General features: G+C 70.5%; 48 protein-coding genes, 3 tRNA genes and 2 pseudogenes (2 of these 53 only partly in view). 25 read left to right on the forward strand and 28 right to left on the reverse strand.

Annotation, left to right across the window (positions count from 1 at the left end):
* Window positions 1-258 carry the start of an MFS transporter gene (locus D1369_RS27760; RefSeq protein WP_007381884.1) on the reverse strand. It extends 1,188 nt beyond the left edge of the window, so the window shows 258 of its 1,446 coding nt (coding positions 1-258); it begins with the start codon at window positions 256-258; the stop codon falls past the left edge of the window.
* A gap of 120 nt (window positions 259-378) precedes the next feature.
* Here D1369_RS27760 and dusB point away from each other — a divergent pair, with 120 nt between their 5' ends.
* Window positions 379-1,497 (forward strand): tRNA dihydrouridine synthase DusB, encoded by a 1,119-nt coding sequence (gene dusB / locus D1369_RS27765; protein ID WP_202476992.1) that lies wholly within the window; start codon window positions 379-381, stop codon window positions 1,495-1,497.
* A gap of 371 nt (window positions 1,498-1,868) precedes the next feature.
* Here the strand turns inward: dusB and D1369_RS27770 are convergent, their stop codons facing one another.
* The 3 genes from D1369_RS27770 to D1369_RS27780 all read right to left on the reverse strand — a co-directional run bounded on the left by D1369_RS27770 (window position 1,869) and on the right by D1369_RS27780 (window position 7,131).
* Window positions 1,869-3,593 carry a hypothetical protein gene (locus D1369_RS27770; RefSeq protein WP_007381882.1) on the reverse strand — a complete coding sequence of 575 codons (1,725 nt, stop codon included), beginning with the start codon at window positions 3,591-3,593 and terminating at the stop codon, window positions 1,869-1,871.
* Window positions 3,594-3,769: 176 nt separating this feature from the next.
* Window positions 3,770-5,710: a glycogen debranching N-terminal domain-containing protein gene (locus D1369_RS27775; protein ID WP_118082658.1), complete on the reverse strand. Its 1,941-nt coding sequence runs from the start codon at window positions 5,708-5,710 to the stop codon at window positions 3,770-3,772.
* Window positions 5,707-7,131 (reverse strand): hypothetical protein, encoded by a 1,425-nt coding sequence (locus D1369_RS27780; protein ID WP_007381881.1) that lies wholly within the window; start codon window positions 7,129-7,131, stop codon window positions 5,707-5,709. The genes D1369_RS27775 and D1369_RS27780 overlap by 4 nt, the downstream gene beginning before the upstream one ends.
* Before the next feature lie 120 nt (window positions 7,132-7,251).
* Between D1369_RS27780 and D1369_RS27785 the strand changes: the two genes are divergently transcribed.
* Together D1369_RS27785 and ppdK are read left to right on the forward strand one after the other, a co-directional pair.
* Window positions 7,252-8,454, forward strand: a complete 1,203-nt coding sequence (locus D1369_RS27785; RefSeq protein WP_037899948.1) for an ROK family protein — start codon at window positions 7,252-7,254, stop codon at window positions 8,452-8,454.
* Between the two features lie 406 nt (window positions 8,455-8,860).
* A complete protein-coding gene (gene ppdK / locus D1369_RS27790) occupies window positions 8,861-11,581 on the forward strand; it encodes a pyruvate, phosphate dikinase (protein WP_007381879.1) in 2,721 nt (906 codons plus the stop codon).
* 184 nt (window positions 11,582-11,765) lie between these two features.
* Here the strand turns inward: ppdK and D1369_RS27795 are convergent, their stop codons facing one another.
* On the reverse strand, window positions 11,766-12,053 hold the full coding sequence (locus D1369_RS27795; protein ID WP_007381878.1) for a hypothetical protein: 288 nt from the start codon (window positions 12,051-12,053) through the stop codon (window positions 11,766-11,768).
* Window positions 12,054-12,211: 158 nt separating this feature from the next.
* On the opposite strand from D1369_RS27795, the gene D1369_RS27800 reads away from it, so the two are divergent.
* Complete coding sequence (locus tag D1369_RS27800) at window positions 12,212-12,652, forward strand: VOC family protein (protein WP_007381877.1); 441 nt, start codon at window positions 12,212-12,214, stop codon at window positions 12,650-12,652.
* A 48-nt stretch (window positions 12,653-12,700) separates the two neighbouring features.
* Here the strand turns inward: D1369_RS27800 and D1369_RS27805 are convergent, their stop codons facing one another.
* Window positions 12,701-13,102, reverse strand: coding sequence for an excalibur calcium-binding domain-containing protein (locus D1369_RS27805; protein ID WP_037899946.1), 402 nt, complete (start codon window positions 13,100-13,102; stop codon window positions 12,701-12,703).
* Between the two features lie 221 nt (window positions 13,103-13,323).
* On the opposite strand from D1369_RS27805, the gene D1369_RS27810 reads away from it, so the two are divergent.
* Window positions 13,324-14,250, forward strand: coding sequence for an oxidoreductase (locus D1369_RS27810; protein WP_007381875.1), 927 nt, complete (start codon window positions 13,324-13,326; stop codon window positions 14,248-14,250).
* 4 nt (window positions 14,251-14,254) lie between these two features.
* Here the strand turns inward: D1369_RS27810 and D1369_RS27815 are convergent, their stop codons facing one another.
* The 4 genes from D1369_RS27815 to D1369_RS27835 form a co-directional block, all read right to left on the reverse strand.
* The gene (locus D1369_RS27815; RefSeq protein ID WP_037899944.1) at window positions 14,255-14,905 is read right to left on the reverse strand and encodes a LysE family translocator; all 651 of its coding nucleotides are present in this window, start codon (window positions 14,903-14,905) and stop codon (window positions 14,255-14,257) included.
* 186 nt (window positions 14,906-15,091) lie between these two features.
* The gene (gene nirD / locus D1369_RS27825; protein ID WP_007381873.1) at window positions 15,092-15,442 is read right to left on the reverse strand and encodes a nitrite reductase small subunit NirD; all 351 of its coding nucleotides are present in this window, start codon (window positions 15,440-15,442) and stop codon (window positions 15,092-15,094) included.
* The gene (gene nirB, locus D1369_RS27830) at window positions 15,439-18,042 is read right to left on the reverse strand and encodes a nitrite reductase large subunit NirB (protein ID WP_037899940.1); all 2,604 of its coding nucleotides are present in this window, start codon (window positions 18,040-18,042) and stop codon (window positions 15,439-15,441) included. Before nirB ends, nirD begins: the two co-directional genes overlap by 4 nt.
* Complete coding sequence (locus D1369_RS27835; protein ID WP_007381871.1) at window positions 18,042-19,253, reverse strand: FAD-dependent oxidoreductase; 1,212 nt, start codon at window positions 19,251-19,253, stop codon at window positions 18,042-18,044. The genes nirB and D1369_RS27835 overlap by 1 nt, the downstream gene beginning before the upstream one ends.
* A 359-nt stretch (window positions 19,254-19,612) precedes the next feature.
* On the opposite strand from D1369_RS27835, the gene cpt reads away from it, so the two are divergent.
* Window positions 19,613-20,158 carry a chloramphenicol phosphotransferase CPT gene (gene cpt, locus D1369_RS27840; RefSeq protein WP_007381870.1) on the forward strand — a complete coding sequence of 182 codons (546 nt, stop codon included), beginning with the start codon at window positions 19,613-19,615 and terminating at the stop codon, window positions 20,156-20,158.
* On the opposite strand, the gene D1369_RS27845 is transcribed toward cpt, so the two are convergent.
* Together D1369_RS27845 and D1369_RS27850 are read right to left on the reverse strand one after the other, a co-directional pair.
* Window positions 20,142-20,768, reverse strand: coding sequence for a class F sortase (locus D1369_RS27845; protein ID WP_007381869.1), 627 nt, complete (start codon window positions 20,766-20,768; stop codon window positions 20,142-20,144). The genes cpt and D1369_RS27845 overlap by 17 nt on opposite strands.
* Window positions 20,769-20,880: 112 nt before the next feature.
* Window positions 20,881-21,402 (reverse strand): hypothetical protein, encoded by a 522-nt coding sequence (locus D1369_RS27850; RefSeq protein ID WP_007381868.1) that lies wholly within the window; start codon window positions 21,400-21,402, stop codon window positions 20,881-20,883.
* A 277-nt stretch (window positions 21,403-21,679) separates the two neighbouring features.
* On the opposite strand from D1369_RS27850, the gene D1369_RS27855 reads away from it, so the two are divergent.
* Window positions 21,680-22,249 carry an NAD(P)H-dependent oxidoreductase gene (locus tag D1369_RS27855; protein ID WP_037899938.1) on the forward strand — a complete coding sequence of 190 codons (570 nt, stop codon included), beginning with the start codon at window positions 21,680-21,682 and terminating at the stop codon, window positions 22,247-22,249.
* Window positions 22,250-22,292: 43 nt separating this feature from the next.
* Window positions 22,293-22,721: a VOC family protein gene (locus D1369_RS27860; RefSeq protein ID WP_037903283.1), complete on the forward strand. Its 429-nt coding sequence runs from the start codon at window positions 22,293-22,295 to the stop codon at window positions 22,719-22,721.
* An 85-nt stretch (window positions 22,722-22,806) separates the two neighbouring features.
* On the opposite strand, the gene D1369_RS43105 is transcribed toward D1369_RS27860, so the two are convergent.
* Together D1369_RS43105 and D1369_RS27865 are read right to left on the reverse strand one after the other, a co-directional pair.
* Window positions 22,807-22,953, reverse strand: coding sequence for a hypothetical protein (locus tag D1369_RS43105; RefSeq protein ID WP_007381865.1), 147 nt, complete (start codon window positions 22,951-22,953; stop codon window positions 22,807-22,809).
* A gap of 71 nt (window positions 22,954-23,024) precedes the next feature.
* The gene (locus D1369_RS27865; protein WP_007381864.1) at window positions 23,025-24,680 is read right to left on the reverse strand and encodes a M4 family metallopeptidase; all 1,656 of its coding nucleotides are present in this window, start codon (window positions 24,678-24,680) and stop codon (window positions 23,025-23,027) included.
* A gap of 130 nt (window positions 24,681-24,810) precedes the next feature.
* Here D1369_RS27865 and D1369_RS27870 point away from each other — a divergent pair, with 130 nt between their 5' ends.
* A complete protein-coding gene (locus D1369_RS27870; protein WP_007381863.1) occupies window positions 24,811-25,230 on the forward strand; it encodes a gamma-glutamylcyclotransferase family protein in 420 nt (139 codons plus the stop codon).
* Window position 25,231: 1 nt separating this feature from the next.
* Here the strand turns inward: D1369_RS27870 and D1369_RS27875 are convergent, their stop codons facing one another.
* The 3 genes from D1369_RS27875 to D1369_RS27885 form a co-directional block, all read right to left on the reverse strand.
* Entirely contained in the window at window positions 25,232-27,334 is a 2,103-nt protein-coding gene (locus D1369_RS27875) for a molybdopterin oxidoreductase family protein (protein WP_007381862.1), read from the reverse strand.
* Window positions 27,335-27,454: 120 nt separating this feature from the next.
* On the reverse strand, window positions 27,455-27,856 hold the full coding sequence (locus tag D1369_RS27880) for an SH3 domain-containing protein (protein ID WP_037899932.1): 402 nt from the start codon (window positions 27,854-27,856) through the stop codon (window positions 27,455-27,457).
* A 125-nt stretch (window positions 27,857-27,981) separates the two neighbouring features.
* On the reverse strand, window positions 27,982-28,668 hold the full coding sequence (locus D1369_RS27885) for an ElyC/SanA/YdcF family protein (RefSeq protein ID WP_007381860.1): 687 nt from the start codon (window positions 28,666-28,668) through the stop codon (window positions 27,982-27,984).
* Window positions 28,669-28,878: 210 nt separating this feature from the next.
* Between D1369_RS27885 and D1369_RS27890 the strand changes: the two genes are divergently transcribed.
* The 5 genes from D1369_RS27890 (at window position 28,879) to D1369_RS27910 (ending at window position 35,806) form a co-directional block, all read left to right on the forward strand.
* Complete coding sequence (locus D1369_RS27890) at window positions 28,879-29,715, forward strand: sirohydrochlorin chelatase (RefSeq protein WP_037899929.1); 837 nt, start codon at window positions 28,879-28,881, stop codon at window positions 29,713-29,715.
* Window positions 29,716-29,770: 55 nt separating this feature from the next.
* The gene (locus tag D1369_RS27895; protein ID WP_007381858.1) at window positions 29,771-31,012 is read left to right on the forward strand and encodes a deoxyguanosinetriphosphate triphosphohydrolase; all 1,242 of its coding nucleotides are present in this window, start codon (window positions 29,771-29,773) and stop codon (window positions 31,010-31,012) included.
* A gap of 155 nt (window positions 31,013-31,167) precedes the next feature.
* Window positions 31,168-32,433, forward strand: a complete 1,266-nt coding sequence (locus D1369_RS27900; protein WP_007381857.1) for an FAD-dependent oxidoreductase — start codon at window positions 31,168-31,170, stop codon at window positions 32,431-32,433.
* Window positions 32,434-32,462: 29 nt separating this feature from the next.
* Entirely contained in the window at window positions 32,463-34,370 is a 1,908-nt protein-coding gene (gene dnaG, locus D1369_RS27905) for a DNA primase (protein WP_007381856.1), read from the forward strand.
* Window positions 34,371-34,519: 149 nt separating this feature from the next.
* The gene (locus D1369_RS27910) at window positions 34,520-35,806 is read left to right on the forward strand and encodes an RNA polymerase sigma factor (RefSeq protein WP_007381855.1); all 1,287 of its coding nucleotides are present in this window, start codon (window positions 34,520-34,522) and stop codon (window positions 35,804-35,806) included.
* Window positions 35,807-35,838: 32 nt separating this feature from the next.
* Here D1369_RS27910 and D1369_RS27915 read toward each other — a convergent pair whose 3' ends face one another.
* The 4 genes from D1369_RS27915 to D1369_RS27930 all read right to left on the reverse strand — a co-directional run bounded on the left by D1369_RS27915 (window position 35,839) and on the right by D1369_RS27930 (window position 41,514).
* Window positions 35,839-37,767 carry an ABC transporter ATP-binding protein gene (locus tag D1369_RS27915; RefSeq protein WP_007381854.1) on the reverse strand — a complete coding sequence of 643 codons (1,929 nt, stop codon included), beginning with the start codon at window positions 37,765-37,767 and terminating at the stop codon, window positions 35,839-35,841.
* The gene (locus tag D1369_RS27920; RefSeq protein ID WP_007381853.1) at window positions 37,767-39,500 is read right to left on the reverse strand and encodes an ABC transporter ATP-binding protein; all 1,734 of its coding nucleotides are present in this window, start codon (window positions 39,498-39,500) and stop codon (window positions 37,767-37,769) included. Before D1369_RS27920 ends, D1369_RS27915 begins: the two co-directional genes overlap by 1 nt.
* 165 nt (window positions 39,501-39,665) lie before the next feature.
* Window positions 39,666-41,102 (reverse strand): FGGY family carbohydrate kinase, encoded by a 1,437-nt coding sequence (locus tag D1369_RS27925; RefSeq protein ID WP_205574491.1) that lies wholly within the window; start codon window positions 41,100-41,102, stop codon window positions 39,666-39,668.
* Between the two features lie 106 nt (window positions 41,103-41,208).
* Complete coding sequence (locus D1369_RS27930) at window positions 41,209-41,514, reverse strand: YtxH domain-containing protein (protein ID WP_118082660.1); 306 nt, start codon at window positions 41,512-41,514, stop codon at window positions 41,209-41,211.
* Window positions 41,515-41,706: 192 nt separating this feature from the next.
* On the opposite strand from D1369_RS27930, the gene D1369_RS27935 reads away from it, so the two are divergent.
* The 5 genes and pseudogenes from D1369_RS27935 (at window position 41,707) to D1369_RS44045 (ending at window position 43,317) form a co-directional block, all read left to right on the forward strand.
* Window positions 41,707-41,779: transfer RNA gene (locus tag D1369_RS27935), tRNA-Asn, on the forward strand.
* A 6-nt stretch (window positions 41,780-41,785) separates the two neighbouring features.
* Window positions 41,786-41,858 (forward strand) — tRNA-Asn (locus tag D1369_RS27940).
* Between the two features lie 169 nt (window positions 41,859-42,027).
* A tRNA-Ile gene (locus tag D1369_RS27945) sits at window positions 42,028-42,101 on the forward strand.
* 843 nt (window positions 42,102-42,944) lie between these two features.
* Window positions 42,945-43,145: pseudogene (locus tag D1369_RS44040) on the forward strand (nuclear transport factor 2 family protein); the annotation flags it as partial.
* A 25-nt stretch (window positions 43,146-43,170) separates the two neighbouring features.
* A complete protein-coding gene (locus tag D1369_RS44045; RefSeq protein WP_237558098.1) occupies window positions 43,171-43,317 on the forward strand; it encodes a hypothetical protein in 147 nt (48 codons plus the stop codon).
* Between the two features lie 34 nt (window positions 43,318-43,351).
* On the opposite strand, the pseudogene D1369_RS44050 reads toward D1369_RS44045, so the two are convergent.
* Window positions 43,352-43,446, reverse strand: a pseudogene (locus tag D1369_RS44050) (TetR/AcrR family transcriptional regulator); the annotation flags it as partial.
* Window positions 43,447-43,609: 163 nt separating this feature from the next.
* A complete protein-coding gene (locus D1369_RS27965; protein WP_007381849.1) occupies window positions 43,610-44,449 on the reverse strand; it encodes an alpha/beta hydrolase in 840 nt (279 codons plus the stop codon).
* 131 nt (window positions 44,450-44,580) lie between these two features.
* Between D1369_RS27965 and D1369_RS27970 the strand changes: the two genes are divergently transcribed.
* Complete coding sequence (locus D1369_RS27970; RefSeq protein WP_007381848.1) at window positions 44,581-45,189, forward strand: TetR family transcriptional regulator; 609 nt, start codon at window positions 44,581-44,583, stop codon at window positions 45,187-45,189.
* A gap of 792 nt (window positions 45,190-45,981) precedes the next feature.
* Here D1369_RS27970 and D1369_RS43435 read toward each other — a convergent pair.
* Complete coding sequence (locus D1369_RS43435; RefSeq protein ID WP_037899923.1) at window positions 45,982-46,461, reverse strand: hypothetical protein; 480 nt, start codon at window positions 46,459-46,461, stop codon at window positions 45,982-45,984.
* Window positions 46,462-46,652: 191 nt separating this feature from the next.
* Here D1369_RS43435 and D1369_RS27980 point away from each other — a divergent pair, with 191 nt between their 5' ends.
* Both D1369_RS27980 and D1369_RS27985 read left to right on the forward strand, forming a co-directional pair.
* Window positions 46,653-47,477 (forward strand): hypothetical protein, encoded by an 825-nt coding sequence (locus tag D1369_RS27980; RefSeq protein WP_037899921.1) that lies wholly within the window; start codon window positions 46,653-46,655, stop codon window positions 47,475-47,477.
* A gap of 84 nt (window positions 47,478-47,561) precedes the next feature.
* Window positions 47,562-47,966 carry an alpha-L-rhamnosidase C-terminal domain-containing protein gene (locus D1369_RS27985; RefSeq protein WP_346426744.1) on the forward strand — a complete coding sequence of 135 codons (405 nt, stop codon included), beginning with the start codon at window positions 47,562-47,564 and terminating at the stop codon, window positions 47,964-47,966.
* 970 nt (window positions 47,967-48,936) lie between these two features.
* Here D1369_RS27985 and dctA read toward each other — a convergent pair.
* Window positions 48,937-50,370, reverse strand: a complete 1,434-nt coding sequence (gene dctA, locus D1369_RS27995; protein ID WP_037899915.1) for a C4-dicarboxylate transporter DctA — start codon at window positions 50,368-50,370, stop codon at window positions 48,937-48,939.
* Window positions 50,367-51,485, reverse strand: a complete 1,119-nt coding sequence (locus D1369_RS28000; protein ID WP_037899913.1) for a PrpF domain-containing protein — start codon at window positions 51,483-51,485, stop codon at window positions 50,367-50,369. Before D1369_RS28000 ends, dctA begins: the two co-directional genes overlap by 4 nt.
* A 132-nt stretch (window positions 51,486-51,617) precedes the next feature.
* On the opposite strand from D1369_RS28000, the gene D1369_RS28005 reads away from it, so the two are divergent.
* Entirely contained in the window at window positions 51,618-52,526 is a 909-nt protein-coding gene (locus tag D1369_RS28005; protein ID WP_037899911.1) for a LysR substrate-binding domain-containing protein, read from the forward strand.
* Between the two features lie 342 nt (window positions 52,527-52,868).
* Here D1369_RS28005 and D1369_RS28015 read toward each other — a convergent pair whose 3' ends face one another.
* Entirely contained in the window at window positions 52,869-53,381 is a 513-nt protein-coding gene (locus D1369_RS28015; protein WP_037899909.1) for a hypothetical protein, read from the reverse strand.
* Between D1369_RS28015 and D1369_RS28020 the strand changes: the two genes are divergently transcribed.
* Window positions 53,380-53,961, forward strand: coding sequence for an alpha-L-rhamnosidase C-terminal domain-containing protein (locus D1369_RS28020; protein WP_007381838.1), 582 nt, complete (start codon window positions 53,380-53,382; stop codon window positions 53,959-53,961). The genes D1369_RS28015 and D1369_RS28020 overlap by 2 nt on opposite strands.
* A 194-nt stretch (window positions 53,962-54,155) precedes the next feature.
* On the opposite strand, the gene D1369_RS28025 is transcribed toward D1369_RS28020, so the two are convergent.
* Window positions 54,156-56,600 carry a SpoIIE family protein phosphatase gene (locus D1369_RS28025; protein WP_007381837.1) on the reverse strand — a complete coding sequence of 815 codons (2,445 nt, stop codon included), beginning with the start codon at window positions 56,598-56,600 and terminating at the stop codon, window positions 54,156-54,158.
* 134 nt (window positions 56,601-56,734) lie between these two features.
* Here D1369_RS28025 and D1369_RS28030 point away from each other — a divergent pair, with 134 nt between their 5' ends.
* A protein-coding gene (locus D1369_RS28030; protein WP_007381836.1) for a benzaldehyde dehydrogenase crosses the window boundary here: on the forward strand, window positions 56,735-56,915 show its 5' portion. Its footprint extends 1,283 nt past the window's final position; 181 of the gene's 1,464 nt are visible here — the first part of the coding sequence; its start codon is at window positions 56,735-56,737; its stop codon lies off the right edge, out of view.

The raw sequence follows: 56,915 nt of genomic DNA on the forward strand, positions 1-56,915 counted from the left end.
GAAGACGATCAGGCCCGCCATGAAGACGCGCTTGCGGCCGATCCGGTCGGCCGTGGAGCCGGCCAGCATCAGCAGCGAGGCGAGGACCAGGGTGTACGCGTCGATCGTCCACTGGAGGCCCGCGGTGCTCGCGTCCAGGCCACGCTGCATGGCGGGCAGGGCGACATTGAGGGCCGTGGTGTCGAGGCTCACGATCAGGAGGCTCATACAGCAGATCGCGAGGACCAGCATGCGTCGGCGAGGGCTGAGCTCGGGCATGCGCTCCATCGTACGCCGATGTCGATAGTGCGTCTAACTAATGGTTTATGCATGATCCATGCCCGGCCGGGGCGAGGGACGGGGCGAGGGGTGGGGCGAGGGATGCGTGACAATGGGGGAATGCAGATCGGCCCGCACCTCGTCCAGCCCCCCGTCGTCCTCGCCCCCATGGCGGGGATCACCAACGCGCCCTTTCGCACGCTGTGCAGGGAGTTCAGCGGCGGCAAGGGCCTGTTCGTCAGCGAGATGATCACGACCCGGGCGCTGGTCGAACGCAACGAGAAGACCATGCAGCTCGTCCACTTCGACGAGAGCGAGAAGCCGCGCTCGATCCAGCTGTACGGCGTCGACCCGGCCACCGTCGGCAAGGCCGTCCGCATGATCGCGGAGGAGGGCCTCGCCGACCACATCGACCTGAACTTCGGCTGCCCGGTCCCCAAGGTCACGCGCAAGGGCGGCGGCTCGGCGCTGCCGTACAAGCGCCCGCTGCTCCGGGCGATCCTGCGGGAGGCCGTGAGCGGGGCGGGGGATCTGCCCGTCACGATGAAGATGCGCAAGGGCATCGACGACGATCACCTCACGTATCTGGACGCGGGGCGGATCGCGGTCGAGGAGGGGGTGACGGCGATCGCCCTGCACGGCCGTACCGCCTCCCAGCACTACGGCGGCACGGCGGACTGGGACGCGATCGCGCGTCTGAAGGAGCACGTGCCGGAGATCCCCGTGCTGGGGAACGGCGACATCTGGTCGGCGCGGGACGCGCTGCGGATGGTGCGGGAGACCGGGTGCGACGGGGTGGTCGTGGGCCGGGGGTGCCTGGGGCGGCCGTGGCTGTTCTCGGACCTGGTGGCGGCGTTCGAGGGGCGCGAGGAGTTTTGCCGTCCCGATCTGCGTGAGGTGGCCGACGTCATGGTGCGGCACGCGACGCTGCTCGGTGAGTGGATCGGGGACGAGGCTCGCGGTGTCATCGACTTCCGCAAGCATGTGGCCTGGTACCTGAAGGGGTTCGCGGTCGGCAGCGAGATGCGCAAGCGGCTCGCGATCACGTCGTCGCTGTCCGAACTCCGTTCGGGTCTGGACGAGTTGGACCTTGACCAGCCGTGGCCTACGGGGGCGGACGGGCCGCGTGGGCGTACGTCGGGCAACAACCGGGTGGTGCTGCCGGATGGTTGGCTGAAGGATCCGTATGACTGTGCGGGGGTTGGGGAGGATGCGGAGCTGGACACCTCCGGCGGTTGAGCGGTTGTTTGTGCGGGTTGGTGGGGGCGGGCGTTTTGCGCAGTTCCCCGCGCCCCTGGGTGCCTGCGGCGCAGCTGCGGGTTCGGTGGGGGCGGGTGTAGCGCGTTCCGTTCGGTGGGTGGGTCGGGGCCGGGGTGGGGGGTGTCCGTCCTCGGTCCGGCGGCTCGGTCGCTTCAAAAGGGGCTCTGTGACGGACGCCGGCCGCTGCGGGCGGACACCCCTCACCCCGTCCCCTGCCCGCCGTACGCGGCCAACGGCCCACGGTCCATTCCGGCGCAGGGTGACCGCAACTCCTCAGGGGCGCGGGGAACCGCGCGACCAGCCACAACGCACCCGCACCCGCTCGACAACCGAACCCGGCACGACCCTCACTACTTCGACGGATGCGGAGTCGACCCGTATGCCGTGAGGAACCGGTCCCGGAAGGAGCTCATCTTCCAGACCGGGGCGTTGTGGGACGGCTTCAGTCCGTCCGTCCAGTTCCAGGATGTGATCTTGTCGAGGACCTTGGGGTCCTTGGCGACGATGGAGATCGGGACGTCACGGCTGGCGTTCTCGCCGCTGACCCGGGCGATCGGCTGGTGGTCGCCGAGGAAGACGAGGACCGTGTCGTCGTTGCCGTAGCGCTCCAGCCACTGGGTCAGTGCGGTCACCGAGTAGGAGATGGACTTGCCGTACTCCTGCTTGGAGCGGGTGGGGTCGGCGATGATGTCGGAGGCTTTGTTGCCCGCCTTCTGGATGGCCTTGAAGACCGAGCCGTCGCCGAGGTCGTTCCAGTCCACCATCTTCGGGATGGGGGCCCAGGGCTGGTGGCTGGAGGTCAGGATGATCTCGGACATCAGCGGCTTGTCGCGCTTCTTGCTGTGGATCTGCTTCTGATAGGCCTCCAGGGCGTACTGGTCCGGCATCGTCGACCAGCTGAACTTGGGGCCCTGGTAGCCGAGTTGGAAGGCGTTGTAGACCCTGTCGAGGCCGTAGTACTTCTGTTCCGGCCAGCCCTTCTGGACGCCCGGCATCACCCCGACCGTGTCCCAGGCGCCGGTCTTCTTGAAGGCCTTGGTGAGGCTGAGGTGGTCGCTGGCCATGACCGTGCGGTAGCGCTGCTGGTTGTCGATCCAGAGGCCGGAGAGGGTCGTCGAGTGGCCGAGCCAGCTGCTGCCGCCGTACGTCGCCGAGGTCAGCCACCCGCTCTTCGCGTGGAAGCCGGCCTTCGCGAGGGCCGCGGTGCTCGTGTCGAGGGTCTTGTCGACGCCGGGCGCGATGCCCGGGTCCTCGACGGCGCTGCGTCCGTAGCTCTCGATGAAGGTGAAGATCATGTCCTTGCCGCGCAGGTCGGGCACCAGCTGGGCGCCCGGCGTGTTCCCGAAGGCGTCGGTCTTGGCCACCTTCTGGAACTCCGCCTCGTCCCGCACGGTGTACAGCACCCGTTTGGCCTGGAGCGCGGTGAGCGCGGCGGTGTGCTCGGAGGCCAGCGGGATGCCGAGGACCTGGAGGCCGAGGGCGGAACAGGTGACCCAGACGGTGGCGGCGAGGAGGGTGCCCCGGGTCGCGGCCCGGCGGTCCAGGACCAGCAGGCCGCTCAGCCGGACCGTCGCCAGCGCCATGACGGTCGGCACCAGGAGCACGAGGACGACCACGCCGATCACGGCTGCGACGGCCACCGCCCCGCCCATCGAGTCCGCCACGTACGACTGCGCGTCGTCGAGCAGCTCCCAGTCGAGGACGGGATTGAAGGGCCGCCCGAGGTAGTCGTTGAAGCCCATGTCGAGCAGGTTCAGGATCGTCATCACCCCGAGCGCCGCGCCGGACACCGCGGCCACCACCAGCCGCGGCCGACGCGGCAGCGCGAGCGTCACGGCCGCCCCGATGATCGCCTCGGCCGGAATCCGCACGAACGCCCGCGGGTGCAGGTAGACGATCTTGTTCGGCAGGAGCAAGGCGCCGAGGACGAGGAGGGCGGCGAGGATGTTCAGGGCCCAGCGCACGTTCCGTACGGCGGTGGGGTGGGCCTCCCGCCACCGGACGAACCTCGCGCGCTGGTCCTTGTCGGCCGCCTCGACCTCGGGTGACGTGCTCTCTGCAAGGGTCTCGGACACCCGAGGGTCCTTCCATACGGTCCTGGTGGAAGGCGGATCCGATATGGGGTCTCGGATCCGCCACAGTCCCGTACGGCCCACTTCGAGCCACAGTTCACCGGCCAGAGCAAACACCGGGCAAACGCCTGGCCAACAGGATTTCAGGGGCGCGGAGAACTGCCGCGACGACGGTCCGATCAGGCGCCGCCGACCGCCGTCAGCAAGGCAAGAGGGGCCGCCGCGGACCGCGACTCCCGCACACACGCGTGCGGATACGGCACCGGCTCGCCGTGGGTCTCCCGTCCGTATCCCGCCAGCACCTCCGGAAGCCGGTGCCCGGTCGCCGTCGCCGCGTCCACCAGGCCGTGCGCCACCGTGCGCGCCTCGTCGTGCAGTCCGTAGCGGGCGAGACCCAGCGTGATCAACGCGTTGTCGTGCGGCCACACCGAGCCCCGGTGGTAGGAGAGCGGGTGGTAGGCCGGCTGGCCGGAGGCCAGGGTGCGTACGCCCCAGCCGGAGAAGAAGTCCGGTTCCAGCAGGCGTCGGCCCACCAGCTCGCCGTACTCCTTGTCGAGCAGTCCGGACCAGAGCAGATGTCCGGCGTCGGAGGCCAGCGCGTCGACCTGGCCGCCCTCTCCGTCCAGTGCGAGGGCCGGGAAGGAGCGGTCCGGCATCCAGAAGTCCCGCTGGAAGCGGTCCCGTAGGTCCGCCGCGGCCTGTTCGAGGAGCGCCGCGTACGTCTCGTCCTCCCACACCGTGCGGGCGACCCACGCGGTCCGGCGCAGTGCGTCGTACGCGTACCCCTGGGCGCCCGCCGCCATCACCGGGCCGGTCGGGCGGGTCCCGTCGGCGCCGCAGATCGAGCCAGGGGAGTCCTTCCAGTTCTGGTTGGCGAGGCCGCCCTGGTCGGCGCGGTAGACGAGGTAGCCGCGCGAGGTGAGGCCGCCGTGGTCCAGCATCCAGCCGATCGCGGCGCGGGCGTGGGACTCCAGGCGCCGGGCCAGGGAGGCGTCCCCGGTCTGTTCCACGTAAGCGCCGAGCAGGACGAGGAACAGCGGGGTCGCGTCGACCGAACCGTAGTAGCGGCCGTACGGCACCTGCTCGAAGTGCGCGAGCTCCCCGTGGCGTACCTCGTGCACGATCTTGCCGGGCTGGGCCACGGAGGCCGCGCCGACCTCGGTGGCCTGGGTCGCGGCGAGCGCGGGCAGGGTCGCGGCGGCCAGCTGGGGGCGGTAGGGGAGAGCGAAGAGCGCGGTGAGGAGGGCGTCGCGGCCCAGGAGGGTGAGGAACCAGGGGGCTCCGGCGGCCGGGACGCGCAGGTCCTCGCCGTCCGGGCCGGTCGCCGGGACCTGGAGCGAGGCGAGGTCGGCGAGGCCGCGGGCGCAGGCGGCGGCCAGCTCCGGCCAGCCGGTCGGGAAGGCCACGCCCTCCACGAACTCGCCCTCCATCGCGAGGAGTTGACGGTTCAGGGCGGCCGGGGAGCTCGGTACCCGGCGGGTCCGCCGGTCGCCGTGCGGGCGGGCCATCACGCGCAGGGTCAGCTCGGCCGTGCCGTGCGGCTCCAGGTCGAGCGTCCAGACCAGCCGCCTGGCTCCGGTGCCCGTCTCCTCGACGCCGTCCGGGGCGGGGTCGGCCGTCACCGTCGTACAGGAACGCCATTCGCGGCGCTGGTAGCCGAACTCCACGCCGTCGTCGAGGACTTCACGGGTCCGGGTCGCGCCGGTCTTCGTGTAGGTGCGGTGGTCGGAGCGGAGTTCGAACTGGTCGGTGAAGTCGGCGTCCGCGGTGACCGCGAGCCGGACCGTCGTCGGCACCGGGCGGTTGCTGGTGATCCGGAGGGATTCGACGAACGAGCCGTCCCCCACCGCCTGTTCGCGGAAGAGGGTGTGCGCGGGGGGCTCCTGGCGGCCGCCGCGCGGGACGAGGACACAGCGCGCGGTGTCGCCGTCGGCCACCGGCGACAGGGCCTCCGGGACCGCGCCGTCGACCGTGAGCTGCCAGCGGCTCAGATGCCGGGCGTCCCGTACGAACAACCCGTCCGGGGAGCTGCCGGCCCCCCGGACGCCGCTGATGTCGCCGCCGTCACCCACGGCAGCGAACGTCCCGCCGTGCACGAGCAGATGATGCCGGTCCGTCATCGCCGGTTCCCTCCCTTGAGTTCCATGTCCGCCGTGACTGTGGTGTCGCCGTGCAGCAGGTCGAGTGCGAGCGCGGCGGTCCAGCTGAAGCCGGTCGCCCCGCAGGCCTCGCCGGTGTACGGGTCGACGTACTCCGCGAAGTCGGTCGCCCCGGCGAGTTCGAGGACCGACTGCCGCAGGGCGTCGGCCTGTTGGAGCTCCCCCTGCGTGCGCAGCCCTCGCTCCACGAGCCACGCCGTGTTGAACCAGGCCGGGCCGCGCCAGTAGCGGTGCGGGTCGAAGGCCTCGCCCAGGAGGTCGTAGCTGGGCAGCAGGCGGGTGGTGGTGCCGAGCCCGAAGTGGGGGCCGGACGCGGTCCGCAGGAGGGTCGAGACGATGGTCCGCGGGAGGCCGGGGAGGAGGAGCGGGATCAGTCCGGAGACACCGCGTTCGGGGATCAGGGTGCCGCGGCCGTCCGGGGCGGGGGCCCTGAGGTCCCGGCACAGGAACATCCCGCTCGCCGGGTCCCACAGCCGCTCCACCAGAGCCTCCGTGAGCCGCTCCGCGCGCGCGTGCCGGGCCGTGCCGGGGGCGCCCAGTTCGGCCGCGATCCGGGCCAGGGCGTGTTCGGAGGCGATGAGCAGGGCGTTGAAGGCGGGGTCCTCCACGGCGAACCCGCCGGTGCCATCGGCGTATCCGCCGTCCCGGTAGTCCGTCGCCAGCCGTACGTACCGTCCGTAGTCCAGGTCCGTCGGCCGGTCCTCGGCCGCCCCGTGGTCGAGGTCGGCGCGGCGGAAGGAGCGGGCCGGGGCCGGGGTGACACGGGCGAGCGGGAGGTCCCAGGCGGGGCTGTTGTCCATACCCTGTTCCCAGGGGTGCACGACCGACGCCAGGCCGCCGCCGCCCAGGTCCCGGCGGTGCAGGAGATAGCGGTGCCAGGCCGCCAGACGGGGGTACACCCGGGCGAGGAAGCCGCGCGCCCGGGAAAGACCGGGGTCGGCGCGGTGGACCAGCCACGCGGCCAGGGCGTGGACCGGTGGCTGCACGATGCCGGACGTCTGTACGGTGCGCGGGGCGCCCGCCGTGCGCCCCGCGGTGGAGGAGCGCCAGAAGTCGGGGCTCGGGAAGTAGGCGTCGAGCGGTACGGAGGGGTTGAAGACGATGTGCGGGACACGTCCGTCGCCCCACTGGGCCGCCAGCAGGGTCTCCAGCTCCGTCTGTGCCCGCAGCGGCGAGAGGTGGCGCAGGCCGATCGCGATGAACGCGGAGTCCCAGGACCACTGGTGCGGGTACAGACCGCGCGAGGGCACCGTGGAGGCGCCGGTCCAGTTGCCCTCCAGCACCTTCGCCGCCCTCACGTGCAGGGACGGCGGCGAACCCGGCGGATCGTATGCGATCGAGCGCTCCGCGGAAGGGCTGATGAGCTGGGCAGTGCGATCCACTCGGGGCTCCCCGAAAGACGTGTGGCTGACCGGTTCGGTCAGGGCTACCGTAGGGTTACGTCTATTTAACACGCAAAACTCAATATGTAATGCAGAGTTGAGAAACACAAGGGGGTGCGCATGGGTGGACGGAGTCAGACCGGCGCCGGAGATCTGCTCGAACTGGTCCGCAGCGGGCGAGCCGTCACGCGCGGCGCGCTCCAGCAGGCCACCGGACTGTCCCGGGCGACCGTCGGCCAGCGCCTCGACCGCCTCTTCCGCGCGGGCTGGCTGCGCGAGGGCGCCGGAGGCCCCGTGGACTCCCCGCTGGGCGGCCGCCCCTCCATCACCCTGGAGTTCGACGACGCCCACGCCGTGGTCCTCGCCGCCGACCTGGAGACCCGCCACGCGCGCGCGGCCGTGCTCTCCCTGACCGGCGAGATCCTCGCCGAGCACAGCGGCACCCTGGTGATCGAGGACGGCCCGGACGTCGTGCTCGGCGAACTGGGCCACTGGTTCGCCGAACTGCTGGAGAAGGCGGGGCAGCGGGCGGCGGAGGTCTGCGGGATCGGACTCGCCGTGCCGGGCCCGGTCGACCTGGAGAGCGGCCGGGTGGTCCAGCCGCCGATCATGCCCGGCTGGGACGGCTACGACATACGAGGCCGCCTCGCCAGAGCCTTCACCGAGCACACCGGAGCGGGCCCGGTCCCGGTGCTCGTCGACAACGACGCCAACCTCATGGCGTACGGCGAACAGCGCACCGCCCACCCGGACTGCTCGGCGTTCGTGCTGGTCAAGGTCTCGACCGGTATCGGCGCCGGAGTCGTGGTCGACGGCTCGGTCTACCGGGGCATCGACGGCGGCGCGGGCGACCTCGGCCACATCCGGGTGCCGGCCGGCGCGGAGGCCCTGTGCCGGTGCGGGTCCTACGGCTGCCTCGCCGCCGTCGCGAGCGGCGGTGCCGTGGCCCGTCGGCTGGCGGCGACCGGGGTGCCCGCGGCCTCGGGCTCGGACGTGCGGGACCTGCTGGCGGCCGGGCATCCCGAGGCGGCGGCGCTCGCGCGGGAGGCGGGGCGGCACGTCGGGGACGTCCTGGCGACCGTGGTGACCCTGCTGAACCCCGGGGTCCTGATGATCGCCGGGGATTTGGCCGGAACTCCCTTCCTCACCGGTGTCCGGGAGCTGCTGTACCAGCGGGCGCTGCCGCGCTCCACCGCCGGCCTGGAGGTCGTGACCTCACGGCTGGGGGAGCGGGCCGGGCTGGTCGGGGCGGGCGCGCTGGTCGTGGAGCATCTGTACGCGCCCGAGCGGGTCGAGGAGCGGTTGCTGGCCATGGGCGTATGACGTCCGTGTTGCGGTCCCGAGACTCGTCCGCATGGTGAAATCCGGCGCGCTGTGGCAGCGTGATTCTCGCCACGCTTGATAGGGGTCGCGCTCGAATGAGCGGATCTTGGGCGACTGCACTTCTCCAAGGGGTGGCACTCAGTGCCACCCCTTGATCGTTCATCGATCGAAATCAGGCGTGCTGTACGCCGCTCAGATGAGCGATTCTGGCGGCTTGCGAGGGTTATTGCGTTCAAGAAGTGAAAACATCGGGCCCGTGTCGCTTGCCAAGCTTTGACTTTCGATCCGCTGGCGGACGGCTGGTTACGGGCGTATGACGCCCGAGTAGACGTACCCAGACGCCTTCGATCTGGGTATGTTCCTCGCCGTCAGGGCAGCCACCGCGTCCTCGAGGGAGTCGAGACCCGTGTCGGAAAACAAAGAACCCCACGTAGCGAAGTTCGTCTACGACTTCACCGAGGGAAACAAGGACCTCAAGGACCTCCTGGGTGGCAAGGGCGCGAACCTCGCCGAGATGACCAACCTGGGACTTCCCGTTCCCCCCGGCTTCACCATCACGACCGAAGCCTGCAAGGTCTACCTCGAGAGCGGCGAGGAGCCCGCGGCACTGCGTGACGAGGTGAGTGCGCACCTCGACGCGCTGGAGCAGCGCATGGGCAAGAAGCTCGGCCAGGCCGACGACCCGCTGCTCGTCTCGGTCCGCTCCGGCGCGAAGTTCTCCATGCCGGGGATGATGGACACGGTCCTGAACATCGGCCTCTCCGACAAGTCGGTCCAGGGTCTCGCCCGGCAGGCCGGCGACGACCGGTTCGCCTGGGACTCCTACCGGCGCCTCATCCAGATGTTCGGCAAAACCGTCCTCGGCGTCGACGGCGACCTCTTCGAGGAGGCCCTCGACAAGGCCAAGGAGGCCAAGAAGGTCACGGTCGACACCGACCTGGAGGCCGCCGACCTCAAGAAGCTGGTCACCGCCTTCAAGAAGATCGTCAAGAAGGAGGCGGGCCGGGACTTCCCGCAGGACCCGCGCGAGCAGATGGACCTCGCCATCCACGCGGTCTTCGACTCCTGGAACACCGACCGCGCCAAGCTCTACCGCCGCCAGGAGCGCATCCCCGGCGACCTGGGCACCGCGGTCAACGTCTGCTCGATGGTCTTCGGCAACCTCGGCCCCGACTCCGGCACCGGCGTCGCCTTCACCCGTGACCCCGCCTCCGGCCACCAGGGCGTCTACGGCGACTACCTCCAGAACGCCCAGGGCGAGGACGTCGTCGCGGGCATCCGCAACACCGTCCCGCTCGCGGAGCTGGAGCAGATCGACAAGAAGTCGTACGACCAGCTGATGCAGATCATGGCGACGCTGGAGAACCACTACAAGGACCTCTGCGACATCGAGTTCACCATCGAGCGCGGTCAGCTGTGGATGCTCCAGACCCGGGTCGGCAAGCGCACGGCGGGCGCGGCCTTCCGGATCGCCACCCAGCTCGTCGACCAGGGTTTGATCGACGAGGCCGAGGCGCTCCAGCGCGTCACCGGCGCCCAGCTCGCCCAGCTGATGTTCCCGCGCTTCGACGAGAACACCAAGGTCGCGCAGGTCGGCCGGGGCATCGCGGCCTCGCCGGGCGCGGCCGTCGGCAAGGCGGTCTTCGACTCGTACACCGCGGTGAAGTGGTCGCGTTCGGGCGAGAAGGTCATCCTGGTCCGCCGGGAGACCAACCCGGACGACCTCGACGGCATGATCGCGGCCGAGGGCATCCTGACCTCCCGCGGCGGCAAGACCTCCCACGCGGCCGTCGTCGCGCGCGGCATGGGCAAGACCTGTGTCTGCGGCGCCGAGGAGCTGGAGGTCGACACCAAGCGGCGCCGGATGACCGTGCCGGGCGGGCACGTGGTGGAGGAGGGCGACCTCATCTCCATCGACGGGTCCAGCGGCAAGGTGTACCTCGGTGAGGTCCCGGTCGTCCCGTCCCCCGTCGTGGAGTACTTCGAGGGCCGGATGCACGCGGGCGCCAACGACGCCGACGAGCTGGTCGAGGCCGTGCACCGGATCATGGCGTTCGCCGACCGCAAGCGCCGGCTGCGGGTGCGGGCCAACGCGGACAACGCCGAGGACGCGCTGCGCGCCCGTCGCTTCGGCGCGCAGGGCATCGGCCTGTGCCGTACCGAGCACATGTTCCTCGGTGACCGCCGTGAACTGGTCGAGCGCCTGATCCTGGCCGACACGGAGACCGAGCGCGAGGAGTCCCTGAAGGCGCTGCTCCCCCTGCAGAAGCAGGACTTCGTGGAGCTCTTCTCGGCGATGGACGGCCTGCCGGTGACGGTCCGCCTCCTCGACCCGCCGCTGCACGAGTTCCTCCCCGACATCACCGAACTGTCGGTCCGCGTGGCGCTGGCGGAGTCCCGTCAGGAGCCGCACGAGAACGAACTCCGCCTCCTCCAGGCCGTGCACCGGCTGCACGAGCAGAACCCGATGCTGGGCCTGCGCGGCGTACGCCTCGGTCTGGTGATCCCGGGCCTGTTCACCATGCAGGTACGGGCGATCGCGGAGGCCGCGGCCGAGCGCAAGAACGCCAAGGGCGACCCGCGCGCGGAGATCATGATCCCGCTCGTCGGCACCGTCCAGGAGCTGGAGATCGTCCGCGAGGAGGCCGACCAGGTCGTCGCGGAGGTCGAGGCGGCGACCGGCGTGGAGCTGAAGCTGTCGATCGGCACCATGATCGAGCTCCCGCGTGCCGCGCTGACCGCCGGCCAGATCGCGGAGGCGGCGGAGTTCTTCTCCTTCGGCACGAACGACCTCACCCAGACGGTGTGGGGCTTCAGCCGGGACGACGTGGAAGCCTCCTTCTTCACGGCCTACCTGGAGAAGGGCATCTTCGGGGTCTCGCCGTTCGAGACGATCGACAAGGACGGCGTCGGCTCCCTGGTGAAGCTGGCCGCGGAGGCGGGCCGTAAGACCCGCCCCGACCTCAAGCTCGGCGTCTGCGGCGAGCACGGCGGCGACCCGGAGTCGGTCCACTTCTTCCACGAGGTGGGTCTGGACTACGTCTCCTGCTCCCCGTTCCGCATCCCGGTCGCCCGTCTTGAGGCGGGACGCGCGGCGATCACGGCGAACGGAAGCGACCACCGGTAGGCCAGCGACGGCCACGGCCACGGCCACGGCCACGGCCACGGCCGCGGTCACGGGAACCCCGGAACCGCCGTCCGTCCCCGACCCTCATCCGATGGGCGGCGGTTCCGGAGCACGAAGAGAGGGCGGCATCCTGTGCGGGGATGCCGCCCTCTCGTGCGTCAACTGCGCTCACGGGCCAGTGGCGTCAGGCGCCTTCCGGCTCCGCTGTCTCCTCTGCGGCCGCGGTCCTGTCGCGACGGCGGCCCAGCACGGTGCATCCCACGATCACCGAGCCGATGGCGATGATCCTCGCGGCCTGGTAGTAGCCGACCGCCAGTTCCTCCGGGGTGCCGGGCAGCCGGAAATAGACCCACGCGGCCGCGAGAGCCCCGAAGGCGATCAGTGCGACAGCCCCCCACGTCCCGAGGTCGGCCCACCAGGGCCCCGGGCCGTCATCCCGCGCGTCGGTCTGCTGAACGTCCTCATCGGTCACGGTCTGTTCTCCTGGGCGTGCGGGGATGGTCGCGCGGGAAGACGCGGGCCGCGCCCTGGAGGTTCACCGGTCCGGGGATGTCGAGAACGTACGGTCGGCTCCGTCCCAGGGGCATCGGCGGCCACCACCGGCCGCACCGGCAAGAGGGAGAGACCAGCATGGCGATTCAGCGGATGGACAACGTCGGCATCGTCGTCGAGGACCTGGACGCCGCCGTCGCGTTCTTCGTGGAACTCGGTATGGAGCTGGAGGGCAGGGCCGAGGTCGAGGGACCTGTCGCCGACCGGTGCACCGGACTCGACGGCGTCCACTGCGAGATCGCGATGGTCCGGACCCCGGACGGTCACAGCCGGCTCGAACTGGCGAAGTACCGCAGCCCCGCGGCGATCAGCACCGAGCCGCGGAACCGGCCGCACAACATCCTGGGCACGCACCGCGTGATGTTCGCGGTCGACGACCTCGAGGACACCGTCGCCCGCCTGCGCCCTCACGGTGCCGAACTCCTCGGCGGGATCGCCCGGTTCGAGGACAGCTATCTGCTCTGCTACGTCCGCGGCCCGGAGGGCGTCATCGTCGGCCTGGCCGAGCGACTCGGCTGAGAGCGAGGGACCGGGACGTGCGGCCCGAACGCCGGGAGTGCCCGCGCCTCAGCGCTCGGCGCGGCGCCTGCGGGCCGACGCCACCAGCGCACCGCCGGTGAGCAGGACGGCCGAGCCGGCGGCGGCGACGTACACGGTGGTGTCGCCACCGCCGCCGGTCTCGGCGAGGTGCGTCCCCTTCTTGCCGGTGTCCTCGGCCGGTGCCGCGGCCTGGTCGTCGTGGGCCTTGAAGTCCGCGGGCGGCCGGTCGCAGCCGATGCCGTCGCCGTCCCGGTCGAGATGACTGCCGTAGTGCTCGTCGCCCTTGGGGATGTTCGCGTAACCGGCGGCGTACGCCTCGGAGCAGTTCGCGAACGGGTGGTCACCGTCGTGTGCCGAGGCGGCGCCCGGCAGCACGGCCAGCGCCAGCGCGGCGACGACGATGGCGCCGGGCTTGCGGAGCAGGTTCACAGCAGGTCCCTCCAGGTTCATGGTGCTATCCGTGCGCATGATCAAGAAGTGGCGATCAGCCGGATATGAGGTGACGAACCTAGTGAGGCGCGGACGCGCTGTCGGCGACATGAGAAACCCGTGATGCGAACGTGACGTGACCGGAGGGTAACTCTCCGCAAGCCCGGCGCTGGTCCTCGGAGCGTACGCTGGACCACACCCCGTCTGCGGAGGGAGTCGGCATGTCGGGTTGGAGTGCCGAGGATGTCCCCGCCCAAGGCGGTCGCGTTGCCGTGGTCACCGGGGCCAACAGTGGCATCGGGTACGTCACCGCGCGGGAACTCGCTCGTCGGGGCGCCCGCGTACTGCTCGCCTGTCGGAGCGAGGCGCGGGGCGTCGGGGCCCGGGACCGGCTGGTCGGCGAAGTTCCGGGTGCGGAGGTGGAGTTCGCCCGGCTGGACCTCGGGGACCTGGCCTCCGTACGGGAGTTCGCGACGACGTATCCCTACGACCGCCTCGACCTGCTGGTCAACAACGCGGGCGTGATGGCGCTGCCGTACGGCACGACCGCGGACGGCTTCGAGACGCAGTTCGGGGTGAACCACCTGGGCCACTTCGCGCTGACCGGCCTGTTGATGCCGACGATCCTCGCGACACCCGCCGCACGCGTCGTCGCCGTCTCCAGCACGGCGCACGCGCTGGCCAACATCGACATCGACGACCTCAACAGCGAGCGCCGCTACCGGCGTTGGGTCGCCTACGCCCGCTCCAAGACCGCCAACCTGCTCTTCGTCCACGAACTGTCCCGCAGGCTGGCGGCCCACGGCACGGACGTGATCGGCGTAGCGGCGCACCCCGGGTACGCGGCCACCAACCTCCAGACGGCGGGCCCGAAGATGGCCGGGCGCGGGGCGGTGGAACGCTTCATGCGGGTCGGCAACCGCTTCTTCGCCCAGTCCGCCGAGGCGGGCGCTCTCTCCACCCTCTACGCGGCCACCGCCCCCGAGGTACCGCCCGACTCCTTCACCGGCCCGTCCCTGGCAGGGTGGCGCGGCTCCCCGGCCCCCTCCTGGCGGGCCCCCTGGACCCGCGACGACCGGGCATCCCGGCGCCTTTGGACCGTCTCCGAGAAGCTCACGGGGGTGGCGTACGACGTCCTGAAGGTCTGACCCCTCAGTCCTTCCGGCCGGTCACCGCCACCGTCACGCCCAGGCCGATCATGGTCAGTCCGCCGACCCCGCCCACCGCGGAGAGACGGCGCGGTGAGCGGGCGAACCAGCCCCGCGCGGTCGCCGCGACCAGGCCCCACACGGCGTCGGAGACCAGCGCGATGACGTTGAACACCAACCCGAGCAGCAGCATCTGCGCGGCCACACCGCCCTGGCCGCGGTCCACGAACTGCGGCAGCACCGCGGCGAAGAACACGATCGTCTTGGGGTTGGTCACACCGACCGCGAACCCCTCCCAGAACGTGCGCAGACCGCCGTGCCCCGCCGCGGCCGCCGACACGTCCTCGGCGAACGCCGCACGCAGCGACCCGCGCCCGCGCCACGCCTTGACGCCCAGGTACACGAGGTAGGCGGCACCGGCGAGCTTCAGGGTGGTGAAGACCAGCACCGAGCGCTCCACGACCGAGCCGACCCCGAACGCCACGGCGAGGACCAGGACGTAGGCGCCGACCGTGTTCCCGGCCACCGTGGTCAGGGCGGCGCGCCGGCCCTGCGCGAGCGCCCGGCCGATCACGAACAGCACGCTGGGTCCGGGGACCACGATCAGCAGGAACGACATGGCCGCGAAGGCGAGGAGACGGTCGGTGGGCACCATGCCCCCATGCAAGCACGGGGCCCTTTCGCTCTCCAGCCGTTTTCCGACGGCCGTTTTCCGACGGCCGATGCCGTCGCCCCGCTGTCCACCACCAGGTCGGTGCCCACCACGCCGGCCCGCAGGGACATCGGGGTGTCCACCGCGCCGGGACTGACCGCGTTGATACGGATCGGTCAGGAAACCGGGTTACGCCGCCCGCACCTCGTACGTGGCGATCCGCACCGACTCGTCGTCCAGGCACTGCCCGGTCTCCAGGTCGAACCGCTGCTTCAGCAGGGGCGAGGCCACGAACGGGCGCCCCTGGTGGGTGCCGGTGAGGCCCCGGGAGAGGACCGCCGCGCCACCGAAGGGGTCGCGGTTGTCGACGGCGTACAGCCGGCCCGCGCGGTCGCGGAACAGGGCCGCCTGCCGTCCGTCGGGCAGCAGGGCCGCCACTCCCCGGCCGGGGAGCAGCCGGGCCAGCTCGCAGACCGCGAACCAGTCGCCGTTCAGCTGGAGTTCGACCTTCAGGTCGGTGGTCTCGGGTGCCAGGGTCATCGCTGGGCGCTTCCTTCCAGGGGACGGTGGCCGATGGTCAGCAGCGGCAGGTCGGGCTTGATCTGCTCGCGCTCGGGGACGAAGCCGACGACCGGGTCGGGGGTGTCCGGGGCGTTCACGAAGGACACGAACCGGGCGAGCTTCTCGGGGTCGTTGATGGTGGTCGCCCACTCGTCGGCGTAGTGCGCCACGTGGGCCGCCATCAGGGACTCCAGTTCCTCGCAGATGCCGAGGGAGTCCTCCACGACCACGTCACGGACGTGGTCCAGGCCGCCGGGGATGCGCTCCAGCCAGGTCGAGGTGCGCTCCAGGCGGTCCGCGGTGCGGATGTAGAACATCAGGAACCGGTCGATCAGCTTGATCAGTTCGGCGTCGGTGAGGTCCTGGGCGAGCAGGTCCGCGTGGCGCGGGGTCGCGCCGCCGTTGCCGCCGACGTAGAGGTTCCAGCCGCTCGCCGTGGCGATCACGCCGAAGTCCTTCGACTGGGCCTCGGCGCACTCGCGGGCGCAGCCGGAGACCGCCGACTTGAGCTTGTGGGGCGACCTGAGCCCCCGGTAGCGCAGCTCCAGGTCGATCGCCATGCGAACCGAGTCCTGGACGCCGTAGCGGCACCAGGTCTGGCCGACACAGGACTTCACGGTGCGCAGGGACTTGCCGTAGGCGTGCCCGGACTCGAAGCCGGCGTCCACCAACCGGGTCCAGATGAGCGGGAGTTGTTCGACGCGGGCGCCGAACATGTCGATCCGCTGACCGCCGGTGATCTTCGTGTAGAGGCCGAAGTCGCGGGCGATCTCACCGATCACGATGAGGCCCTCGGGGGTGATCTCACCGCCGGGGATGCGCGGCACGACCGAGTAGGAGCCGTTCTTCTGGATGTTGGCGAGGAAGTGGTCGTTGGAGTCCTGCAGGGCCGCCTGCTCGCCGTCCAGGACGTAGTTGCTCGCGCCGATCGTCGGGGCGAGGGAGGCGATGATCGAACCGACCGCCGGCTTGCAGATCTCGCAGCCGTCGCCGCCCTTGGCGCCGTCGCGGCCGTAGCGGTCCAGCAGGTCCTGGTAGGTGTTGATGCGCAGGGCGAGGACGATCTCGTAGAGCTCCTCGCGGGTCTGCGAGAAGCAGCCGCACAGGCCCTTGTCGACCTCGACGCCGGACGCCTCCAGCTCGGCGGTGACCAGCTGGCCGAGCACCTTGACGCAACTGCCGCAGGTCGTACCGGCCTTGGTGCACTTCTTCACCTCGGGCACGGTGGTGCAGTTGTGCTCGGTGACCGCTCCGCGGATCGTGCCCTTGCGGACGTTGTTGCAGGAGCAGATGATCGCGTCGTCCGGCAGCGCGGTCGGGCCGAGCTGGACGGACTCCCCGGCACCGGCGGGCAGCACCAGCGACTCGGGCTTGACCGGCGGCACCGAACCCGTGAACGCCTTCAGCGTGCCGTACGCCTCCGCGTCGCCCACCAGGATGCCGCCGAGCAGCGTGCCGTCCCGGCCGATGACCAGCTTCTTGTACAGGCCCGCGCGGGAGTCGGAATAGACCACGTCCAGGCAGTCCGCGGTGGCACCGTGCGCGTCACCGAAGGAGGCGACGTCCACGCCGAGCAGCTTCAGCTTGGTGGACAGGTCGGCGCCCAGGAAGGCGGCCTCGTCGGAGGCGATGGTCGCCGCCGCCGTCTCGGCCTGCTCGTAACCGGGGGCCACCAGGCCGTACACCCGGCCGTCGGCGGCCAGCGCGCACTCGCCGATCGCGAACACGTGCGGGTCGGCGACCGTACGGCACTGCTCGTCCACGGTGATGCCGCCGCGCTCGCCGACCGTCAGACCACAGTCGCGGGCCAGCTGGTCGCGGGGGCGGACACCGGCGCTGAACACCACCAGGTCGGTGGCGAGTTCGCTGCCGTCGGACAGCTTCATGCCGGTGACGGCGCCGTCCTCGTCGACCACGATCTCCTGCGTGCCGACGCCCGTGTGGACGCTCAGGCCCATCTCCTCGATGGTGCGCAGCAGCGCCGCGCCACCACCGTCGTCGACCTGCACCGGCATCAGCCGGGGCGCGAACTCCACGATGTGGGAGGTCAGCCCGAGCCCCTTCAGGGCACCGGCCGCCTCCAGACCGAGCAGACCGCCGCCGACCACGGCACCGGTGGTGCGGGTCTTCGCGTACTCCTCGATGGCGAGGAGGTCCTCGATCGTCCGGTAGACGAAGCAGCCCTGGGCGTCCTTGTTGGGGACCGGCGGCACGAAGGGGTAGGAGCCGGTGGCGAGGACGAGGGTCTCGTACGCGAAGACCTGCCCGGACCTCGCGGTGACCGTCTTCGCCTCGCGGTCGACGGAGACGGCCGGGTCGCCGACGTACAGCTCGATGCCGTGCGTCTCGATGAACTCCATGTCCGTCAGGGAGAGTTCCTCGGGCGTCTTCCCCGAGAAGTACGAGGTGAGCGCGACGCGGTCGTACGCGGGACGCGGCTCCTCGCACAGCACGACCACGCGGTGCGTGGCGGTCATGCCCCGCTCGGCGAGGGCTTCGAGGAAGCGCTGGCCGACCATGCCGTGGCCGACGAGGACGATCGTGGGGGTGGCCTCCGTGGCCTCCGGGGTGGCGGTCATCAGGAGCCTCCATCGTTGGTGAGCAGGTGGAGCAGCGGGCCGTTGTCGGGGAGCGGCTCTGCTCCCTCCCAGGCGCGGGCGAGCGCGCCGACGGTGCCGAGTTCGCCGACGAGGACCCCGCCGACCAGGCGGTCGTCGCGGACGACGACCTTGCGGTAGGTGCCGCGGGTGGCGTCCGCGAGCTGGACGACGTCGTCGCCCGGGAGCGCCTCGGTCTCGCCGAACGCGGCCAGGTCGAAGGCGGTCTGCCCGGCGAGCGTGAGCCGGGTCAGCGAACGGGTGCCGGTGTAGCGGGCGTTCGTCCGACCGGCCAGCAACTCGGCCAGGACATCTGCCTGTTCGAGGGCCGGGGTGGCGAGGCCGTAGACGTTGCCGTCGTGCTGGGCGCAGTCGCCGATGGCGTGGATGTGCGGGTCGGACGTGCGCAGTTCGTCGTCCACGACGATGCCCTTGCGCACCTCCAGGCCCGCGGTCTGCGCGAGACCGACACGCGGGTGGACCCCGCAGGCCAGGACCACGATCTCGGCGTCCAGGGCGTAACCGTCGGCCATCTCCACCGAGCGGACCGCCCCGCCGACACAGCGCACGTCCCGCACGCGCAGGTCGGTGTGGACCTCGACGCCGAGGTCCCCGAGGTGGCGCCGGACGAGCTTGGACGCGCTCGGGTCGAGCTGGCGCTCCATCAGCCGCTCGGACTGCTGGGCGAGGATCACCTGGGCGCCGCGCTGGGCGAGCGCGCGGGCCGCGGAGACCCCGAGGAGCCCGCCGCCGATCACGACCGCCTTCACTCCCGGCCGGACCGCCGCGGACAGGCCCAGGCAGTCGTCCATGGTGCGGAAGGCGTGGACGCCCTCCGGCAGCACGTGGTCGGGGGTGAAGAGGCCGCGCAGAGGCGGCAGGACGGGGTTGGAGCCGGTGGCCAGGACCAGCGTGTCGTAGGCGGTCTTCGAACCGTCCGCGTACTCGACGGTCCGTGCCTCGCGGTCGATGCCGGTGACCCGGGCGCGGGTCAGCGCGGCCGGCGCCGGGAGCGCGATCACCTCGGGGGTGTACCGCCCGGCCAGCACCTCGGCGAGGAGCACCCGGTTGTACGGGCGGTGCTCCTCCTCGCCGATCAGCGTCACGGGCGTGCCGAGCTCTCCGAGCCGCCGGGCGAGCCGGACGCCCGCGAGCCCGGCGCCGATCACCACCACACGCGTATTCGAGGTCATGTCTAGGAGCGTGCGTTGCGGGTGTTACCCGACCGCATCACCTCTGTTTCCCGCGAGGAACGCTGCCCTCAGCTGGGACCGGGGGCGAGTGTGAGGGTTCGGCAGGGGCGTCGGGGGCGCGCTGTGAGGACGCCGTCCCCGGACACCGCCCAGGTGGGTGCAACCTGCACGGACGGGGCGACGCCGTGGTCGGCGGCGGGGGCCCCGGCACATCTTCCCCGTCCTCCGTCCTCAACCTCGCGCACACCGCGCTGAGGAACGGCAGCGGGTCCGTCCCCGGCATCCTGCCGGGCGCGAGCTACGGGCTGGTCGCGAATATTGCGTACGAACACTGGCTCGCCTGCCGTTACGGTGGCACCGTGACGACTCAGGTGATCGTGCTCAACGGCGGTTCCAGCTCCGGGAAGACGGGGATCGCGCGGTGTCTTCAGGCCGTGCTGCCCGAGCCCTGGCTGGCGTTCAGCATCGACGACTTCGTCGACTCGATGCCCCCGGCCCTCCAGGCGTCGGACGCGGGCCTGGAGGTCACGGCCGACGGCGGGGTGAGCGTGGGGGCGGACTTCACGCGGCTGGAGGCCGCCTGGATGGCGGGCCTCGCCGCGACCGCCCGCGCGGGCGCCCGGGTCGTCGTCGACGACGTCTTCCTCGGCGGCCCGCACTCGCAGGAACGCTGGCGACGGGCCTTGGCCGGCCTCGACGTGCTGTGGGTCGGCGTGCGCTGCGAGGCCGCCGTCGCCGCGGGCCGCGAGATCGTCCGGGGCGACCGGGCCCGGGGGATGGCCGAGAAGCAGGCGGAGGCCGTCCACCAGGGCGTGGTCTACGACATCGAGGTCGACACCACCCGCACCGAGTCCCTGGAGTGCGCGCGCACCATCGCCGGGGCGGTCGTCAGCGGCTCCCCGTGAGGTGCGCGAACACCACCACGTTGCCCCGGTAACCGGTCGAGCGCGAGTAGCCGCCACCGCAGGTGATCACCCGCAGCTCGGGCCTCTTCGCGGCCCCGTACACCTTCTCGTCGGGGAAGTTCCTCGCGTCGTACACCTCGACCGCGTCCACCGTGAACACCGCGACGCTTCCGTCGCGCCGGTCCACCTCGATCGCGCTGCCCTTGCGCAGGGCCCCGAGGTCGTAGAAGACGGCGGGACCCTCGGCGTTGTCGACATGTCCGGCGACGATCGCGGTGCCCGTCTCACCGGGGACGGTGCCGGCCTCGTACCAGCCGGCGAGGTTCTTCTTCGAGGCCGGCGGTACATCGAGGCTGCCGGCCGCGGTGAGGGCCAGGGCCATCAACGGCGCGTCCACCCGGATCGCGGGGATGCGGACGCGGTCGGGCGGGGACGGCGGCAGCGCGGGCGCGGCGGCCCGCCCGCTGTCGCCTGCCGCGCGCGCCTGGGCGGCGGACGGCTGCGGCGGGGCGTGCGTCTCGGCGCCGCTGCGCAGCAGCCACGCGCCGGTGCACAGGGCCATCACGGTGACGCCCGCTATGGCGGTGTTGCCGAAGCCGCGGTTGCGCACAGCTACCTCCTCTACGGCCGGACTGCCCGTCCCCCTCCGGGCCGCGAGGGGCGTCGGACCCGGAGGGGGAGGGGACATGCGGTACCGGCGGACGGACAGCGGAGGGTGTCCGTCAGATCCCGTCGCCTCTCGCCCGGCGATGCAGGAGCCAGGTACCGCCCGCGGCGGCGACGGCGAGAGCCGCCACGCCGGCCGCGGTCTGCACGGGATCGGGGCCCAGAGCGCCACCGACCCCCGTCTTGACACTTCCTCTGGGATGCACCGGCTGACGCTGGGACGTCAGCGTGACCACCAGGTCACCGGTCACCCGCCGGCCGCCCTCCGCACAGGTCGCGACGATCTCGTACGTCCCCGGCTGCGCGCTCGGCGGCACCCGGAACTGCCCGATCGCGTCGCCCTCGTGCGTACTGGGCGCCAGCGTGAAGGTGCCCGCGCCCACCGCGCTGGCGTCCCCCGCCGCCGTACCGCCGTCCCCGCACGCCGCCGTGTTCACGGTGACCTGCCCGCCCGGCACCACGGAGGACGGGAACACCTCGAGCCCGTCCGTGTTCCCGGCGTACGCGGGCGCACAGACGAGACCCGCGGCGGCGACGGCGAGCGCGCTGCCGGACAGCAGGCGGGTGGTGCGGCGCATGGTGCTCCTTCGAGCTCTCGGGTGGGTCCCTGTGCCTTCGAGGAAAGTGGCAGTGGGCCGAGCCCGCTTCCTGAGGGGGCGTCAGAATTACGGTGAACGGGTGTCAGATCGCTGTGCCCCGGGCCGGGTCGGCCGGAGTTTCAGCAGGTCATCGGCGTACGGCGGGCAGGTGGCGGAAGAGAACCCGAAGGACGCGGGGCGCGGGTGTGAACGGGTGACCCCTCGGCCGTGATCCGTGCTTGACCTCAACTTTGGTCGAGGTATCAGGCTGTCCGTCATGCAGACAGACACCGCACCTCTCAAGGTCACCCTGGTCATCGGCAGCAACCGCCACGGCCGCTTCGGCCCCGTCGTGGCCGACTGGCTCCTCGACCGCCTCCGCGACCGCGAGGACCTGGTCCCGGACGTCGTGGACGTGGCCGAGGCCGACCTGCCCATGTCCTTCGCCCAGCCCTCCTCGCCCTCCGCCGTCACCCCGAAACTCGCCTCCGCGGACGCCTTCGTCGTGCTCACCCCCGAGTACAACCACTCCTTCCCGGCCGGTCTGAAGAACCTGATCGACTGGCACTTCACGGAGTGGCAGGCCAAGCCGGTGGCCCTGGTCTCCTACGGAGGCGTCTCGGGCGGGCTGCGGGCGGTCGAGCACCTCCGCCAGGTCTTCGCGGAGCTCCACGCGGTGACGGTCAGGGACACGGTGAGCTTCCACAACGCGGGGAGCTCCTTCGCCGACGGCCGCCCGAAGGACCCTTCCGGCCCGGACGCGGCGGCGAAGACGATGCTGGACCAGCTGGTGTGGTGGGGGAGGGTGCTGAGGGAGGGGAGGGCGGCGATGCCCTACGCCCGGTGAGGCGCCTGTGCCCGGCTCCTCCGACTACCGTGAGGCGATGGGCATGGAACAGCGCATCACCCTGATCACCCTGGGCGTCTCGGACCTCGCCCGCTCCAAGGCTTTCTACGAGGCCCTGGGCTGGCGCGGCCAGGAGGTCGAGGAGACGGTCTTCTTCCAGGCGGGCGGCCTCGGCCTGGTCCTGTGGAGCCGGGAGAAACTCGCGAAGGACTGCGGACTGGAGCCGGGTCCGGCACACGGCTTCGGGGGTGTCGCCCTCGCGCACAACGTCCGCTCGCGGGCGGAGGTCGACGCCCTCCTCACGACCGTGGCGGAGGCGGGCGGCACCGTCACCAAACCGGCCGCGGTGAACGAGATCGGCTTCTACTCCAGCGCTTTCACGGACCCGGACGGCCACGCCTGGGAGCTGGCGTACAACCCGGGCTTCCCGCTGGCGGAGGACGGCACGGTGACGCTGCCGGACTTCGGCTAGAGCCCCCGCCCGGCGTCGGCGGAGGTGACGGACGATCCCGGCGGGCCAGGCACGTCACCCGGTCCGGTCGCGGCGAGGTCATGGCCTACGGCCCCCGCAGCCCGCACCCGGTGGTGACGGTGCTCGGCAGGTCCCCGGCCAGGCCGAACGCGGCCGTGAGCATGGTGCGCACGGCCCCCTGCCCCCGGACCACCTTCACCTCGACATGGACGTGCGGGTCGTTCTCGCCCACCTGTCACCCTCCTCCCACGGGTACGGCCGCCCCGGTACCCCGGGGCGGCCGCGTCGCGTGTGCGGTGGACGTCAGTTCACGTTCACCGCGCTCCAGGCCGCCGCCACCGCGTTGTACTCGGTGCTGCCCGCGCCGTACAGGTCCTTCGCCGCGTTCAGGGTGGCCGTGCGCGCTCCCGCGTAGTTCGTGGAGGACGTCATGTAGACCGTCAGCGCCCGGTACCAGATGGCGCCCAGCTTGTCGCGGCCGATGCCGGTGACCGTGGAGCCGTTGGATGTGGGGGAGTTGTAGCTGACGCCGTTGATGGTCTTGGCGCCGCTGCCCTCCGCCAGCAGGTACGCGAAGTGGTTGGCGACCCCGGAGGAGTAGTGGACGTCGAGGTTGCCGACCGAACTGCTCCAGGAGTCGGCGGAGCTGCCGTCCTTGGAGGGCTTGTCCATGTACCGCAGGGCGTCCTTCCCGAAGCCGGACCGGACGATCTTCTCGCCGATCAGGTAGTCGCCGACGTCGGAGGAGTTGCCCGCGTAGAACTCCACCAGCGTGCCGAAGATGTCGGAGGTCGCCTCGTTGAGCCCGCCCGACTCGCCCGAGTACGTCAGCGCCGCCGTCTTCGACGTCACACCGTGGGACATCTCGTGGCCCGCCACGTCCAGTGACACCAGCGGACCGAGCTGCGTCCCGTCACCGTCGCCGTACGTCATGCAGAAGCAACTGTCGTCCCAGAAGGCGTTGTTGTACTTGTTGCCGTAGTGGACCCGGTTGTACGAGCCCTTGCCGTCACCGCCGATCCCGTTCCGCCCGTGGACGTTCTTGTAGTAGTCCCAGGTGACGTCGGTGCCGTACTGCGCGTCCACCGCCGCCGTGGCCCGGTCCGCACTCGCCCCGGTGCCCCAGTGGTTGTCGGCGTCGGTGAACAGGGTCGCGGGCGCCCGGCTGATGCAGATGTTCAGGAAGCAGAGGTCGGTCTTGTTCGCCGCGTCGCCCGTGTACGTGTTCCCGCGCGTGGCGTCCTTGAGCTGGTACGTCGACCCCGACTGCGTCGTCTCCAGCCCGACCGTCCCGCTGTACAGCGACTTCCCGTCGCCGGACGCCTGCTCGATGCTGTCCCACGCGTCGATCTGCGCGCCGGTGCGGGCGTCCGTGAGGACCGTGCGCGCGACCGGGTTGCCGAGCGAGTCCTGCGCCGCGGCGTCGGTCTGCCAGGCCAGCTTCGGCGCCCCGTGCAGCGCGTCGACGACGAGGCGCGGCTTGGCCGTCAGCTTCTTCAGCGTCTCGCCGAGGTTGGCCGCCTTGAGGGCGTTCGCCGCGAGGTCGGCGGCCTTGGGGGCGGACAGGGCCGGGGTGACGCTGGAGAGGGATATCGCGCTCCTGGTGGCGCGCGAGGAGCTCTTGTAGGCCCCGTTCGGCGCCAGGTGGACGACGAAGTCGCCGCCCAGCACGGGCAGTTGGCGGTACGTGCGGTCGTAGCGGACGTGCTGGGTGCCGTCGGGGTCGACGATCACGTCCCGGACCTTCGGGTGCTGCGCCGGGCCGAGCCCCAGCGCCGAGGCGTGGTCGGCCAGGACCGACGCGGCGTTCTCGAGTGCGGTGGCCCGGGTGGGTCTGTCCGCCGCGCCGGCGGCGGGGGAGAGGGCGGCGGCCAGCAATGTGGCGGCGGTGGCGGCGACTCCGGCGGTGGCGAGACGACGGGAACGGGCACCTCGGACGTACGGCCGTATCCGACTCATCGGTCTCCTCAGAAAGGCGCCAATGGGGCGCGTGGGGGTGGCGCGGACGTTGTCGAAGATTTAAGAGGTCATGACAAGCCGTGTCCATAGCGCGTCACGTGCAGGTGTGTGAGGGGAGAGAATCGTTTCTGTGACCCCTGCGAGACTCCCGTTCTTCGTCTACGGCACCCTCCGCCCCGGCGAGGCCAACCACGACCTCTTCCTGCGCGGCCGCATCCGCTCCGAGGAGCCGGGCCGACTCACCGGCGCGCTGCTGTACGACGGCCCCGGCTACCCGTACGCCGTCGAGGGGGCCGGGGGAACGGTCGCCGGGGAACTCGTCACCCCGCGGGCCGATGCCTACGCCGAACTGCTCGCCGCCCTCGACGAGTTGGAGGAGTACCGCCCAGGAGACCCGCGCAACCTGTACGAACGGGTCGCCCGCGAGGTGATTCGCACGGCCGACGGCACGCCCGTGCGCGCCTGGGTCTATGTGGCGGCACCGCCCGTCGCCACCCGCCTGCGCGCCCGCGGCAGGCCCATCGAGAGCGGCGACTGGCTGCTCCGGTGACCTACCGCTCGACCGTCTCCAACCGCACCGCGCACGCCTTGAACTCCGGCATCCGGGACGTCGGGTCGAGGGCCGGGTTGGTGAGGGTGTTGGCGCGTCCCTCGCCGTACCAGTGGAAGGGCATGAAGACGGTGTCGGGGCGGATGCCGAGCGTGATGCGGGCCGGTGCCACGGCCCTTCCGCGCCGCGAGACCACGGCCACCGGGTCGCCCTCGGCCGCCCCCAGCCGCTCCGCGAGCCGCGGGTGCAGCTCCACGAACGGGCCCGGCGCGGCGGCGTTCAGCTCGTCCACGCGGCGGGTCTGCGCGCCGGACTGGTACTGGGCCACGACCCGGCCGGTCGTCAGCAGCACCGGGTACTCCTCGTCGGGCTCCTCGGCGATCGCCCGGTGCGAGACGGGGACGAAGCGGGCGCGGCCGTCGGAGTGGGCGAAGCGGTCCAGGAAGAGGCGTGCGGTGCCGGGGTGCACATCCTGATCACCGGCGGTCACGTCCTTCTCCGGTGTCGGGCACGGCCAGAACACCCCGTTCTCCTCCGCCAGTCGCCGGTAGGTGATCCCGGAGTAGTCGGCCGGACCGCCCGCGCTCGCCCGGCGCAGCTCCTCGAAGACCTCCTCGGGGTCGGTCGGGAAGCCCTTCTCCACCCCGAGGCGGTCGGCGAGTTCGTGCATGACCTCCAGGTCGCTGCGGATGCCGTCCGGCGGGGTGATCGCCTGCCGGCGCAGCAGTACCCGCCCCTCCAGATTGGTCGTGGTGCCCGTCTCCTCGGCCCACTGGGTGACCGGCAGGACCACGTCCGCGAGGGCCGCCGTCTCCGACAGGACGACGTCACAGACGGCAAGGAAGTCGAGGGACTTGATGCGCTCCTCGATGTGCGCTGCGTGCGGTGCCGACACCACCGGGTTGGAGCCCATCAGCAGCAGCGACCTGATGTCGGTGCCGAGCGCGTCGAGCAACTCGTAGGCGCTGCGCCCCGGTCCGGGCAGCGAGTCGGGGTCCACGCCCCACACCTCGGCGACATGCGCCCGCGCCGCCGGGTCGTCCAGCTTGCGGTAGCCGGGCAACTGGTCGGCCTTCTGGCCGTGTTCGCGCCCGCCCTGCCCGTTGCCCTGCCCGGTCAGACAGCCGTAACCGCTGAACGGCCGTCCCGCCCGTCCGGTCGCCAGGCACAGGTTGATCCACGCGCTCACCGTGTCGGTGCCCTTGGACTGCTGCTCGGGCCCGCGCGCGGTGAGCACCATCGCGGACTCGGGTTCGCAGAACAGCCTTACGGTCTCCCGCAGTTGGGGTACCGGCACGCCGGTGATCCGCTCCACGTACTCCGGCCAGTGGGCCATCGCGGCGGCCCGCGCGTCCTCCCAGCCGACCGTGCGCTCGGCGATGTACGCCTCGTCCGTGCGCCCTTCCGCCACCACCAGGTGCAGCAGCCCGAGCGCGAGAGCCAGGTCCGTGCCGGGGCGGGGCATCAGATGCAGGTCGGCCTGCTCGGCGGTCCTGGTGCGGCGCGGGTCGACGACGATCAACGTGCCGCCGTTCTCCCGTAGTTCGGTGAAGAACCGCAGGGACGGCGGCATGGTCTCGGCGAGGTTCGAGCCGACCAGGATCACACAGCCGGACTTCGGGATGTCCTCCAGCGGGAACGGCAGCCCGCGGTCCAGGCCGAACGCCTTCATGCCGCCGGCCGCCGCGGACGACATGCAGAAGCGCCCGTTGTAGTCGATCTGCGAGGTGCCGAGGACGACCCGGGCGAACTTGCCGAGCGTGTACGCCTTCTCGTTGGTGAGGCCGCCCCCGCCGAAGACCCCGCACGCGTCCGGGCCATGCTCCGTGCGCGTGCGGGACAACTCCCCGGCGATCCGGTCCAGCGCCTCGTCCCAGGTCGCGGGCACCAGCGTGCCCCCGGAGCGCACCAACGGGGAGGTCAGACGCACCCGGGACGAGAGCACCGCGGGCGCCGTACGGCCCTTGCCGCACAGCGCGCCCCGGTTGACCGGGAAGTCCGCGCGCTCGCTCACCTCGACGGTCCCGTCCGGAGCCGGGGTCAGGTTCATGCCGCACTGCAGGGCGCAGTACGGGCAGTGCGTGGGCGTCGCGGAGTTCGGCATGCTCCTCAGCGTGCGTCGGCCGTGTTACGCCGGGGACGGCTCCGTGTTACGCCACCGAGACGGCGACCTCCCCCGTGACACCCCGGAGCGGTGAGGTGCGCGGGCCGCCCCGGGGTCACGTCAGCACTGGGGCAGGAAGCTCTGCACGCGTCCGGTGTCGAGGTAGTAGTCGCTGACGTACCGGGAGCCGCCGTAGAGCCGCGTCCAGATGGTGTAGCCGCTGACCGGGGTGCCGTAGGTCCAGCACTCCACCTCGACGATCGTCCCGTTGGGCAGGCTGCCGACGTTGGAGTAGCCGCTGCCGGGGCCGGAGCGGACGGTCAGGGTGCTGCCGGGGTTGATCTTGATGACATGGGCGCACAGGGACTGGCTGTCGCTGCCGATGTCGGACGGGCACCGGAACGGGTCGGCGCTCGCGGACGGCGCGAACGTCAGCCCGGCACCCGCGGCGAGCAGCGCGGTGGCGACGACGGTGGCTGCCCTGCGACGCCTGGTCAGGGCGTGCTTGACGGACGAGAGCATGCTTTCCCCCTCGGTAGCAGTCGGACTCTCGTGCCCCATCATGCGCGGCGGTCGCCCGCCGCCGCCCGGGCTGTCGTGCACTTGTTCACCACATCGCCCCGTGCGGACGCCGAGCACCCGCTTGCTCAGCGGCCCGAGGCCAGCGCGTCCCTCACTCCGGTCTCCTTCGGCCCCAGGAACCGCGGGTCGGGCCGCACCGCCACGTCCAGGGCCGCCTTCGCCGCCGCGAAGATCTCCCGGGTGCCGCCGTAGTACCAGGTGGCGTCGTGCCTGGCGTCGACGCCGATGCCGTACGAGGTGACCCCCGCCGCCTGACAGAGGGCGACCGCGCGCCGGATGTGGAACCCCTGACTGATCAGCACGGCCTGGTGCACGCCGAAGATCTTCCGGGCCCGGACGCAGGAGTCCCAGGTGTCGAAGCCGGCGTAGTCGCTGACGATCCGGGTGTCCGGGACGCCGTGCCGGGTCAGGTACGCGCGCATGGCGTCGGGCTCGTCGTAGTCCTCGCGGCTGTTGTCGCCGGTGACGAGGACGACCTCGATCCGGTTCTCCCGGTACAGCTTCGCCGCCGCGTCGAGCCGGTGGGCGAGATACGGCGACGGCTCGCCGTCCCACAGCCCGGCACCGAAGACGACGGCGACCTCGGTGCGCGGCACGTCGGCCGTCGTGCGCAGCCGGTCGCCCGTCACGACGTACATCCAGGTCGACGGCAGCAGCGCCAGCACACATCCCGCCATCACGGCCTGCACGAGCCTGCGCCGCCCGGCACGCGTGCGTGGCAGACGGGGTCTGCGTACCCTCGGCAGTCGCATGGGTGGTCCCTCCCGGGTCGGCTTTCGACAACGAGAGACGTACCGTCAGGCCGCTCGGTTCGCCCGCCGATGGGTGACCAGCCTCACTGCCCGACGAGAATCCGCAGGTCACGCCGCCTCACACCCTCGCGCCCCGCATGGTGAACCGCCGGAAAGGCCGCGTTATTGCCGTGAAACGGGGTGGCAACCTCAGGCCGTCACCATCGTTCCATGAACCGGATCAGCAGCCAGCCCGGCCTCGTCTCCCTCGACGACAGGCGCCGCCCCCAGCCGCCCGCGCTCGTCCTGGTGGCCCACGGCAGCCGTGACCCGCGCACCCTGAAGACGGTTCACGAACTCCTCGACCAGGTCCGCGAGCAGCGCCCCGACCTGCCGGTGCACCTGGGCCACATCGAGCTGAACGAGCCGCTGCTGCCCGACACGCTGGCGAAACTCGGCGACGCCGAGGCGGTCCTGGTCCCGCTCCTCCTCTCCCGCGGCTACCACGTGAAGCGCGACATCCCGGAAATGGCGGCCGCCTCCCCGGCACGCACCCGCGTGGCCGCTCCGCTGGGCCCGCACCCGCTGCTGGTGGACACCCTCCACGCCCGCCTGGTCGAGGCGGGCTGGCCGACGGACATGGACGAGGAGACGCGGCGCGAGAGCGCGGTGGTCCTGGCGGCGGCGGGCTCCCGTGACCCCGACTCGGCGGTGGACACCCGCCGCACGGCTCACCTCCTGTCGGACCGCCTGGGCGTCCCCGTGGTCCCCGCCTACGCCTCGGCGGCGACTCCCACGGTCGACACGGCGATCCGCGCACTGACGGCAAGGGGCCGCCACCGGATCGCGGTGGCGTCGTACTTCACGGCTCCGGGCCTGTTCGCCAGGCAGTGCGCGCAGAAGGCCCCGTGGATCGCCGCGGCCCCCCTGGGCACGCACCCCGCGATGGCCGACCTGATCCTGCACCGCTACGACCAGGCCGCCGACCGCAGGGGCGCGGGGCTGTGTCGATCTGCGGCTCCGCCGCGGGGCGCGACCAGCCACGAACTGCCCGCACTCGCCGTATGACAGCACCCGGCGGACGGACCGGCGAATTGTCAGTCGCTGCCCGTACTGTCGAGACATGCCGTACGACCCGCAGTCAACCGAACGCTGGGCCCCAGAACCCGACAAGCGCCCCGGCCGCACCGCCTTCCAGCGCGACCGCGCCCGCATCCTCCACTCGGCCGCGCTCAGAAGGCTCGCCGGCAAGACGCAGGTCGTCACACCGGGAACCCTCAGCCAGGCGTGGGACGCCAGCCCCCGCACCCGTCTCACCCACTCCCTGGAATGCGCCCAGGTGGGCCGGGAACTCGGCTCGGCCCTCGGCTGCGACCCCGACCTGGTGGAGGCCGCCTGTCTCGCCCACGACCTCGGCCACCCTCCCTTCGGCCACAACGGCGAACAGGCACTGAACGAATTCGCCGACGACTGCGGCGGCTTCGAGGGCAACGCCCAGTCCCTGCGGCTTCTGACCCGACTCGAGCCCAAGCGCTTCACCGACGAGGGGTCGGTGGGGCTGAACCTCACCAGAGCCACCCTCGACGCGGCCACCAAATACCCCTGGCCCCGCGGAGCGCAGGCGTCCCAGAAATTCGGCGTCTACGAGGACGACCGCCCCGTCTTCGACTGGATCCGCAAGGACGCCCCGGGCACCCGCACCACCTTCGAGGCCCAGGTCATGGACTGGTCCGACGACGTGGCCTACTCGGTCCACGACGTCGAGGACGGCCTGCACGCGGGCCACATCGACCCCAACTGCCTGCACGCCGAACCGGAACGCCGGGCGGTCTTCGAGGTCGCTCTCGGGAGGTACGTCCCCGAGGACACCGACCCCGCCGAACTCGCCGCCGCGCTGGACCGGCTCCAGGAGGAACCCTGGTGGCCGCACGGCTACGACGGCTCGGCCGTCGCGCAGGCCCGCCTCAAGGACGCCACCAGCCAGCTCATCGGCCGCTTCTGCCAGTCCGCCGAGGCCGCCACCCGCGCGCGCTACGGCACCGGGCGACTCACGAGGTACGACGCCGAACTCGTCGTACCGCACGAGACCCGTCTGGAGTGCGCGGTCCTCAAGGCCGTCGCCGACCGGTACGTCATGCAGCGCGCCGAACAGGAGCGGCTGCGGGCCGACCAGCGGATCGTCGTGGCCGAACTGGCCGAGGCGCTCACCGTCCGCGCCCCGGACGGTCTCGACCCCCAGTTCCGCGCGCTGTTCGACCGGGCGCCCGACGACCGGGCGCGCAAGCGGGTGATCGTCGACCAGATCGGGTCCCTCACCGACGCGTCCGCCCGTTCGCTTCACGCACGTCTCACGGGTCACCTGTGATGCTTGCGGGGTACAAGTTGTGCGGAGGAGACGGGAGCGACATGGAACGAGTCCGAATGTGACCCTCCGTGGCCTGATCGGGCCACTCCCTCTTCCCCCATCACACTCCGTGCGGGACGCTCCCATGTGGCGGCACCCTTACGAGGAGGAACCAAGTGGTCGACGCGGATCAGACTTTTGTCATCGTGGGAGGAGGTCTCGCCGGTGCGAAGGCGGCCGAGACGCTCCGGACGGAGGGCTTCACCGGCCGCGTGATACTGATCTGCGACGAACGCGACCACCCCTACGAGCGCCCGCCGCTCTCCAAGGGCTACCTCCTCGGCAAGGAGGAGCGCGACAGCGTCTTCGTGCACGAGCCCGCCTGGTACGCGCGCAACGACATCGAGCTGCACCTCGGCGAGACCGTGGACGCCATCGACCGTACGGCGAAGACCGTCCGTTTCGGCGAGGACGGCACCGCCGTGCGCTACGACAAGCTGCTGCTCGCCACCGGCGCCGAACCCCGCCGCCTGGACATCCCGGAGACCGACCTCGCGGGCGTCCACCACCTGCGCCGCCTCGCCCACGCCGAGCGTCTCAAGGGCGTCCTGGCCACCCTCGGCCGGGACAACGGCCACCTCGTGATCGCCGGCGCCGGCTGGATCGGCCTGGAGGTCGCGGCGGCGGCCCGGGAGTACGGCGCGGAGGTCACCGTCGTCGAGCCCTCGTCGACCCCGCTGTACTCCGTCCTCGGCCCCGAGCTCGGCAACCTCTTCGCCGAGCTGCACCGCGAGCACGGCGTCCGCTTCCACTTCGGGGCGAGACTGACGGAGATCGTCGGGCAGGACGGCATGGTCCTCGCGGCCCGCACCGACGACGGCGAGGAGCACCCCGCGCACGACGTCCTCGCGGCGGTCGGCGCGGCCCCCCGCGTCGCCCTCGCGGAGGCGGCCGGGCTCGAACTCGCGGACCGGGCGCACGGCGGCGGCATCGCCGTGGACGGACAACTGCGCACCTCCGACCCGGACATCTACGCGGCGGGCGACGTGGCCTCCTTCCACCACGCCCTCTTCGGCAACCGACTGCGCGTCGAGCACTGGGCCAACGCCCTCAACGGCGGCCCGGCGGCGGCGCGCGCGATGCTGGGCCGCCAGGTGACGTACGACCGCGTGCCCTACTTCTTCTCCGACCAGTACGACCTGGGGATGGAGTACAGCGGCTGGGCGCCCCCGGGCTCGTACGACGAAGTGGTGATCCGGGGAGACGCCGGGAAGCGGGAGTTCATCGCCTTCTGGGTGAAGCAGGGCCGTGTGCTGGCCGGGATGAACGTCAACGTGTGGGACGTCACGGAGCCGATCCAGGCACTGATCCGGTCCGGGGCTCAGGTGGACACGGAGGCGCTGGCGGACCCCCACGTTCCACTCGTCAGCCTCGTCCCGTAGGTGTCAGTACCTCCCCGTAGACTTCACGCGTGGCAGGACGGATCAACGACGAGGACGTGAAGGCGGTACGGGACGCGGTCCCGATCGACGCCGTGGTGTCCGAGTACCTCCAGCTGCGCAACGCGGGCGGTGGCAACCTCAAGGGCCTGTGCCCCTTCCACGACGAGAAGTCGCCGTCCTTCCAGGTCAGTCCGAGCAAGGGTCTCTTCCACTGCTTCGGCTGCCAGGAGGGCGGCGACACCATCACGTTCGTGATGAAGGTCGACCACCTCACCTTCTCCGAGTCGGTCGAGCGCCTCGCCGCCCAGGCCGGCATCACCCTGCGGTACGAGGAGGGCGGCTACAACCCCTCCCACCAGCGCGGCGAGCGCATCCGCCTGGTCGAGGCCCACAAGATCGCCGCCGACTGGTACATGGAGCAGCTGGCCACCAGCCCGGAGGCCGACACCGGCCGCCAGTTCCTCGCCGAGCGCGGCTTCGACCAGGCCGCCGCCGCGCACTTCTCCGTCGGCTACAGCCCCCAGGGCTGGGACCACCTCACCCGCTACCTGCGCGGCAAGGGCTTCAGCGACAAGGAGATCCTGCTCTCCGGACTCGCCCAGGAGGGCCGCCGCGGCCCCATCGACCGCTTCCGCGGCCGCCTGATGTGGCCCATCCGCGACATCGGCGGAGACGTCGTCGGCTTCGGCGCGCGCAAGCTGTACGAGGCGGACAACGGACCCAAGTACCTCAACACGCCCGACACGGCGATCTACCGCAAGTCCCAGGTCCTCTACGGCATCGACCTCGCCAAGAAGGACATCGCCAAGGCGTCCCGCGCGGTCGTCGTCGAGGGCTACACCGACGTCATGGCCTGCCACCTCGCCGGCGTCACCACCGCCATCGCCACCTGCGGCACCGCCTTCGGCACCGACCACATCAAGATCCTGCGCCGGCTCCTCATGGACAACGGCTCGGCCCGCGTGATCTTCACCTTCGACGGCGACGCGGCCGGCCAGAAAGCGGCCCTGCGCGCCTTCGAGGACGACCAGAAGTTCGCCGCCGAGACCTACATCGCCATCGCCCCCGACGGCATGGACCCCTGCGACCTGCGCCTCGCCAAGGGCGACGACGCGGTGGCCGACCTGGTCGAACCCCGCACCCCGCTCTTCGAGTTCGCGCTGCGCCAGATCGTCGTCCGCTACGACCTCGACACCCCCGCCGGCCGCGCCGCCGCCCTGGACGAGGCCGCCCCGATCGTCGCCCGCATCAAGAACAGCGGCGCCCAGCACGAGGTCGCCGTCCAGCTCGCCGGCATGCTCGGCATCCTCGACACCCAGTTCGTGGTCAAGCGGGTGGCCCAGCTGGCCCGCTGGGCCCGCGACCGCGGCGGCAAGGGCCCGGCCCCGTCGGGACGCGGCCCTCAGCAGCCGTCGTACGACGGAGCCCACCGCCCCGCCGTCTCCGGCCCCGCCCTCACCCTGCGCAACCCCGTCTACGCCACCGAGCGCGAGCTGCTCAAGCTCGCCCTCCAGCGCCCCGAGCTGGTCTCCCCGGCCTTCGACGCCTACGGCATCGACGAGTTCACCGCCCCGCCCTACGCGGCGGTACGCCAGGCCATCATGGACGCGGGCGGCGCGGAGTACGGCGTCCAGGACTCCCAGGACTACCTCGTCCGCGTCCGCGAGGCCGCCCCCGACGACGCGGTCCGCGCGATGGTCACGGAGCTGGCCGTCGAGGCGATCATGCGCAAGACGGTCGACGAGAACTACGCGGGCGATCAGCTGGTCACGGTCCGCCGCCGGGCCGTCGACCGCCGCATCCAGGAGATCCAGGGCACCCTGATCCGCCTCGGCAGCGGCGGCGACCCGGCCCACCTGGCCGCCGTGCAGAACGAGTTGTGGGTCCTCCAGCAGTACGGCCAGGCCCTGCGGGAGCGCGGCGCGGCCGCTCTCTAGCGCCCGGTTCCGTACGCCTTTCAAGTGGTTTCACGACCCTTGGCCCGTGCACTCGTAAGGCAAAGTAACCAGGCGGTCACGGACCGGACTCAAAAAGTCCCCGCACGCCCCTCGTGGCGGCTGTGTGTCGTACTCCACACTGGGTTCCGGTGCCTGAGTCCTCGGAGCGCGGCCGATCCGTCCCCAACGGGTCCCAGACCCCCGCGGTTCCGCTCATCGCGTACGGGACGGACAGCGGCGAGGCCGCCGACTCCGCCCCCGAAGTACCGCTGCCGCCCTCCTTGGCAGCGATCATCCTGGAGGTCGCCCCCGTGCAGACCCAGACCCTCGCACAGACCGAGAACAGTACCGGCGACACGACAGAGCAGGACGCCGAGCCCGACGCCCTCGTCGCGGTGCCCCCGCAGAACCGTGTCGCGCACCACCCCGAGGCGGAGCCGGACGCCCCGCCCGCGGAAACCCTCGAGAACGTGGAGACCGAGCCGGTCGAACCGCCCGAGCCCCGCAGCCGCGTCGACACCGGCGGCCCGTCCTCGGACCTGTTCCGCCAGTACCTGCGGGAGATCGGCCGCATCCCGCTGCTCACCGCGGTCGAGGAGGTCGAACTCGCCCGCCGGGTCGAGGCCGGCCTGTTCGCCGAGGAGAAACTGAGCAGCACCCCCGACCTGGACAGCCAGTTGGCGCTCGACCTGGACCGCCTGGTCGTCCTGGGCCGGATGGCCAAGCGCCGCCTCATCGAGGCGAACCTGCGGCTCGTCGTGTCCGTCGCGAAACGGTACGTCGGCCGCGGCCTGACCATGCTCGACCTGGTGCAGGAAGGCAACCTGGGCCTGATCCGGGCGGTCGAGAAGTTCGACTACGCCCGCGGTTACAAGTTCTCCACCTACGCCACCTGGTGGATCCGCCAGGCCATGTCCCGGGCCCTCGCCGACCAGGCCCGGACGATCCGGGTCCCGGTCCACGTCGTCGAGTTGATCAACCGGGTGGTCCGGGTCCAGCGTCGCATGCTCCAGGAACGCGGCTACGAACCGACCCCGGAAGAGGTCGCGGCCCACCTCGACCTCGCCCCGGAGCGCGTCAGCGAGGTCCTGCGGCTGGCCCAGGAACCGGTGTCCCTGCACGCCCCGGTGGGCGAGGAGGACGACGTCGCCCTCGGCGACCTCATCGAGGACGGCGACGCGGCGAGCCCGGTCGAGTCGGCGGCGTTCCTGTTGCTCAGGGAGCACCTGGAAGCCGTGCTGTCGACGTTGGGCGAGCGTGAGCGCAAGGTCGTGCAGCTGCGGTACGGGCTCGCCGACGGCCGGGCGCGCACGCTGGAGGAGATCGGGCGGATCTTCGGGGTGACCCGGGAGCGGATACGGCAGATCGAGTCGAAGACGCTGAACAAGCTGCGGGATCACGCCTTCGCGGACCAGTTGAGGGGATACCTGGACTGAGGAAGGGGTCGTTTCCCAACGACCCCTTCCCGCTAATCCACTTCCGCCACCGCCTGCGCGAACTGGGCCTTGTACAGGCGCGCGTACGCCCCGTCGGCCTCCAACAGGTCCGTGTGCGTGCCCTGTTCGACGATCGAGCCGTTCTCCATGACGAGGATCGTGTCCGCGTCCCGGATCGTCGACAGGCGGTGCGCGATGACGAACGACGTGCGGCCGTGCGCCAGTTTGGCCATCGCCTTCTGGATCAGGACCTCGGTACGGGTGTCCACCGAACTCGTCGCCTCGTCGAGGACCAGGATCACCGGGTCCGACAGGAACGCCCGGGCGATGGTGATGAGCTGCTTCTCGCCCGCGCTCACCCCGCTACCCTCGTCGTCGATCACGGTGTCGTAGCCCTCGGGCAGGGTCCGGATGAACCGGTCCGCGTGGGCCGCCCGGGCCGCCTCCTCGATCTCGCCCGGGGTGACCTCGCGCGCGGCGCCGTACGCGATGTTCTCCGCGATCGTGCCGCCGAACAGCCAGGTGTCCTGGAGGACCATGCCGATCCCGGCGCGCAGGTCGTCCCGGGACATCGTCGAGATGTCCACGCCGTCGAGGGTGATCCGGCCGCCCGAGACGTCGTAGAACCGCATGAGCAGGTTGACCAGGGTGGTCTTTCCGGCTCCCGTCGGGCCGACGATCGCGACCGTGTGCCCGGGTTCGACCTTCAGGGAGAGGTCGTCGATGAGCGGCTTGTCGGGGTCGTAGCGGAAGGAGACGTGCTCCAGGGCGACCCGCCCGCGCAGTTCCTCCGGCTTCGCGCTCGGGACCGGATCGGCCTCCTGCTCCTCCGCGTCCAGGAGTTCGAAGATCCGCTCGGCCGAGGCGACACCCGACTGCACGAGGTTCGCCATCGACGCGACCTGCGTCAGCGGCATCGAGAACTGGCGGGAGTACTGGATGAAGGCCTGCACGTCACCGATGGACAGGGAGCCGGTCGCGACCCGCAGCCCGCCCACGACCGCCACCAGCACGTAGTTGAGGTTCGAGACGAACATCATCAGCGGCTGCATGACCCCGCTGTTGAACTGCGCCTTGAACCCGGCCTCGTACAGCGCCTCGTTCTGCTCGGCGAACTGTGCGGCCGACTCGTCCTGGCGGCCGAACACCTTCACCAGGTTGTGCCCGGTGTACATCTCCTCGATGTGGGCGTTGAGCTTGCCGGTGGTGCGCCACTGCTGCACGAAGTGCGGCTGCGAGCGCTTGCCCACGCGGGTGGCGACGACGAACGACAGCGGCACGGTGACCAGCGCGACCAGGGCCAGCAGCCAGGACACCCAGAACATCATCGCGAGCACACCGATGATGGTGAGCAGCGAGTTGATCAGCTGGCCCATCGACTGCTGGAGGGTCTGGCCGATGTTGTCGATGTCGTTGGTGGCGCGGGACAGGACCTCACCGCGCTGGCGCTTGTCGAAGTACGACAGCGGCAGTCGCGACATCTTCGTCTGCACGTCCTCGCGCATCCGGAACATCGTGCGGTTGACGGTCCGGTTGACCAGCCGGGTCGCGACCGCCATCAGCAGCCCCGCCACGAGGAACACCCCGACCGCGATGAGCAGGACGTGCCCCACGGCAGTGAAGTCGATGCCCTCGCCGGGTGTGAAGTCGGTGCTGCGGAGCATGTCGGCGACCTGACCCTCGCCGCGCTCCCGCATCCCCGCGAGGACCTCTTCCTTGCTGGCGCCGGCCGGCATCTGCCGTCCGATGATGCCCGCGAAGACCAGGTCGGTGGCCTCGCCGAGGATCTTCGGCCCGACCACGTTGAGGCCGACGCTCAGCACGACACAGCACAGCATCGCGTAGAGGGTGAGCCGCTCCGGCTTGAACTGGGCGAGCAGCCGCCTGCCGGACACCTTGAAGTCGATCGACCGGGTCTCGGGACCGCCGCCCGCCATCATGCGCCCCATGGGCCCGGCCATCAGGCAGCCTCCGCTTCCGTGAGCTGGGAGAGCACGATCTCCCGGTAGGTCTCGTTGTCCGCCATCAGTTCGCGGTGGGTGCCGGTGCCGACGACCCGGCCCTCGTCGAGGACGACGATCCGGTCGGCGTCGCGGATGGTGGCCACCCGCTGGGCGACGATCACGACGGTCGCCTCCGCGGTCTCCTCGGCGAGCGCGGCGCGCAGGGCGGCGTCGGTCGCGTAGTCGAGGGCGGAGAAGGAGTCGTCGAAGAGGTAGATCTCCGGCCGCTGCACGAGCGTGCGCGCGATGGCGAGCCGCTGGCGCTGACCGCCGGAGACGTTGCTGCCGCCCTGGGCGATGGGGGAGTCGAGCCCGTTCTCCAGGCGCTCGACGAAGTCCTTGGCCTGCGCCACCTCCAGCGCGTGCCACAGCTCCTCGTCCGTGGCGTCCGGATTGCCGTAGCGAAGGTTCGTGGCGACCGTGCCCGCGAAGAGGTACGGCTTCTGCGGCACGAGTCCGACGGTCTTGGCCAGTAGCTTCGGATCGATGGTCGACACCTCGGTGCCGTCGACGAGCACCTCGCCGTCGGTCGCGTCGAACAGCCGCGGCACCAGCCCCAGCAGGGTGGACTTGCCGCTGCCGGTCGAGCCGATCACGGCGGTCACCTCGCCGGGCCGGGCCACCAGGTCGATCGCCTTGAGCACCGGCTCCTCGGCGCCCGGGTAGCGGAAGCCCGCACCCCGCAACTCCAGATGCCCGTGCCGGCGCAGCTCACGTACGGGAGCGACGGGCGGGACCACGCTCGACGAGGTGTCGAGGACCTCCTGGATGCGCTCGGCGCACACCTCCGCGCGCGGCACCATCATGAACATGAAGGTGGCCATCATCACGGACATGACGATCTGCATCAGATAGGCGAGGAACGCCGTCAGATCACCGATCTGCATCCCGCCGCTGTCGATGCGGTGGGCGCCGAACCACACCACGGCGATCGACGACAGGTTCACCGTCGTCATCACGACCGGGAACATCAGCGCGAGCAGGTTGCCGGTCTTGAGGGACATCTCCGTCAGGTCGGTGTTCGCCTTCCGGAAGCGGTCCTCCTCGTACTCGTCCCGCACGAACGCCCGGATGACCCGGTTGCCGGTGATCTGCTCGCGCAGCACCCGGTTCACCGTGTCGAGCCGCACCTGCATGGCCCGGAACAGCGGCCGCAGCCGTCGTACGATCAACGTCACGCAGATGCCCAGCGTCGGCACCACGGCCACCAGCACGGCGGACAGCGGTACGTCCAGACCGAGTGCCAGCACGATGCCGCCGACACACATGATGGGCGCCGACACCAGCAGGGTGAACGTCATCAGGGCCAGCATCTGGACCTGCTGCACGTCATTGGTCGTACGGGTGATCAGCGTGGGCGCGCCGAACTGGCCCACCTCGCGCGCCGAGAACGACTGCACCCGGTCGAAGACCGACGCCCGCAGGTCCCGGCCGAGCGCGGCGGCGGTCCGGGCGCCGTAGAACACGGCCCCGATGTTGCACACCACCTGCGCCAGCGAGATGCCGATCATCAGAGCGCCGAAGCTCAGGATGTAGCCGGTGTCGCCGTTCACGACACCGTTGTCGATGATGTCCGCGTTGAGCGTGGGCAGGTAGAGGGTGGCGCAGGTCTGGAGGAACTGCAGCAGCACCAGGAGGGCGATGGGTTTCTTGTAGGGCCTGAGATAGGTCCGCAGAAGTCGTATGAGCACGCTACGTCTCTCGGAGTCGGCGACGGGGCGAGTGGTTGCCCCTGGCCCCTATCGTCGGACACTCCACCGGCGTTACCTCAACCGATTAAGCCGACAGCAGTGCTTCGTATGGCCTTCCTGGTCCCCGCGACCGCCGACTCCTACCGGACTCTTACCTTCCGGGGTCTAGCGGAAGGCCCCCGGATACGTCTGCTCCCGCACCGACACGTACTGCTGCCGCACCGCCTGCCCCACCGCCAGTTCCTCGCCCGGCTCCAGGACCTGTCCGGCCGGGCCCTGCCACATCGGCGGGGTGCGCGGGTCGAGGGTGCCCTGCGACACCCCGAGCGCCCACGCCGCCTGCCGGGCCGCACCGATCGCCGCGTAGTCCGCCGGCTGCGGCACGACGACCTGCGCGCCGAACAGCGCGGGCGCGGCGGCCTGTACGGCGGACAGCTCGGCGGCGGCCCCCAGCAGGAAGACCCGCCGCACCTCGACCCCCCGCCCGCGCAGCACGTCGAGCGCGTCGGCGAGCCCGCACAGCATCCCCTCGAACGCGGCCCGCGCCAGGTGCTCCGGCTTCATCGACTCCCGCCGCAGCCCGCTCAGCGTCCCCGCCGTGTGCGGCAGGTTCGGCGTCCGCTCGCCTTCCAGATAAGGCAGCAGTACGAGGCCGTGGGCGCCCGGCGTCGACTTCATGGCCAGGTCCGACAGGCTCTCCAGATCACCGAGGCCGAGCATCTCGGCGGCCCCGCGCAGGGTCCGTACGGCGTTCAGGGTGGTGACGACGGGCAGGTGCATGCCGGTCGCGTCGGCCAGGGAGGTGATCATCCCGGTGTTGTCGACGAGCGCCTCGTGGTGCACCGCCATCACGGACCCGGACGCGCCCAGCGACACGACGGCATCCCCGAGCCCGATCCCGAGGCCGAAAGCGGCGGCCATGGTCTCGCCCGTCCCCGCGGAGATCAGCAGCCCCTCCGGGGTCGTACCGGCCGCGTCCGCCGGGCCGATCACCTCCGGCAGCATCGCCTGGTGGCCGAGGGCCAGCTCCACGAGGTCGGCGCGGTAGGCGCCGGCGGCGGCGGACCAGTAGCCGGTCCCGGAGGCGCCACCGCGGTCGGTGGTCCGTCTCACCGGCCGGCCGAGCAACTGCCACACCAGCCAGTCGTGCGCCTGGAGCAGAACGGCGGTGCGCAGGGCGGCGTCCGGTTCGGTCTTGTTCAGCCAGCGCAGCTTGGTCACGGGCTGCGCGGCCTGCGGCACACACCCCACCGCCTGCGCCCACGCCTCGCGCCCGCCGAGCGCGTCGACGAGGTCGGCCGCGGCGACCTGCGCGCGCTTGTCGCCGCCGACCATGGCGGGGCGCACGGTGTTGCCCTGGGCGTCGAGGGGCACGACGGCGTTCTGCTGCGAGGACACGCCGATGGCCTGCACGCCCTCCAGGAGACCGCCACCGGCGGCTTCGCCGAGGGAGAGGAGCCACGCCTGGGGGTCGACGTCGGATGGACGGCCCTCGACCGGGTGGGGCGCGTACCCCTGTTTGAGCACGGCACCGGTGTCCGCGTCGCAGACGACGATGCGAGTGAATTCGGGCGAGCTGTCCAACCCGGCGACTATCCCCATGGCGGAAATTCTATGGGCGTAGCGTCGCAACGGTGCGCGCAGTCGCGCGGGCGCGGGACCGGTGCCTCCGGTCCCGCGCCCGCGTGTGGGTTGTGTCACCCCTGATTCACGTGGGGCTGGTGCCCCAGTCGTCCTGGGCGGTGCCGTTCGTGTTGCGATCCCTCAGCGAGCGCACCCGCTGGGTCACGGACTCCGGCACTCGGTCGCCCACCTTGTCACTGACCACGTGGTACGCCTTGCCGGCGAACTGGCGGCCCTGCTGGGCCGCCGTCTCCGCGGTGTTGCGGACGGCGGGGTTCTGGGCGACCTGACGGGCGGACTTCTTCAACTGTTCGTAGCGCTCGCGCCCGGCACGGGTGCCCAGCACGTACCCCAGAGTCAGTCCGACCACGAACGTGAGCTTGTAGCGCATGGCGGCCACCCTTCCTTGCGTAGGTCTCCGGTGCGACGTCGGTGTCGGTAGCGGTGTCGGTATCGATGTCGGTATCGGTGTCAGGGGAACCGATTGGCGGAGCACCCCCCTGCTTGCGCTAATGTATGTGTCGCAGCGAGCGCCCGCCCCCTGGCGAATACCCAGGGAGCTACGTTCGATGCAACGAGGCAATCCTCCGTAGCTCAATTGGCAGAGCAGCCGGCTGTTAACCGGCAGGTTACTGGTTCGAGTCCAGTCGGGGGAGCTTCGATCTTCCGTAGCTCAATTGGCAGAGCAGCCGGCTGTTAACCGGCAGGTTACTGGTTCGAGTCCAGTCGGGAGAGCAGGACGAAGGAGGGCCCCCGATGGGGTCCTTTTTCATGTCCGACGGAACTGCGCAGGTCACAGGGGAGTCTTCAAGGGCATGCGAAGTCGCCCCTGCGAAGCAGGAGATCGTATGAGCGGCTATGCTGCGGCAGACGGCGCGCACACATGTACGCGACACGCCGCTATGGGGCGGTAGCTCAGCCGGTTAGAGCAGCGGACTCATAATCCGTCGGCCGTGGGTTCGAGTCCCACCCGCCCCACCTGTGCAGGCTTCTGACCTGCGGGAACGTTCATTTTTGGGTGTCGGATCGTCAACTCTGCCTGAACGGACGGAATCCGCTGCTCGTAGGTTTGAGGTCCGGCAGCGTTCCGGGGAGATCCAACCCCTCTGACCTGCGGCGGAGTAGTTGTCTAAGGTTGCCGCTCTCGGTCCGGGCGACTGCGCTGCGGGTCGTCCCCAAGACCCAGGGGCCATACAGGGGCCGGGAGGGCGCGGCCGGGGTCAGGCCGAGAGTGTTTCCGGGCCGATTTCGTGGTCCCGTTTGCTGGTTCGGCGGCATGGAGCTGCCGTCCACCGTGCGGACGGTCGAGTGCCGGGCCGGCACTGGAGGCGGCGTGGATGCCGGTGCGTCTGGCAGACAGGCCCGAGGTCAGGGAAACGGCCCGAAGAGGAAACGGTCCCATGGACGGCGCACCGCGTTCATCAAGGCTGAGCCATGTGCGGTCAGCGCACCATCTGGCGCCGGTGAGGAAGATCGCGGCCGAGCTGGAGCGCAGCCCCTCGACGCCGTCGCCGCCGAACTCAACGGCCGACCACGCAAGACGCTCGGCTGGGAAACCCCAGCCGAGCGCCTGCATACACTCCTCACGACCGCCTCACACTGACCACGTGTTGTGCCGGCCTCGACGGCGCCGCCAGCCGTGTCTCGAACCTGCTCGTCCTTGCCCGTGGTGCGGTCGCACTCCGAGGGCGTGGTGCCTTGGCGGCCGTGGCGAGAAGGCATACCGCTTCGACATGGGTACGCATGGCGCCCGCTTCGACCGGGCCGGCGATGGCCCTCCTGCCGGCGTGGTCGGCCTCGACCAGGATGCCTTCGCCGGGGATGCCCTGGCCAGGGCCGTTCGTCGACCAGCTACTGGTCCGCAAGGACCTGACCGCCATCGACGCCTACGTCGGCGCCGACTACCACGAACACGGCCCTAACATCTCCGACGGCGCGGCCGGCCTCAAGGCCGACCTGGGCAGCTACTTCGACAAGTTCCCGCAGTCGAGTGTCACACCGAAACGCGTCATCGCCGAAGGCGACCTGGTCGCCGTGCACAGCCACCTTGCACAGCCACTACGTCGACACGCCGGGCGAGCGTGGCCGGTCGGTCATCGACCTCTTCCGGGTCCGCGATGCCAGGATCGTCGAGCACTGGAGCTCCGAACAGGCCGTGCCCGAGACCGCCGCCAACGACAACACGATGTTCTGACAGCCGCCGGGGGCGGGGCTAATCGTGTCCAGCCCCCACAAGAGCGACCGGCATTGGGCCACCCAGCGCGGCGATCCCCGAACCGTCGATCCCGTCGCTCTTGAACCGACGCCCAGCCGTCTCGATGATCCGCCGCCGCGTCTCCTGCTTGCGCTCTCGCCCGTATCGGGCCCCGCGCCCTCCTTCACTCGTCCAGCCGGCCGCTGGCCGCCACCCCGGGCCCCACTCAAGTGGTTCTTCGGGGGTGGGGGACACGCCCAGGACGTGCCGTTCGCCTTTCGCGCGCGGCTGGTTACTCGTCGAGGAACTGAAGCGCGTGCTTCAGGAACCGCTCGGGGTACTGGAAGTGCGCTGCGTGCCCGGCGTCGGGGTAGATCAGCAGTTGGGCGTTCGGGATGTTCTGCGCGAGGTGCCAGGAGTTGATCGAGGCGATCATCACGTCGTTCGTGCCGTTGAGGACCAGTGTCGGCTGGGTGATCGCGTTCAGGAAGGCGTAGGGGTTCTCGCCGGGCAGCGGTTCCCCGTAGGCGGTGAACGCTTCGAACTGTGCCTGCCCGACTGCGGGCGAGCTCGGCGGGTCCTGGTCGGCCCGCTGGTGGCGTCGCTCCCAGAAGGCCCGGCCGGCTTCGACCGCGGCCTCGGAGCGGCCGAAGAACAGGAAGAGGAAGTCCTCCAGGCTGTGGACCGGATTCAGAGCCACCTCGGGCACCTTGGGGTCCATCGTCGGGTCCCCGCCGCGCAGGCCGGTGCCGAGCAGAAGGAGCTTGCGCACCAACTGCGGGTGGCGCAGCGCGACCTCCTGCACCTGCAAACCGCCGATGGAGAAGCCGAGCAGATCGACCTGCTCCAGCCCCAGCGCCCGGATGACCACGGCGATGTCGTCGGCCATGTCCTCCATCCGGTTGCGCGGGGTGCCGGATGAGGAGGCGATGCCGCGCCCGTTGAAAAGGATGACCTCTCGGCCTTCGGCCAGGCTGTCGGTGAGCAGGGGGTCCCAGTGGTCCATTCCCCCGCGGAAGTGCTGGACCAGGAAGATCGGGACGCCGGAGGGCTTGCCCCAGCGGCGGTAGGCGAACCGGTCGCCGTCGACCTCGATGTACCGAGTCGGTGCGGTGGCATGCGTATCGCTCATGGCCTGAGCCTTTCTGGTGGGGATGAGCAATACGATGACGTTCGTAATCTAAAAAGTCAAGCCTTTAGATGTCGATCGACATCTATGTATGCTTGACCGTCGAGTATCGATCGTGGAAGGGGAGGCCGGCCATGCGAGTGACCAAGGCGCAGGCGGAGCAGAACCGTGCGCACATCGTCGAGACAGCCGCCAGGCTGTTCCGCGAGCGCGGCTATGACGGTGTCGGCGTGGCAGAACTGATGGCAGCCGCCGGGTTCACCCATGGCGGGTTCTACAAGCACTTCCGCTCCAAGGCCGACCTCATGACCGAAGCGTCCGCAACCGGGCTCTCACAGACCGCGGCACGGACAGAAGGTCTGAACCCCGCCGAGTTCGTCGAGAGCTACGTCTCCCGGGAGCATCGCGACAGGCGCGATGACGGCTGCACCATCGCGGCCCTCAGCGGCGACGCCGCACGTCAGCCGGCGAACCTCAGAACAGAGTTCGCCGCCGGGATCGAGAACCTGCTGACGGCCCTTCAGTCCCAAAGCGCTACGCCGGGGGATGCGGACCAGCGCGCGGCCCGCACCACGGTGATCGACATGCTCGCCCATTCGATCGGCGCGATCGTGTTGTCGCGGGCGTGCCCAGATGATTCTCCGCTGGCGGACGAAATCCTCGATGTCTGCCGCCAGGGGATTCTCGCCTCGCTGGCGCACGGCAGCAGCGATCAGCCGGCGGCACGGCGTCCGGAAGCCTGACCGCAGTCGACCGACACAGGGCCGACCACCCGAGGGTCAGACGTCCGCCCGATCCCGTCAGCTCGCTCTGGGAGAAGGCGACTGAGCTGGATAGGGTGACGAGCAAGCGTTTGGCCTGCGGAAATGGCCGCAGAGGCTCCGCCCGGAGTAGAGGGTCGGGGCCTCTGCGCGTTGGAAGGGAAATCCGCTGTGCGAAGGTTCTATCCCCTTGGCTGAACTGTGCGGACATGGCTGCTTCCGTGACGACCGTCGAACGCATCGACCTCCAGGGGCCGTTGAGGGGCCACAAGGACAGGAACAGACCGACAAGCACTGCAAAGGGCTGACACGGATCGGCACGTCTGACCTGCAAGAACGGTGTGAATCGGCATTGATCGGCAAGGACCGCCAAGATCCTCAAAGGACTCATAATCCGTCGGCCGTGGGTTCGAGTCCCACCCGCCCCACCTGTGCAGGTTTATGACCTGCGGGAACGTTCATTTTTGGGTGCCGGGGCGTCAACTTCGCCTGGACGGACTGGATCCGCTGCTCGTGAGTTCAGCCTCGTTGCCAGTGCTGGTGATGTGAGTGGCCCTGACCTGTACTGATGTCCTTTTTCTCGGCGGTTGGGTCTGTGTCGCATGACTCCTGCGGATGGTTGGGCGCTGAATTCTGGACGCTGACTGGACGTGAGGAAACCGGAATGGAGTGTTCCGGAGTTGAGTCGGCCACGCTGCACTGCTCTCGGCCTCATCGGATTGAGTCGAGAGGTCGACTCGTTGACGATCACCGCGTCGGCAGGCTTGACGCTGCTCAGGACGGCGTAGACCTCAGGGGCGTCGGCGGGCTGTTCGGTGCTTGGGAGAGTACCCGGGGGCGCGCCATTGGCGCTGGAGCGGTCCGCGCGGCCCCCCCGGGCGCCCATGTCCTGTAGTTGCTCGATCGCCGTCCTGGGTCCCCGAGCAGGCTGTCGCCCATGAGGGCCGCTGCCGCGGCGGCAGGGTTGCCGGTGATCGGGAGGAATTCCGTGCTGTCGGACAAGTAGGGGCCCGGGACGTAGGGGTAGTAGCGGAACACCTCGGCGCCGATCACGACGACCAGGTCGTGCCCGTCCAGCCGGTCGCCGCTGGTCTCCACCGACATGCCGAGCGGCCCACTGGACAGGGGGTGGTCCTCGAGGAAGGAAGCACGGTTGAGGAGCGGGGAGCCGTACACGGTCGCGCGCAACTTCTGTGCGAGCGCATCCGTCGGCTGCTGGACCTCGTCGTAGAGCAGGAACGCCGGACCCGCCACTGGTAGTGAACCGCCGGGACTGAAAGCGGCCACCGGTCAGCGGCCCGCAGGTGGATGCTGGCAAGTATGGTCTGGCGGCTATGGTCGCCAGCGTGGCGTGGGCGACCATTTGGGGCGCCGGGAAAGTCCTGTCCGAGGGTCCGGCCTGCGTGCTGGGCGGGGCCTGCTGAGGCGCCAGGAAGGTGAGTGGAATGAGCGTCTATATCGAAGCTTCGTTCGATACTGCGGCGCCGGACGGCCCGGGCGAATCGTTGGTGCAGTGGTTCCGGGCCGCGTGGGTGCAGTTGTTCGAAGAATTGGTGGAGGCGGAGGCGAAGGGGGGCGGTGAGGTTGTCTCCCGAGCACATGTCACACAGCACATCGACGACAGTCCGCGCCGCTTTCCCCGTGTCGGCGAGACCTGGAAGCAGTTCGAGGAAGGGCTCGCCATGTTCCCCTGGGCGGCCGACATCCTGTTTCTCAGCTACCGCGGGGAACTGTCCGAACTTGGCCGGACGAGCTCCTACCACGCCCTCGGGGAGGGTTCCATGTGGCGGGCGTCGGCCTCGGTGGGCGTGGACGCCCCGGACGACGCCGAATCCTGCGCGGGGCTGGTGGACTTCCTGCACGCAGCTCTGGACGCGAGCAATCCCGCTTTCGGCCGCATCGAGTGGCGCAACTTCAACGAACTCACCAACCTTGATGCCGTACTTCGGCGGAAAAAGCGCACGTCACTCCGCGAGAGCCGACAGTTCCTGCGAGGCTATGCCTGGGCGACGGTCTGTCCGGCGGAGCTGGCGGCACGGCTCGGCGGTGCCGCGGCGCTGGAGAGCTCGGGAGCCTTTCACCGGGTGGTCCCGCTGCGGGCGGGGGGTGTGTTGTTGCAGGCTTCGGAGACTCTGGGCGGGTACACGGACCAGGTGATGGAGCGGGTTTTCGAGGCGCTGGCTCCCGTGCTGCCGCCGGGCGAGCCTCGCCCGGACCCGGCGTTCCCGCACATGCGGTTCGTGCCACGTGATGCCGCCGGAGTCCGCTGAGCTGCCACATTTTGGACGTGCATGGACAACGACACACGGTCAGGCGTCCTTCTGGATCCTGTATGGGGCGCTGTGCCACGGGTCATGCTGACGCGCTCTGATCGAGACGTTCGCCGTTGCCCTCTCCTGGCCCAGCCGGGCCGCCGCCCGCACCGCGATCTTCGCGGCTTCCAGCACTTCGTCCTGCAACCCCACATCGATCCCACCGCCAGGATCACGCAGGTGTCGGGCTCGCACGAGTCGCCGTACGGCGAGATCAGGAGCGAGTGGAAGATGGAGGACGGAGGCGGGAGCCTTGTGTACGACGCGCTCGTGCCCGCCAACAGCGAGGCGACGCTGCGCCTTTCAGTCATCTCCGCCGACGCCGTCCGCGAAGGACGGACTCCGCTGGCCCGAGTGGACGGGGTGCGTCTCCTCGGCCACAAGGACGGTGTGGCCTCGTACAAGTTGCCCTCGGGCCGATATCACCTGACCGCCCGGCTCCGCTGACCTGCGGCCAGACGCCTGTCAGGCAGGTGCCGACATCACGAAGCGGCCGTGTTCGCGGCGCCGAGGGGGCATCGCGGACGCGGTCATCGACAGCACCCGGCGAGCGGGGGGCGCGACCAGTGCACGCCGGGCGCTGCCCCGCTGAACTCGTCGCAGACCAGGCGCTGGAGTGCTGGACGAGATTTTCCGAACGGGCTTAACGGCGCGCTGGTCTGCGATCAGGCGGCTCACCTGCGAAAACGCTGTGCGGCTCCACTTCGGGCGAGGAGGGCGGTGGCCAGCTCCTCCGGTCAGGGACTCCGCTGAGGAAACGTTCATTGTTTCCTGTCGGATCGTCAACTTTGCCTGAACGGACTGAATCCGCTGCTCGCGAGTTTGGAGTCCGGAGACGGCCTGGGGGCGACGCTTTCTCCGGGGCGGTTCGTTGGGCGGGGGACAAGGAAACTGCCCGAACAGGAAACGGCCCTGCGGGATCGCCACTGGCCTGGTTTCCGAAGCCGTCCGCCCGGTAAGCCGGCCGAGGCCGCGCAGGAGGTCTGAACCAGCTGCCACTTCGAACCGGCACACCCTCCCTCCGGACATGGCCCTCGGCGGTCCACGGTCCGACCATGTCCGTGTGAGGACATGGTCGGGCTGGGCAGCGTGACGTCGAGGAGCGTATCGACACGGTCGTCCTGGGCCAGCCGGTCGCGGAAGTCGGGCAGCACACTGTGATGGAAGCCGGGATCGTCCGGCTCGCGCGCGAGGACGTACTTGAAGGACCAGACGGAGCAAGCCCAGGCCGGCGCAGGGGATTCCCGAAATCGCGTCTCTGGGCGAATCCAACCGCGTCACCAGTCACCAACTCGCTGACCTGCACCTTCAGTTCGGCAATGACTCCAGAACCCCCGAATTACCCGTGCTCCTGATCACGAGAAGAGCCGGTCCGGAGCCCGCAGAGCTCGAACTCCGGACCGGCTGTGTGGGTACGTCAGCCGACGGCCGGCACGGGGGCGCGGTCCGTTCCGGCCGCTTCCTTGACGTCGGCGTCCCCGGCCTTCTCACCCGGTGCGGGATCGGCGTGCGGCGCGGGGGCGTGATCGGCCTCGGGGGCGGAGGTGTACGGAATCTCGCCGCGCAGGACGGCCCTGGCGCGGTCCTCATCCAGTTCCCCCTCCCACTTGGCTACCGCCAGGGTGGCGACGCCGTTGCCGACCACGCTGGTCAGGGCACGGGCCTCGGACATGAAGCGGTCGACGCCGAAGATGAGCGCCAGGGCGGCGACGGGGACGTGCGGAACGGCGCTGAGGGTGGCGGCCAGGGCGATGAAGCCGGAGCCGGTGACGCCTGCGGCGCCCTTGGAGGTGAGCAGCATGACGGCGAGCATCGACAGTTGCTGGGTGAGGCTGAGGTCGATGCCGAGGGCCTGGGCGAGGAACACCGAGCCCATGGTCAGGTAGATCGCGGTGCCGTCGAGGTTGAAGGAGTATCCGGCGGGCAGCGTGATGCCCACGACCGGTTTGGAGGCTCCGGCGTGCTGCAGTTTGGCCATCATGCGCGGCAGCACCGGCTCGGAGGACGAGGTACCCAGGACGATCAGCAGCTCTTCCTTGATGTAGCGGAGGAAGGGCAGCAGACGCAGGCCGTTGATGCGCATGACCGTCCCGAGGACGACCAGGACGAAGAACAGGGCAGTGAGCCAGAAGGAGCCGACCAGCAGGAAAAGGTGCCGCAGGGTGTCCAGGCCGTAGTTGCCGATGGTGAAGGCCATGGAGCCGAAAGCGCCGATCGGGGCGAGCCGCATGATCCATCGGATGAGCGTGAAAAGGACCTTGGACAGCTTCTCGATGCCCTGGGTGATCCCCGCACCCGCCTCGCCGACGGCGTTCAGCCCGAAGCCGAACAGGACCGAGACCAGCAGCACCGGCAGGATCTCGTGGCCGGTCAACGCGCTGATGAGGGTGTCCGGAATCGTGGAGAGGACGAACGCGGCGACGCTCTCGTGGCTCTGGGTCGCCTCCGGCGGCAGGCCCTCGGTGGAGAGGGTGGAGACCTCGACGTGCAGTCCGACGCCGGGCTGGACGAGGTTGACGACGACCAGGCCGATCACCATGGCGACGGTCGTCAGCACCTCGAAGTAGATCAGGGCCTTGAGACTGACTCGGCCCACGGCACGCGCGTTGCCCATGGAGGCGATGCCATGGACGACGGTACAGAAGATGACCGGCGCGATCATCATGCGTACCAGCGCGATGAAGCCGTCGCCCAAGGGCTTCAGGTCGGCTCCGAACGACGGCCACAGCCAGCCGACGGCAGCTCCGGCGAAGACACCGATGAGGCACTGGACGTAGAGCAGGGACAGCAGTCGGCGGATGCGGCCGGGTGGAGTGGTGACGGTGCCCGGGGCGGCGTCGTTGCGGCTCATACGGGGCGTCCTTCCAGGACGGGAACGAGGAGTTCGGCTCGGGCGATGCGGCGGGCGGCGCGGTGCAGCAGCACCGTGGGGGACGCGCCCTCCGCTGCGGGGACGGCTCGGGCGGTGATGACACCGGCCGGGGTGCCCAGGCGCAGCGTGCCGTCGGCGGTCTGCCGGGCGACGCGGTGGGCGAGGGTGCCGGGGGTAGCGGCTGCGGTGACCAGCGCGACGGCCGAGGTGAGACCGATCGCCGGGTGGGGGGCGTGCATCGAGACCATGCGGACGGCCAGGTCGTACTCGTCCGGTCCGACCGGGGTGCCGTCGGTGGTGCGGTAGGCGGCGGGGCGGGCGACGACGCCGACCTTCGGCACGGCGTGGCTGACGGGATCGTTCTCCTTGGCCAGGCCCATGGCAAGGGCGGCCTGACGGCGCAGCACGGTGAGCGCGGGCACTGCCGCGGCGAACTCGGCCAGGGACTCGGTGCCCTGCAGGCCGAAGGCCTTGGCCTCGAACAGCGCGGCCGGGGCGCCGGCGTCGACCAGAGACACCTCGATCTTGCCGGCCGGGCCGGTCAGGGTGTCCACGGCGTGGCCGGTCGGCAGGGTGCGGCCCGTGGTCGAACCCGCCGGGTCCTCGAAACCGAGCAGGACCGGAACCCCGAGCGCGGCGGTGCCGGGCACCGCGGCCGTGCCCTCGTCGAAGGCCGTCCGCCCCGGGGTGGGGATGGTGCCGGTGAGGCGGGCCTTGGTGTTGACATTGAGCATCCGCACCGTGGTGGAGTCCGACGTGATCGGCACCAGACCGTTGTGGACGGCGTACAGGGCGACGGCGGTCGCGCAGTTGCCGCAGTTGCTGGCCCATTCCACGCGCTCGTCGCCGATGCCGACCTGCGCGAAGGCGTACTCGACGTCGATGCCCGGTTTCGTCGAGGTCCGGACGATCGCCGCCTTGGAGGTGGTGGAGGAGGCACCGCCGACGCCGTCGATCTGGCGGGGGTCGGCGGCGTTGTAGGCGGCCAGCAGCAGGGTGTCGGCGTCCACGCCGGTCGCCACCACGTCATGGTGGTCGAAGATCCAGCACTTGCTGGTTCCTCCGCGGATCATCTCGCCCTGCAGACGCAACACAACGGTCTCCTCGTGGAAACCCCGACGGCACTTCCGTGCGGGATGCGATCCACAGTGGGCGCGCGAAGCGTGAAGTACAATCTCGGAAATCTGCACGGGTATTAAGGTGAAGTTAACGCTGGAGGTGGTGTGATGCTCGACGTCCGACGCATCCTGCTCTTCACCGAGGTCGCCCGCCGGGGCTCGGTCACCGCGACCGCACGAGCCCTCAACTACACCCCGTCAGCGGTGTCCCAGCAGGTCAGCCGCCTGGAAGCAGAAGCCGGGCAGCCCCTGCTGGAGCGCCATGCGCGGGGCGTCACGCTCACCGATGCGGGCCGCGCGCTGGCCGAACGGGGCGAGCGGATCGAGCGCGAACTGACGGCCGCGGAGAACGAGCTGGCCGACTTCGCGGGACTGCGCGCGGGCACCCTCCGGGTCGGCACCTTCCCCACCGTCGGAGCCTCCCTCCTCCCACGGGCCGTGATCGCCTTCCGGGAAGCGCATCCGGACGTACGGCTGACCGTGCGCAGCGCCCGCATCGCGGGCCTGTGGGCGATGCTGGAGAACCGGGAGATCGAGATGTCCCTGATGTGGGACTACGACTGGAATCGCATCGACCGCGAGGACATCGCCGTCACCACACTGGCCGACGACCCCCCGGCCCTCCTCGTCGCCCAGGGCCACCCCCTGGCCGACCGCCCTTCGGCCGCCCTCGCGGACTTCGCGAACGATCCATGGATCACCCGCGCCGACCACCACCCGGTGGCCGAGGCCCTAGCCCGGAGCTGCCACGCAGCCGGCTTCGAGCCGCAGATCGCCTACGAGGCCCACGACTACCAGGAGGCCCAGGCCATGGTCGCCGCCGGCATCGGCGTCGCCCTCGCCCCCACCCTTGCCCTGGAAGGCATCCGAGCCGGTGTCAGCATCCTGAAGCTGCAACCCGCCGGCCCGGTGCGCCGTATCCTTCTCGTCCGCATGAGCGACCACGCCCTCACCCCCGCCGCCCAGGCCTTCGCGGTCTTTCTCCGCAACAGCGCCGCCGCCGCTACGGTGGCATGACCTGCAGTGTTGATCGGTCGCCGGTGACTCCGGCGCCGTCGGTGGCGGCCGGACCGGCTGCATCGAACCCCCTCGGATCGTTGGTGAAGAAGCCCGGCACGTTTTCGCCGACGCAGGCCGGCGTCAGATCGCCGAAGAAGCGGCGCTGACCAGGATCACGGTGCACCGCCGGTTGGCCACCACGCCGCTTGAGACCCCGCGCTATCGGTCACTTGTCGTACGCCTGCCTCCAGCGCGCCCGGTTGGCGGGAGTCTCCCTGTCCGTGGCCAGGGGGCCGCTCTCGGCGCGCAGCTCGTCCGGGGGGAGATCCGCCGTGGTGGGCAGGGCGTGCAGGACGTCGTTCAGGAATGTGCCGAAGTGGTCGCCGAGCGGTTCGGTGGTCGCCCGGCGCAGTTGCTCCAGCGCCGCCTCCACCGCGGCGAGCCGGCCGAGTACGGCGGCGTCGTCGACCAGTTCACCGGGCGGGGTGCGAAGTCCATGTACTGCATGATTCGTTCGGCCGCCGCCTCGTCGGCTGGTGCGGCCTGCCACTCGTGGGCGTCCACGGCGTCAAAGGCGCGCCGCACGATCTCGGCGACCGCCCGGGCGATCGGCCGGGGTTGCAGGGCGAGCGGGCGGCCCGGCCAGTCGCCCGCGTACTCGGCGAACGAGGGGTCGCCCTCGATGTCGCTGTCCACATGGATGTAGTCGATGTCGATCCTGTCCCGGGCCTCGGAGTGCTCCCACATCAGCTCCACCGGGTGGTAGGCGTGTTCGTCCAGGAACTTCCACCAGGCCTCCCGGGGGCCCGGGGCGTCGAGCAGCTCGAACTTGATCCTGCACTGGTGACACACGACATCGACGAGCTCCAACATGTCTTCCTCCACCCTTACCGGCCGGGACTCCACCCACCAGGATCGATTACTTGCACTAACGTTCGCGCGAAGCCGTATCGTCACCGCGCCGACTGGGGCGGGAGTAGTCATCTGCGACGTCGTCGAGGAACTCGCCGATCAGGCCCAGCGCACGTTCCGCGTCGAAGAGAGCCGCGGGCATGAAGTCTCCCCTCTCCTTGAGGAGGGCCTCCGGCGCGATGGCATCCGGCCCACCGCACCGGGCTTTGCGACCTTCCAGGTCAAGCCCCAGCCCACCTCGGTCACCTGGGCCGACGTCACGGTGCCCACCGACCACGGCACCATCGGCGCGGCCTTCGACACCACCAGCGGCGGTCGCGTCGACATCAGCGTGAACGTCCCGGCCAACACCACTTCCTCGGTGTATCTGCCCGGTGGGACGGAGGGTACGACCAGCGTCTTCATGGACGGCAACAGCGTCGCCGCCGCCTACGACAACGGATTCCTGCGCGTCGACGACGTCCAGCCCGGCTGTCACATCGTCACCACTTCCTCCGACAGCACCCCGTACAGCGACACCAAGCTCACCGGCATCTGCTAGGCCACGTCGTCAGGACTCAGGATCCGCAGCCGGCCGGGGGACCCTCGGCCGACTGTGTCCGTGAGCTGCACCGATCGTGGGATCCTCGGTGCCGCTGAGGAGAGTCGTCGGCGGGCTGGGCGATCGCCGACCACATGCGCGCCGATGGCCGTCGCCTCGTCCGGCTGCGGATACTGCGCGGAGGGCGATGTCGCTCAGGCCGTGGGGAGGACCTGTTCGGCCCAGATCGTCTTGCCATCGTAGGTCTGGCGGGTGCCCCAGCCCTGGGTGAGCTGGGCTACGAGGAGCAGACCGCGGCCGCCTTCGTCGAAGGTGCGGGCACGGCGCAGGTGGGGGGCGGTGTTGCTGGCGTCGGAGACTTCGCAGATGAGGTTGCGGTCCCGGATGAGCCGGAGCTGGATGGGGGCGCCGCCGTAGCGGATGGCGTTGGTGACGAGTTCGCTGACGACCAGTTCGGTGACGAAGGCGGCCTCGTCCAGGCCCCAGGTGGCCAGCTGCCGACACGTGTTCTTACGGGTCTCGGCGACCGCTGCGGGATCCGCCGGCACGTCCCAGGTGGCGACATGTGCCGCGTCCAGGGCGCGGGTGCGGGCTATCAGCAGCGCCACATCGTCGGCGGGGCGGTCGGGGAGAAGCCTCTGGATCACGGCGTCGCAGGTGTCCTCCAAGGACGCGGGGGGCCGGGCCAGCACCTCGCGCAGCGCGTCGAGGCCTTCGTCGATGTCGCGGCCACGCTCCTCGACGAGACCGTCGGTGTACAGCGCGAGAAGGCTGCCTTCGGGCAGTTCGATCTCGGTGGCTTCGAAGGGCAGGCCGCCGAGCCCCAGCGGCGGACCCACGGGGATGTCGGGAAACTCCACGGTGCCGTCCGGCGTCGCCACCGCGGGTGCGGGGTGGCCCGCGCGAGCCATGGTGCAGCGTCGGGAGACCGGGTCGTAGACGGCGTACAGACAGGTCGCGCCGATGTCGCCGACGGTGTCGGCTGTGGTTTCGGCCTCGGCGGACAGGCGGATGACCAGGTCGTCCAGGTGGGTCAGCAGCTCGTCGGGCGGGAGGTCGACATCGGCGAGGGTGCGTACGGCGGTGCGCAGCCGTCCCATGGTGGCCGAGGCGTGAATGCCGTGGCCGACGACGTCGCCGACGACGAGCGCGACCCGGGCGCCGGACAACGGGATCACATCGAACCAGTCGCCGCCGACGCCGGCCTGCGCGCTGGTGGGCAGGTAGCGGGAGGCGGCGTCGACGGCGGCCTGCGGGGGCAGCCGTTGCGGCAGGAGACTGCTCTGCAGGGTGAGGGAGGTGCGGCGCTCACGGTCGTAGCGGCGGGCGTTGTCGATGCAGACGGCGGCCCTGGCGGTGATCTCCTCACCGAGGAGCAGGTCGTCCCGCTCGAAGGGTTCCGGGCGCCGGTGGCGGGAGAACGTCGCCACGCCGAGAGTGATGCCGCGGGCGCGCATCGGCACGGCCAGCACCGAGTGGAAGCCGTAACGCCGCATCCGTTCGGCCCGGTCCGGGGTCTGGCTCGCCACCCTGTCCATCGCGGAAGCGGTCACGTTCTCGATCAGCGGTCGCCCGGTGCTCAGGCACCTGGCCGCGGTCGACTCGTCCGGGTAGGCGGCCACTGTTCCGCGCTCCACCACGACCTCGGGGCAGCCCTCCAGGACCGACTGGTAGGCGACACGGCGCAGCATGACCGGGCTGGACGGCGAACTGGCGCGCGGGTCGTCGCCGCCTTCGATGGCGGGCAGCAGATCGACGGTGACGAAGTCCGCGAGGTGCGGGATGGCGACGTCGGCCAGTTCCTGCGCGGTCCGAGCCAGGTCCAGGGTGCTGCCGATGCGGATACTGGCCTCGTTGAGCAGGGCCAGACGCCGTCGGGCCAGGTGCTCCTCGGTCACGTCGTGGGCGGAAAGGAGCACGCCCCGTACCGTTCCCCCGGCGTCCTTCACGGGGGTGAGCGACGTCGACCAGACGCTCTCGCTCCTGTGGCCCGCCAGGCGCAGGACCTGCTGCAGATGCTGCTGTTCTCCGGTCTCCAGCGCCCGCCGCATGCACTGTTCCGTCCGGTCGCCCTCCGAGTCGACCACGATCTCCGACACCCGAAGCCCCTGCATCGCCGCTTCGGGCAGGCCGATCACCCGCTCCATGTCCGCGTTCGCCCGCCGCAGCCGCAGACCGGTGTCGTAGAGCGCCGACGTGGCCGGGGACTGGGTGAACGCCCACCTCAGCAGCGCGTCGTCCTGGAGGGGCGACGGCGGCCGGGCCAGGGGGGAGACCAGGAGCCACTCGTCGCCCCCGTCGTCTTCGGAGTGGAGTTCCCGGCGGTGGGCCAGCAGGTTCACTGTGAGGTGGTGGCCGTCCGAGTGCAGGAGCGTCGCCGCCCCGTTCCACCTCGGCAGCGTGTGCAGGGAGCGCAGCGTCTCCAAGGGCGGCTCCGCGGCGAGCAACGGCGCCGCGAGCCGGCCGATGACCTCCGCGGACCGGTATCCGAGCAGTCGCCGTGCGCCCTCGCTCCAGCCGGTCACAATGCCGTGGGGATCCACGGTGGCTCTGGCCGTGGCCGACTCGTCGACGGGGTCCTCCGGCCGCAAGGCCGCCCGATCGTCGTCGGCGGCTTCAGAACCCGTCGTCACGTTCATCCGCCCTCACCCTCGGTCTTTCCGCCGTGCGTCCCGGCCCGGCCGCGAGCAACCGACAGGGAGGTTGAACATATAAGCTTAACAAGGTAATAAGCCCCAAAAAGCACCAATGTATCGATGATGGGAGTCCTGCCATGACTGCCGCCAGCGAGGGGACATGGCCGGACGGGGCCGATTGGACCGGGAAGATCTACAGCGGCGGCTGGCGGCAGTCCGGGGGCGGAACCCAGCCGGTGACCGAACCGGCGACGGGGGAGCGGCTGGCGGAGGTGGGTGTGGCGGCGCCCGCGGATGTCGCCCGGGCCGGTGCCCTGG

Origin of the sequence: Streptomyces sp. CC0208, assembly GCF_003443735.1 — a bacterium.
Lineage (GTDB): Bacteria > Actinomycetota > Actinomycetes > Streptomycetales > Streptomycetaceae > Streptomyces > Streptomyces sviceus.

Bases quoted from the DNA above. Each gene is read 5' to 3' on its own strand.
- dusB (WP_202476992.1), top strand. From the start codon at position 379: ATGCAGATCGGCCCGCACCTCGTCCAGCCCCCCGTCGTCCTCGCCCCC.
- D1369_RS27775 (WP_118082658.1), bottom strand. From the start codon at position 5,710: ATGACGGACCGGCATCATCTGCTCGTGCACGGCGGGACGTTCGCTGCC.
- D1369_RS27785 (WP_037899948.1), top strand. From the start codon at position 7,252: ATGGGTGGACGGAGTCAGACCGGCGCCGGAGATCTGCTCGAACTGGTC.
- D1369_RS27800 (WP_007381877.1), top strand. From the start codon at position 12,212: ATGGCGATTCAGCGGATGGACAACGTCGGCATCGTCGTCGAGGACCTG.
- D1369_RS27810 (WP_007381875.1), top strand. From the start codon at position 13,324: ATGTCGGGTTGGAGTGCCGAGGATGTCCCCGCCCAAGGCGGTCGCGTT.
- D1369_RS27815 (WP_037899944.1), bottom strand. From the start codon at position 14,905: ATGGTGCCCACCGACCGTCTCCTCGCCTTCGCGGCCATGTCGTTCCTG.
- nirD (WP_007381873.1), bottom strand. From the start codon at position 15,442: ATGACCCTGGCACCCGAGACCACCGACCTGAAGGTCGAACTCCAGCTG.
- nirB (WP_037899940.1), bottom strand. From the start codon at position 18,042: ATGACCGCCACCCCGGAGGCCACGGAGGCCACCCCCACGATCGTCCTC.
- D1369_RS27835 (WP_007381871.1), bottom strand. From the start codon at position 19,253: ATGACCTCGAATACGCGTGTGGTGGTGATCGGCGCCGGGCTCGCGGGC.
- D1369_RS27850 (WP_007381868.1), bottom strand. From the start codon at position 21,402: ATGCGCCGCACCACCCGCCTGCTGTCCGGCAGCGCGCTCGCCGTCGCC.
- D1369_RS27855 (WP_037899938.1), top strand. From the start codon at position 21,680: ATGCAGACAGACACCGCACCTCTCAAGGTCACCCTGGTCATCGGCAGC.
- D1369_RS27860 (WP_037903283.1), top strand. From the start codon at position 22,293: ATGGAACAGCGCATCACCCTGATCACCCTGGGCGTCTCGGACCTCGCC.
- D1369_RS27865 (WP_007381864.1), bottom strand. From the start codon at position 24,680: ATGAGTCGGATACGGCCGTACGTCCGAGGTGCCCGTTCCCGTCGTCTC.
- D1369_RS27875 (WP_007381862.1), bottom strand. From the start codon at position 27,334: ATGCCGAACTCCGCGACGCCCACGCACTGCCCGTACTGCGCCCTGCAG.
- D1369_RS27880 (WP_037899932.1), bottom strand. From the start codon at position 27,856: ATGCTCTCGTCCGTCAAGCACGCCCTGACCAGGCGTCGCAGGGCAGCC.
- D1369_RS27885 (WP_007381860.1), bottom strand. From the start codon at position 28,668: ATGCGACTGCCGAGGGTACGCAGACCCCGTCTGCCACGCACGCGTGCC.
- D1369_RS27890 (WP_037899929.1), top strand. From the start codon at position 28,879: ATGAACCGGATCAGCAGCCAGCCCGGCCTCGTCTCCCTCGACGACAGG.
- D1369_RS27895 (WP_007381858.1), top strand. From the start codon at position 29,771: ATGCCGTACGACCCGCAGTCAACCGAACGCTGGGCCCCAGAACCCGAC.
- D1369_RS27915 (WP_007381854.1), bottom strand. From the start codon at position 37,767: ATGGCCGGGCCCATGGGGCGCATGATGGCGGGCGGCGGTCCCGAGACC.
- D1369_RS27925 (WP_205574491.1), bottom strand. From the start codon at position 41,102: ATGGGGATAGTCGCCGGGTTGGACAGCTCGCCCGAATTCACTCGCATC.
- D1369_RS27930 (WP_118082660.1), bottom strand. From the start codon at position 41,514: ATGCGCTACAAGCTCACGTTCGTGGTCGGACTGACTCTGGGGTACGTG.
- D1369_RS27965 (WP_007381849.1), bottom strand. From the start codon at position 44,449: ATGAGCGATACGCATGCCACCGCACCGACTCGGTACATCGAGGTCGAC.
- D1369_RS27970 (WP_007381848.1), top strand. From the start codon at position 44,581: ATGCGAGTGACCAAGGCGCAGGCGGAGCAGAACCGTGCGCACATCGTC.
- D1369_RS27980 (WP_037899921.1), top strand. From the start codon at position 46,653: ATGAGCGTCTATATCGAAGCTTCGTTCGATACTGCGGCGCCGGACGGC.
- D1369_RS27985 (WP_346426744.1), top strand. From the start codon at position 47,562: ATGCTGACGCGCTCTGATCGAGACGTTCGCCGTTGCCCTCTCCTGGCC.
- dctA (WP_037899915.1), bottom strand. From the start codon at position 50,370: ATGAGCCGCAACGACGCCGCCCCGGGCACCGTCACCACTCCACCCGGC.
- D1369_RS28005 (WP_037899911.1), top strand. From the start codon at position 51,618: ATGCTCGACGTCCGACGCATCCTGCTCTTCACCGAGGTCGCCCGCCGG.
- D1369_RS28020 (WP_007381838.1), top strand. From the start codon at position 53,380: ATGTCTTCCTCCACCCTTACCGGCCGGGACTCCACCCACCAGGATCGA.
- D1369_RS28015 (WP_037899909.1), bottom strand. From the start codon at position 53,381: ATGTTGGAGCTCGTCGATGTCGTGTGTCACCAGTGCAGGATCAAGTTC.
- D1369_RS28025 (WP_007381837.1), bottom strand. From the start codon at position 56,600: ATGAACGTGACGACGGGTTCTGAAGCCGCCGACGACGATCGGGCGGCC.